48 protein-coding genes and 7 pseudogenes (2 of these 55 cut by a window edge) are annotated in these 57,434 nt (G+C 59.7%); 25 read left to right on the top strand and 30 right to left on the bottom strand.

The window, feature by feature from the left end:
- From AACY31_RS07155 to AACY31_RS07145, 3 genes and pseudogenes are all read right to left on the bottom strand, one after another.
- Positions 1-88 carry the 5' portion of a hypothetical protein gene (locus tag AACY31_RS07155; protein WP_339479401.1) on the bottom strand. It extends 473 nt beyond the left edge of the window, so the window shows 88 of its 561 coding nt (coding positions 1-88); its start codon is at positions 86-88; its stop codon lies beyond the left edge, outside the window.
- A 40-nt stretch (positions 89-128) separates the two neighbouring features.
- Positions 129-281 (bottom strand): annotated as a pseudogene (locus tag AACY31_RS07150) (D-glutamate cyclase family protein); the annotation flags it as partial.
- Positions 282-391: 110 nt separating this feature from the next.
- Positions 392-586, bottom strand: a complete 195-nt coding sequence (locus tag AACY31_RS07145; RefSeq protein ID WP_339479400.1) for a hypothetical protein — start codon at positions 584-586, stop codon at positions 392-394.
- Positions 587-609: 23 nt separating this feature from the next.
- Between AACY31_RS07145 and AACY31_RS07140 the strand changes: the two genes are divergently transcribed.
- Positions 610-1,182 carry a phosphoglycerate mutase family protein gene (locus tag AACY31_RS07140; protein ID WP_339479399.1) on the top strand — a complete coding sequence of 191 codons (573 nt, stop codon included), beginning with the start codon at positions 610-612 and terminating at the stop codon, positions 1,180-1,182.
- On the opposite strand, the gene AACY31_RS07135 is transcribed toward AACY31_RS07140, so the two are convergent.
- The 3 genes and pseudogenes from AACY31_RS07135 to AACY31_RS28865 form a co-directional block, all read right to left on the bottom strand.
- Positions 1,171-1,851 (bottom strand): class I SAM-dependent methyltransferase, encoded by a 681-nt coding sequence (locus AACY31_RS07135; protein ID WP_339479398.1) that lies wholly within the window; start codon positions 1,849-1,851, stop codon positions 1,171-1,173. The two genes, AACY31_RS07140 and AACY31_RS07135, sit on opposite strands and share 12 nt — an antisense overlap.
- A gap of 63 nt (positions 1,852-1,914) precedes the next feature.
- Positions 1,915-2,544: a LysE family translocator gene (locus tag AACY31_RS07130; RefSeq protein WP_339479396.1), complete on the bottom strand. Its 630-nt coding sequence runs from the start codon at positions 2,542-2,544 to the stop codon at positions 1,915-1,917.
- A gap of 104 nt (positions 2,545-2,648) precedes the next feature.
- Positions 2,649-2,807, bottom strand: a pseudogene (locus AACY31_RS28865) (hypothetical protein); the annotation flags it as partial.
- A gap of 233 nt (positions 2,808-3,040) precedes the next feature.
- Here AACY31_RS28865 and AACY31_RS07125 point away from each other — a divergent pair.
- Complete coding sequence (locus AACY31_RS07125; protein WP_339479395.1) at positions 3,041-3,466, top strand: MarR family winged helix-turn-helix transcriptional regulator; 426 nt, start codon at positions 3,041-3,043, stop codon at positions 3,464-3,466.
- Positions 3,467-3,622: 156 nt separating this feature from the next.
- On the opposite strand, the gene AACY31_RS07120 is transcribed toward AACY31_RS07125, so the two are convergent.
- Positions 3,623-5,170 (bottom strand): TerC family protein, encoded by a 1,548-nt coding sequence (locus AACY31_RS07120; protein WP_339504227.1) that lies wholly within the window; start codon positions 5,168-5,170, stop codon positions 3,623-3,625.
- Between the two features lie 307 nt (positions 5,171-5,477).
- Between AACY31_RS07120 and AACY31_RS07115 the strand changes: the two are divergent.
- Positions 5,478-5,787 (top strand): annotated as a pseudogene (locus tag AACY31_RS07115) (transposase domain-containing protein); the annotation flags it as partial.
- Positions 5,788-5,888: 101 nt separating this feature from the next.
- On the opposite strand, the pseudogene AACY31_RS07110 reads toward AACY31_RS07115, so the two are convergent.
- Positions 5,889-6,191, bottom strand: a pseudogene (locus AACY31_RS07110) (ATP-binding protein); the annotation flags it as partial.
- 683 nt (positions 6,192-6,874) lie between these two features.
- On the opposite strand from AACY31_RS07110, the gene AACY31_RS07105 reads away from it, so the two are divergent.
- The gene (locus AACY31_RS07105) at positions 6,875-7,093 is read left to right on the top strand and encodes a hypothetical protein (RefSeq protein WP_339479392.1); all 219 of its coding nucleotides are present in this window, start codon (positions 6,875-6,877) and stop codon (positions 7,091-7,093) included.
- A 166-nt stretch (positions 7,094-7,259) separates the two neighbouring features.
- Here AACY31_RS07105 and AACY31_RS07100 read toward each other — a convergent pair whose 3' ends face one another.
- Entirely contained in the window at positions 7,260-7,766 is a 507-nt protein-coding gene (locus AACY31_RS07100) for an Lrp/AsnC family transcriptional regulator (RefSeq protein ID WP_339479391.1), read from the bottom strand.
- Between the two features lie 119 nt (positions 7,767-7,885).
- Here AACY31_RS07100 and AACY31_RS07095 point away from each other — a divergent pair, with 119 nt between their 5' ends.
- The 4 genes from AACY31_RS07095 (at position 7,886) to AACY31_RS07080 (ending at position 12,258) form a co-directional block, all read left to right on the top strand.
- Positions 7,886-8,920, top strand: coding sequence for a histone deacetylase family protein (locus AACY31_RS07095; protein ID WP_339504225.1), 1,035 nt, complete (start codon positions 7,886-7,888; stop codon positions 8,918-8,920).
- Positions 8,921-8,970: 50 nt separating this feature from the next.
- Complete coding sequence (locus AACY31_RS07090; protein ID WP_339492864.1) at positions 8,971-10,026, top strand: ornithine cyclodeaminase; 1,056 nt, start codon at positions 8,971-8,973, stop codon at positions 10,024-10,026.
- A gap of 175 nt (positions 10,027-10,201) precedes the next feature.
- Positions 10,202-11,617, top strand: coding sequence for an amino acid permease (locus tag AACY31_RS07085; RefSeq protein ID WP_339479386.1), 1,416 nt, complete (start codon positions 10,202-10,204; stop codon positions 11,615-11,617).
- 95 nt (positions 11,618-11,712) lie between these two features.
- Entirely contained in the window at positions 11,713-12,258 is a 546-nt protein-coding gene (locus AACY31_RS07080; RefSeq protein ID WP_339479385.1) for a hypothetical protein, read from the top strand.
- A 41-nt stretch (positions 12,259-12,299) separates the two neighbouring features.
- Here AACY31_RS07080 and AACY31_RS07075 read toward each other — a convergent pair whose 3' ends face one another.
- Positions 12,300-12,935, bottom strand: coding sequence for a hypothetical protein (locus AACY31_RS07075; protein ID WP_092224511.1), 636 nt, complete (start codon positions 12,933-12,935; stop codon positions 12,300-12,302).
- A gap of 352 nt (positions 12,936-13,287) precedes the next feature.
- On the opposite strand from AACY31_RS07075, the pseudogene AACY31_RS07070 reads away from it, so the two are divergent.
- A pseudogene (locus AACY31_RS07070) lies at positions 13,288-13,882 on the top strand (sigma 54-interacting transcriptional regulator); the annotation flags it as partial.
- 95 nt (positions 13,883-13,977) lie between these two features.
- Here the strand turns inward: AACY31_RS07070 and AACY31_RS07065 are convergent.
- Positions 13,978-14,670, bottom strand: coding sequence for a type 1 glutamine amidotransferase domain-containing protein (locus AACY31_RS07065; protein ID WP_339479381.1), 693 nt, complete (start codon positions 14,668-14,670; stop codon positions 13,978-13,980).
- Between the two features lie 530 nt (positions 14,671-15,200).
- On the opposite strand from AACY31_RS07065, the gene AACY31_RS07060 reads away from it, so the two are divergent.
- The 8 genes from AACY31_RS07060 to AACY31_RS07025 all read left to right on the top strand — a co-directional run bounded on the left by AACY31_RS07060 (position 15,201) and on the right by AACY31_RS07025 (position 24,015).
- The gene (locus AACY31_RS07060) at positions 15,201-17,426 is read left to right on the top strand and encodes a type VI secretion system Vgr family protein (protein WP_339504222.1); all 2,226 of its coding nucleotides are present in this window, start codon (positions 15,201-15,203) and stop codon (positions 17,424-17,426) included.
- 16 nt (positions 17,427-17,442) lie between these two features.
- A complete protein-coding gene (locus AACY31_RS07055) occupies positions 17,443-17,901 on the top strand; it encodes a DUF6484 domain-containing protein (protein WP_339492868.1) in 459 nt (152 codons plus the stop codon).
- Between the two features lie 11 nt (positions 17,902-17,912).
- On the top strand, positions 17,913-19,055 hold the full coding sequence (locus AACY31_RS07050; RefSeq protein WP_339479377.1) for a DUF2169 family type VI secretion system accessory protein: 1,143 nt from the start codon (positions 17,913-17,915) through the stop codon (positions 19,053-19,055).
- Positions 19,052-20,116, top strand: a complete 1,065-nt coding sequence (locus AACY31_RS07045) for a 3-oxoacyl-ACP synthase (protein ID WP_339492870.1) — start codon at positions 19,052-19,054, stop codon at positions 20,114-20,116. The genes AACY31_RS07050 and AACY31_RS07045 overlap by 4 nt, the downstream gene beginning before the upstream one ends.
- Positions 20,113-21,030, top strand: coding sequence for a DUF4150 domain-containing protein (locus AACY31_RS07040; protein ID WP_339504220.1), 918 nt, complete (start codon positions 20,113-20,115; stop codon positions 21,028-21,030). The genes AACY31_RS07045 and AACY31_RS07040 overlap by 4 nt, the downstream gene beginning before the upstream one ends.
- Positions 21,030-21,899: a hypothetical protein gene (locus AACY31_RS07035; protein WP_339479374.1), complete on the top strand. Its 870-nt coding sequence runs from the start codon at positions 21,030-21,032 to the stop codon at positions 21,897-21,899. The genes AACY31_RS07040 and AACY31_RS07035 overlap by 1 nt, the downstream gene beginning before the upstream one ends.
- A gap of 15 nt (positions 21,900-21,914) precedes the next feature.
- Positions 21,915-23,174: a TIGR02270 family protein gene (locus AACY31_RS07030; protein ID WP_339479373.1), complete on the top strand. Its 1,260-nt coding sequence runs from the start codon at positions 21,915-21,917 to the stop codon at positions 23,172-23,174.
- A 61-nt stretch (positions 23,175-23,235) separates the two neighbouring features.
- Complete coding sequence (locus AACY31_RS07025; protein ID WP_339479372.1) at positions 23,236-24,015, top strand: SDR family NAD(P)-dependent oxidoreductase; 780 nt, start codon at positions 23,236-23,238, stop codon at positions 24,013-24,015.
- A gap of 43 nt (positions 24,016-24,058) precedes the next feature.
- Here AACY31_RS07025 and AACY31_RS07020 read toward each other — a convergent pair whose 3' ends face one another.
- The gene (locus tag AACY31_RS07020; protein WP_339479371.1) at positions 24,059-24,256 is read right to left on the bottom strand and encodes a LysR substrate-binding domain-containing protein; all 198 of its coding nucleotides are present in this window, start codon (positions 24,254-24,256) and stop codon (positions 24,059-24,061) included.
- A 20-nt stretch (positions 24,257-24,276) separates the two neighbouring features.
- On the opposite strand from AACY31_RS07020, the pseudogene AACY31_RS07015 reads away from it, so the two are divergent.
- A pseudogene (locus AACY31_RS07015) lies at positions 24,277-24,474 on the top strand (MFS transporter); the annotation flags it as partial.
- Between the two features lie 212 nt (positions 24,475-24,686).
- Here the strand turns inward: AACY31_RS07015 and AACY31_RS07010 are convergent.
- Positions 24,687-25,319, bottom strand: a complete 633-nt coding sequence (locus AACY31_RS07010; protein WP_339479370.1) for a hypothetical protein — start codon at positions 25,317-25,319, stop codon at positions 24,687-24,689.
- 188 nt (positions 25,320-25,507) lie between these two features.
- Between AACY31_RS07010 and AACY31_RS07005 the strand changes: the two genes are divergently transcribed.
- Together AACY31_RS07005 and AACY31_RS07000 are read left to right on the top strand one after the other, a co-directional pair.
- Positions 25,508-25,981 carry a (2Fe-2S)-binding protein gene (locus tag AACY31_RS07005; RefSeq protein ID WP_003201837.1) on the top strand — a complete coding sequence of 158 codons (474 nt, stop codon included), beginning with the start codon at positions 25,508-25,510 and terminating at the stop codon, positions 25,979-25,981.
- Between the two features lie 12 nt (positions 25,982-25,993).
- Positions 25,994-28,234: a xanthine dehydrogenase family protein molybdopterin-binding subunit gene (locus AACY31_RS07000; RefSeq protein WP_339504218.1), complete on the top strand. Its 2,241-nt coding sequence runs from the start codon at positions 25,994-25,996 to the stop codon at positions 28,232-28,234.
- 33 nt (positions 28,235-28,267) lie between these two features.
- Here AACY31_RS07000 and AACY31_RS06995 read toward each other — a convergent pair whose 3' ends face one another.
- From AACY31_RS06995 to AACY31_RS06985, 3 genes are all read right to left on the bottom strand, one after another.
- Positions 28,268-29,176 (bottom strand): AraC family transcriptional regulator, encoded by a 909-nt coding sequence (locus tag AACY31_RS06995; protein ID WP_339479368.1) that lies wholly within the window; start codon positions 29,174-29,176, stop codon positions 28,268-28,270.
- A 246-nt stretch (positions 29,177-29,422) separates the two neighbouring features.
- The gene (locus tag AACY31_RS06990) at positions 29,423-30,169 is read right to left on the bottom strand and encodes a YkgJ family cysteine cluster protein (RefSeq protein WP_339479367.1); all 747 of its coding nucleotides are present in this window, start codon (positions 30,167-30,169) and stop codon (positions 29,423-29,425) included.
- A 227-nt stretch (positions 30,170-30,396) separates the two neighbouring features.
- On the bottom strand, positions 30,397-31,464 hold the full coding sequence (locus AACY31_RS06985) for an alpha/beta fold hydrolase (RefSeq protein ID WP_339479365.1): 1,068 nt from the start codon (positions 31,462-31,464) through the stop codon (positions 30,397-30,399).
- A gap of 509 nt (positions 31,465-31,973) precedes the next feature.
- Here AACY31_RS06985 and AACY31_RS06980 point away from each other — a divergent pair.
- The gene (locus AACY31_RS06980; protein ID WP_339479363.1) at positions 31,974-33,122 is read left to right on the top strand and encodes a MalY/PatB family protein; all 1,149 of its coding nucleotides are present in this window, start codon (positions 31,974-31,976) and stop codon (positions 33,120-33,122) included.
- A gap of 179 nt (positions 33,123-33,301) precedes the next feature.
- Here the strand turns inward: AACY31_RS06980 and AACY31_RS06975 are convergent, their stop codons facing one another.
- Positions 33,302-33,706 (bottom strand): VOC family protein, encoded by a 405-nt coding sequence (locus AACY31_RS06975; protein WP_339479361.1) that lies wholly within the window; start codon positions 33,704-33,706, stop codon positions 33,302-33,304.
- A gap of 192 nt (positions 33,707-33,898) precedes the next feature.
- Here AACY31_RS06975 and AACY31_RS06970 point away from each other — a divergent pair, with 192 nt between their 5' ends.
- Entirely contained in the window at positions 33,899-34,756 is an 858-nt protein-coding gene (locus AACY31_RS06970; protein ID WP_339504216.1) for an SDR family oxidoreductase, read from the top strand.
- Positions 34,757-34,905: 149 nt separating this feature from the next.
- On the opposite strand, the pseudogene AACY31_RS06965 reads toward AACY31_RS06970, so the two are convergent.
- From AACY31_RS06965 to AACY31_RS06945, 5 genes and pseudogenes are all read right to left on the bottom strand, one after another.
- Positions 34,906-35,079 (bottom strand): annotated as a pseudogene (locus AACY31_RS06965) (YetF domain-containing protein); the annotation flags it as partial.
- A 472-nt stretch (positions 35,080-35,551) separates the two neighbouring features.
- A complete protein-coding gene (ligD, locus tag AACY31_RS06960; protein WP_339504214.1) occupies positions 35,552-38,146 on the bottom strand; it encodes a DNA ligase D in 2,595 nt (864 codons plus the stop codon).
- Positions 38,143-39,306 carry a carboxylate-amine ligase gene (locus AACY31_RS06955; protein ID WP_339479355.1) on the bottom strand — a complete coding sequence of 388 codons (1,164 nt, stop codon included), beginning with the start codon at positions 39,304-39,306 and terminating at the stop codon, positions 38,143-38,145. Before AACY31_RS06955 ends, ligD begins: the two co-directional genes overlap by 4 nt.
- A complete protein-coding gene (locus AACY31_RS06950; RefSeq protein ID WP_339504212.1) occupies positions 39,278-40,291 on the bottom strand; it encodes a class I SAM-dependent methyltransferase in 1,014 nt (337 codons plus the stop codon). The genes AACY31_RS06955 and AACY31_RS06950 overlap by 29 nt, the downstream gene beginning before the upstream one ends.
- A 10-nt stretch (positions 40,292-40,301) precedes the next feature.
- Positions 40,302-41,687 carry an iron-containing redox enzyme family protein gene (locus tag AACY31_RS06945; protein WP_339479353.1) on the bottom strand — a complete coding sequence of 462 codons (1,386 nt, stop codon included), beginning with the start codon at positions 41,685-41,687 and terminating at the stop codon, positions 40,302-40,304.
- A gap of 385 nt (positions 41,688-42,072) precedes the next feature.
- On the opposite strand from AACY31_RS06945, the gene AACY31_RS06940 reads away from it, so the two are divergent.
- On the top strand, positions 42,073-42,336 hold the full coding sequence (locus AACY31_RS06940) for a hypothetical protein (RefSeq protein ID WP_339479458.1): 264 nt from the start codon (positions 42,073-42,075) through the stop codon (positions 42,334-42,336).
- A 12-nt stretch (positions 42,337-42,348) separates the two neighbouring features.
- Here the strand turns inward: AACY31_RS06940 and AACY31_RS06935 are convergent, their stop codons facing one another.
- Positions 42,349-42,885, bottom strand: coding sequence for a hypothetical protein (locus AACY31_RS06935; RefSeq protein ID WP_339479453.1), 537 nt, complete (start codon positions 42,883-42,885; stop codon positions 42,349-42,351).
- Between the two features lie 153 nt (positions 42,886-43,038).
- Between AACY31_RS06935 and AACY31_RS06930 the strand changes: the two genes are divergently transcribed.
- The gene (locus AACY31_RS06930; RefSeq protein WP_063321299.1) at positions 43,039-43,269 is read left to right on the top strand and encodes a hypothetical protein; all 231 of its coding nucleotides are present in this window, start codon (positions 43,039-43,041) and stop codon (positions 43,267-43,269) included.
- A 173-nt stretch (positions 43,270-43,442) separates the two neighbouring features.
- Here AACY31_RS06930 and AACY31_RS06925 read toward each other — a convergent pair whose 3' ends face one another.
- The 3 genes from AACY31_RS06925 to AACY31_RS06915 all read right to left on the bottom strand — a co-directional run bounded on the left by AACY31_RS06925 (position 43,443) and on the right by AACY31_RS06915 (position 49,502).
- A complete protein-coding gene (locus AACY31_RS06925) occupies positions 43,443-45,371 on the bottom strand; it encodes a hybrid sensor histidine kinase/response regulator (RefSeq protein ID WP_339479351.1) in 1,929 nt (642 codons plus the stop codon).
- 142 nt (positions 45,372-45,513) lie between these two features.
- On the bottom strand, positions 45,514-47,853 hold the full coding sequence (locus AACY31_RS06920; protein WP_339504210.1) for an ATP-dependent DNA helicase: 2,340 nt from the start codon (positions 47,851-47,853) through the stop codon (positions 45,514-45,516).
- The gene (locus AACY31_RS06915) at positions 47,850-49,502 is read right to left on the bottom strand and encodes a VRR-NUC domain-containing protein (RefSeq protein ID WP_339479348.1); all 1,653 of its coding nucleotides are present in this window, start codon (positions 49,500-49,502) and stop codon (positions 47,850-47,852) included. Before AACY31_RS06915 ends, AACY31_RS06920 begins: the two co-directional genes overlap by 4 nt.
- Before the next feature lie 220 nt (positions 49,503-49,722).
- Here AACY31_RS06915 and AACY31_RS06910 point away from each other — a divergent pair, with 220 nt between their 5' ends.
- A complete protein-coding gene (locus AACY31_RS06910) occupies positions 49,723-49,947 on the top strand; it encodes a YgdI/YgdR family lipoprotein (RefSeq protein ID WP_339479347.1) in 225 nt (74 codons plus the stop codon).
- Positions 49,948-50,059: 112 nt separating this feature from the next.
- Here AACY31_RS06910 and AACY31_RS06905 read toward each other — a convergent pair whose 3' ends face one another.
- From AACY31_RS06905 to AACY31_RS06890, 4 genes are all read right to left on the bottom strand, one after another.
- Positions 50,060-51,913, bottom strand: coding sequence for a polyurethane esterase (locus tag AACY31_RS06905; protein ID WP_339479346.1), 1,854 nt, complete (start codon positions 51,911-51,913; stop codon positions 50,060-50,062).
- Between the two features lie 239 nt (positions 51,914-52,152).
- On the bottom strand, positions 52,153-55,245 hold the full coding sequence (locus tag AACY31_RS06900) for an autotransporter domain-containing protein (RefSeq protein WP_339504207.1): 3,093 nt from the start codon (positions 55,243-55,245) through the stop codon (positions 52,153-52,155).
- 252 nt (positions 55,246-55,497) lie between these two features.
- The gene (locus AACY31_RS06895; protein WP_339492929.1) at positions 55,498-56,847 is read right to left on the bottom strand and encodes a TolC family outer membrane protein; all 1,350 of its coding nucleotides are present in this window, start codon (positions 56,845-56,847) and stop codon (positions 55,498-55,500) included.
- A 14-nt stretch (positions 56,848-56,861) separates the two neighbouring features.
- Positions 56,862-57,434 carry the 3' portion of an HlyD family type I secretion periplasmic adaptor subunit gene (locus AACY31_RS06890; protein ID WP_339479343.1) on the bottom strand. It continues 762 nt past the right edge of the window, so 573 of the gene's 1,335 nt are visible here — the last part of the coding sequence; the start codon falls outside the window, past its right edge; its stop codon occupies positions 56,862-56,864.

The following is a 57,434-nucleotide window of genomic DNA, read 5'->3' as shown; positions in this document are numbered from 1 at the left end:
TCGGTGTGAAGGCCTGGTCCAGCAGGTGAGGGCGGTTACCGTCCTTGGCACTGATGTACTGTTGAATCGAAAGCTGAGCGGTGTTCATCGTGTGTCCCTTCAAGTTGAAAAACAGCCTCGTACGAGGCTTACAAGTCACTGTTCCATAAGGCCGTCACCCGCATTTTGCCAGACAGGCGGGCGGTGGGGCGTGTGGCGATGTTGGCCTGGAACATCGCGCCGTTGCGGCCCAACTCAATGTGCCGCAAACGGATGCCGGTCTCCAGCAGGCGGTGTTCGAACGAAAACGAGCAACACCGGGGCTCTCCAAGCGTTCGTTCGCTACTTTGAGAACACCGTGGCTATCGCGTCCAACAAGGAATATTGCTACCCCGTGACAACTAAAAGTTATTCAAGAGGTGGTTGGCTGTTCAGGCGGGGTCGCCGCCATGCATTGCGGCCCGACATCAACGGCGTACTGGCTGACCACCTGGTGACTCATCTGGACGATGTTCTCGATCAGTGCATAGAGGCGGGCATAGATCGACTGGCTGGCGGCGATCCAGTGGTTCCGTGTATACAGGTGCGCTACGAAAGGGATTTTCAAGATAAAACAAGGGAGCTGTTGCTGTGATCTACCTGATACGCCATGCCACGCCGCTGATCGATTACACGCCTTGCAATGCACATTCAGCCAAGCTGCTTCTGGATGAATACAACCAGACCTCATCCATCGATGAGGGTGAAATTGCAGCATTCCTGGGCCAACCGGAGGTGTCTCAAGTGCTGTTGGCGAGCGAAGCTAACATCATTTCCTCGCCCGTCAACAGAGCCTACGCGACGGCGTGCCGGCTATTCGACGCAACACGTATCCAACAGGATGCTCGATTACGCGAGTATGACCTGCGGTTAAGTAGCATTCCCGTCTTGAAAATGGGCGTGAGGCATTGGTTCGCGTTGCACAGGATCTTGTGGTTGTTGGGGATTTCACTGGGGGCCGCCAGCCGAAAAGCCGAACACCAGCGGGCGCTGGGTGTCGCCGATGAGCTTTACAAAGGCTGCGGCGAACCGGGGAGGACCACGATCATTGTCTCTCACGGCATGTTTCTCAGAACTGTCAGGAAAACCCTGCAAAAGCGCGGCATGCAGGCGCGCAGGGTTTATCGCTCGGGGTGTTTTACCGTCGAGTTGCTAACGCCATGACGGGGATTGCTCGGCCAGCAGCAGTAGCGACTGCGGCAATGGGCTTTGTGGATGCTGCGGTTCCTGCAGGCCCAGCAACCGGAAACCGGCCATGTCCAAGGCATTGAGCCAACTGGACAAAGTGCGGAAGTACCACGGCATGGGTTGCCATTGGCCTTTGAACCCATCGAAGGTTTCTTCTCGCCAGCCGTCCTGATAATCGCCCGCCGCCACGGTCCATGGATGCAGCGTTTGAACTACCAGCGCGCCGCCTGGGTTGAGCAGGGCATTCATCGCAGCGAGCAATGGGATGATGTCCTGGTGTAACAGGGCGAAGTTGGCGCAGATCAGGTGGTAGCCGCTGCCAACGTCCACCTTCGCTTCCACCAGCGCTTCATAGCTGGCCAGATGCACCGACGAGGAGCCCGCCGCCCGCGCCGCATCGACCAGCGTCGCGTCGCCATCCACACCGACCGCCTCGATGCCCCGTTCAGTCAGCGCTCGCAACAACCAGCCTTCACCGCAGCCTAGATCCAGCACTCGCTCAGGCTGGCGGCTTTGCACCGCCAGCAGCATGGCCTGGTCCGTGACCGTCAACCGGCTTTCGATGGCACCCGTGCGGATAGCTTTGATCCAGGAATGGGCATTGTGGTGCCAGCTTTGGAGGAGGGTGGTTTGCGACGACGACATCGATCCAGCTCCGCAATGGATTGGCTAAGCATAGGCCAATCCATTGCGCAGGGAAGCCCGTGGTCAAAGCGGGCGGTCAAGAAACAACAGGCGTGCCGCCAGCGCTGCCATGACCCCGGCAAAACCGTACGTGCCCAGGCGCCTTGAAATCACGCCGCTTGCCAGTTTCGCCCTGAGCAGCGCGGCGCAAACACCCAGCAGCGTATGAAAGACCAGTGCAATCAGGGCCAGCAGCGCGCCCAGGAAGATCAACTGTAAGCTAACGCCTCCAGCCTTGACGTTGACGAACTGGGGCAGGAACACCATGAAGAACAGCAGCGCCTTGGGATTCAAGAGGCTGTTGAGGGCGCCTCGGCAGAAAATTTTCCACAGCGAAGCCGCCTGGAGCTGAGTCGCCTGAGTCACTGCCGGCGCTCTCAATGCTTGCCAGGCCAGCCACAGCAGGTAACCGGCCCCGGCCAGGCGTAGCAGGTCGAACGCCGGCGCCCAACTCATGACCAGTGCGCCAATGCCAGCGCTGACCATCATCGTCATCAGCACGTCGGAAAAGGAAATGCCGAGGGCGGCTGCAACGCCAGCACGCCAGCCGTGAGCTAGCGCATGGCTGGTGACAAAGGCCATGTTGGGCCCTGGGACGATCAGCAAAAGCACGACAGCAACCACGAACAGATAGAGATTGGCGGTATCCGGCATGGGGATCACTCCGAGGGATGAGCCACGACAGTAAGCGAATGAGGAGGAGGGCGTCAGTTACAGTCCGGGCCAATCTGATAGCAACAGTCGTTTCTCGCGAGCAATCACGATTGTCGCTCCGATGAGGCGTTCGTTCGTCCAGACCTGATCGAGTACCAGCGCCTAATCGAACTATGCACAACCACTAGCGACTCCGCCTGCTCCTCAGGAACCGTGCGCAGATGATGGGATTTCTGCGCATTGAAATGAAGGGCGTCGCCTTTGAAGATGGTTGGGAAAAACGTCACTCGTTAGGTCAAGGGGCAGTTGGCTGCTCCGTTTCATGTGCGGGCGGTTTTGTCCGTTCGTCGCGCAAAGGTTGCGACAGTCTTACTTCTTGATACTGTAGCGGTCAAGTATCAAGACATAATACTGATCAAGGTGACGGGGCCCATGTTTGACTTCATGGAGCCCCGATTTAAACGTCCTTCTCCACAAGAATTGGAGCAATGCTGCAATGTCTGACAACGAATCTACTGCACCTGCCGAGAACGGCTCGATACTCGATCGCTGTGTTCGCTTCTCACGCGCGTACACCGCAGCAGCGCGGCGGGTTGATGCCAAGCTCTCTGCCGTGCACGGCCTGAGCTTCAGTGATTTCATGATCCTGTATCACCTGAAACATGCGCACAATGCTCGGCTGCGGCGAGCTGATCTGGCTGACAGCATGGGGCTGACGGCATCGGCGGTGACCAAATCCTTACTGCCGCTTGAAAAAATAGGGTTGGTGTCTCGACAAAGTGATCCACGGGATGCGCGTGTAGGTTATGCCTGCCTTACGCCAGCAGGCGATCAGGTTTTTGCCGATGCAAAGGTCTCGGCGGAGTTCGCTTGCCAAGAGGTTTACGAGACGATGGTGGGGGAGTGGAGCAAGTCTGGTTAAGCAAGACAAGTCTATTGATAACCGTCGTTCAATCACCTCGCGTACGTGCTTGGCAATGGCAGGGCATGGGGCCGTCACCCACGATGCCCCATGCACCGTTTGCTGATTGATAGCGTCGAGAATAAACAAGGCCGCCGATGCGGCCTAGCCCTACGCCTATTCCTTACGCAACAGCACCCTGGTCACCCGGCGCTCTTCAACCCCCATCACGGTCATGCTCCAGCCTTGGCAACTGAGCGTGTCTCCAATGATTGGCAAGCGATCCAGCAGGCTCATCACCAAACCGGCTAGCGTCTGGTAATCCTCCGTCGCTTTCGCCTGGAAGCCGATGTGTTCGCGAACTTGGCTGAGATTCAGGGCACCACTGACGAGGAATCCCTCTTGCTGGGGAACAATGTTCGGGCCTTCGACTTCACTGGCATCCGGCAGTTCACCTGCAATGGATTCCAGAATGTCAGTCATCGTGAGAAGCCCCACGAAGTCACCGAACTCGTTTACCACGAACGCGATGTGGGTCGACTCCTTACGCATTTGCTCCAGAGCATTGAGGATCGTGAAACTGTCGAGCAGGTTGATGGCTTTGCGCGCCATGACTTCCAGATTCGGCTGATTGCCCGCCAGTATTTCCTTAAGCAGTTCTTTCTTATGGACAAAGCCTAGCGGCTCATCCACCCGTCCTCCCCGAATCAACGGCAAGCGGGAGTAGGAAGAGTGCATCAGCGCCGTACGGATTTCTTGCGCAGCATTTGCCAAGTCGAGGTGGTCGATTTGCGCACGAGGCGTCATCGCACTGCGTATCGGGCGTTCGGCCAATTGCAGCACGCCACTGATCATGACCCGTTCGCGCCGATGAAAAACCTGCTCCGGTTCGTCACCTTCCAGCATGTCGGCGATTTCCTCGCCGACTTCATCGGCATCCAGCTTTTGACCGCCCAGCAGACGCAACACCGCATGGGCGGTACGCTCGCGCATCGGCCGAAGACCTTGCAGGCTTTTCTTGCGTCGCGAGCGCGCCAACTGGTTGAACAATTCAATCAGGATCGAGAAACCGATCGCGGCGTACAAGTAGCCTTTCGGAATGTGGAAGCCCAGGCCTTCAGCAGTGAGGCTGAAGCCGATCATCATCAGGAAGCCCAGGCACAGCATGATGACGGTAGGGTGGCTGTTGACGAATTTTGTCAGCGGCTTGCTCGCGATCATCATCAAGCCGATGGAGAACATCACCGCGATCATCATGACCGACAGATGCTCCACCATACCTACGGCCGTGATCACCGCATCCAGGGAAAAGACCGCGTCCAGTACCACAATCTGCGCAACGATAGGCCAGAACATCGCATAGGCGGCATTGCCGGCACGTTGCGCCACGTGACCCTCGAGTCGCTCATGCAACTCCATGGTTGCCTTGAACAACAGGAACACACCGCCAAACAACATGATCAAGTCCCGGCCCGAGAATGTCTTGCCAAAGACCTCGAACAGCGGGTTGGTCAATGTCACCATCCAGGAGATGCTGGCGAGGAGGCCAAGGCGCATCAGCAACGCCAGGGACAGGCCGATGATACGGGCACGGTCGCGCTGCTCGGGCGGAAGTTTGTCAGCCAGGATGGCGATGAATACGAGGTTATCGATGCCGAGCACCAGCTCCAGCACGATCAAGGTCAGCAGGCCGAGCCATGCCGTGGGGTCAACGATCCATTCCATGGGTTATTCGCTCCCTCGGACGATCAATGCGAGGGAAGGGGGCTGCAACGGGCATATGCAACGCGCAGGAGCGACGGAGGGAAAACGGTTCTTCGAAAGGCGACTGGGAGGTTCCTGGAGGGTGTTCATACAGACCTGGAAATAATTGGGGAAGAAATCCTACAACGGTTTCCAACACTTCATGCGAGGCGATTTATTACAGGATCTGACAAGGCCGCGATCGATGAGAAAGCTGTAACAAGACCTTGGTTCCTTGCTACCGGGTGAACACCATTGCGTTTCAATACTGCGATTCAATGACCCCATCGAACAAGGTTTACGCTATATCCCGTTGTTGTATGAAATCGAAAATGAAGTGCGTGAACTGGAACCGGACTTACGCCGCCGAATACGGCAAGAAAAAGCAGCGCCTGTGATGGATACGCTACACACCTAGATGATCGCCCAGCGCGACCTTGGTGCCCAACAGCTCGGCCATCAGCGGCGATCATGAGTTTGATCCAGTCGGCGCGGCTGAATGGGCATGATGCGCATGCCTACTTGAAGGACGTCCTCACGCGTCTGCCGACGCAGCGGGCGAGTGAGATTGAGGAATGCTGCCGCATAAATGGATACCATCCGACACTCGAAATCATCGAAGGCAATTTGAGAGAACTCGGCTCAGACAAACAGAGCATTCTCAGTGCGCGGGTCTACATAGCCAGAATGGCGGATAAGCCTGTGATGGATGAAGGTTGGTGGTGATGACCAAGCTGGTGTGTTCGTACAGTTTTGAAAGCAGGTGAAATAACAGCGCGCCACCACTCTGACTGAAGGGCAAATACCCAAGCTCATCGAGTATCACCAGGTCTGTCCGAAGCAGTCCCTGGGCGATTCGGCCGGCCTTACCATCGTACTTTTCACGCTCCAGCAGGTTGACGAGATCGACCGTGGAGAAGAACCGTACTCGTTTGTTATGAGTGGTGATTCCGGACACGGCCAAGGCACTGGCCAGGTGTGTTTTTCCGGTTCCAGGCCCACCAGCTGTTCGATCACGGACAATTGGGTTCGTAGTGTGGACGGCGCCAAGCTCGCACCGTCCAGTGCAGACCAGACTGTCGACCAATAGCGCGGTCGTCCACGGTCATCGGTCAACAACCAACCAACGAGTCCGGAGGGCACGGAAATGTCTTTCAAATGAACAACAGGCATAAGCGCAACAGCTGAAGCTGCTCCTTATGGTAGGAAGCGTTGCAGTTGAGCCTAGGTAATTTCCTGTGTAACGCAACACACACGAACATGCTCGTCTTGCGCATAATGTATATTATGTTAAATCAGGTGTTTAGAGTGGCTGCCGGTAGTTGTTTGTCCACTTCCACTAACCCCCCGGTCGGTTTTGCACAAATCTCCGTTCGATGCAAAATCAGTCCGTTGTATCACCATCTTCACATCCTCCCTTAGGTTGCCCTGTCACGAATCTCCGTTTCACGACCTGACGCTCTGAGAACTGGCTAGCACCAGGTACGCCTGCTAAACGTAGATGCACCACTCCATTCCCAATCTTTCCTCCCTACAGTCACTGGCGCCCTAAGTCTGCAACCAGTCCTGATCGCGCCTGTTCAGGAAGCAGCCCCCGTACCGCTTTCCTTGACCAGTGGAGGCAATGTGATAGCATGCGTCCCCCCCGGATTGGGGGCTTTTTACCTCACGCAAGGAATACACCCTGTGAAAGACTTCGTCATCAGCGTCAACAACATCGTCCTCTACGTCTCCTTGGCATTGATTTGGCTGGTCTCTATCGTCTCCCTGTTCACCAGCGGGTTCTTGCCAGCTCTGGGGGTTTTCGTGGCCGGCACCTTGGTTTGGTGCATCGTTTCCGGCTTCTGGTTCGTCCAGTCGGCTACTTACGAAGAGCTGCGCAAACTCAACGCTAATAGAGGCTGAAGCGCCGGTGCGGGGCCAAAAGTGCTCCGCCCTCCTGCCCTGCGCGCTTAGCTCCTTACCAAGCGCGCTTCCCCGCCGTGAATGGCTCGCATAAACCCCGCCTTATCAGAAATCACTGCTGCATTCGCTGCACATATAAACTGCAATCAACCCGATTTCTGTCCAGTTATATCGGCTCCTTGGTCGATTTGGGTATCGCAATACGGCTACTGGTCTTGACCTCGCGCAACGCCAGACTCGACTGAATGGATGCAATGCCCACCTGGCGCCTGAGCACCTGCTCGATAAAGTCACTGTAGCTATCAAGATCCTCTGCCAACACTTGCAGCACGTAATCGGCATCCCCGGTGATCTTGTGACAAGACAACACTTCAGGCAATTGCGCAATCACCGCCTCGAAGGCGTCGGGAGCGTGATCGGCGTGGGTGGAAAAACGGATGTGCACGAACGCCATGATATCCAGCCCCAGCATGCGTCGATCAAGGTTGGCCTGATAGCCCTTGATCACGCCCGCTTCCTCCATTCTCTTACGTCGGCGCCAGCAAGGTGTGAGGCTTAACGACAGGCGTTCACTGAGCTCGGCGTTGGAAATGCTCGCATCCTCTTGCAGCAATGTGAGTATCGCCAAGTCCGTCTCGTCGAGGCTGATGCGTTTGGATGATTTTTTCTGCATTCCGCCATTCCTGAGTAAAAACGCCCGAAAAATCTAGCAAACCACGAATATAAAGCAAAGAAAGCGCATCCAGTCCAGAACAGAATATTTGCACTGGCTCACATTAACGGATGCGCAGAATGTTTACAGTTTTCAGTGATTCCCACCGTTTGCACCACGGCACCGAATTGAAGGACGGCGTGCTCAAGCCGTCGTTCGAACAGCCCAGCCGGGCCGATACCGTCCATGATCGAGTCAAGCAGGTAGGCCTTGGCCAGATCGTCGAACCACGGGCATTTGACCGGTCGTGTTACGTCAATGCGCACAGCGAGCGCTACGTCAGCTTTCTTGAAAGCGCATGGTCAGAATGGTGTGCGACCGGGCGTACCCATGATGCATTGCCGCTGGTATGGCCTGTGCGTGACTTGTCCAACGATCAAGTCCCGACTTTCATCGACGGAAAGCTCGGCTTCTTCGCCATGGATGCCGGTTCTCCGATGACCGCAACCACATGGCAAGCTGTAAAGACCAGCGCAGACATCGCCCTCACTGGCCTGGCGCTGATCGATGAAGGCCACGACAGCGCCTTCGCCCTGTGCCGTCCGCCCGGCCATCACGCAGCGCGTGAATACATGGGGGGTTATTGCTATCTCAACAACGCCGCCATTGCCGCACAACAGGCCATCACTCAAGGCGCGAAACGCATCGCGGTACTGGACGTTGACTTCCATCATGGCAACGGCACCCAGAACATCTTCTACGAACGCAGTGACGTCATGTTCGTGTCTCTGCACGGCGAACCTGCGGTGTCTTATCCGTACTACTCAGGCTTCAGTCACGAAGTCGGCGCCGGCCATGGCGAAGGTTACAACCTCAACTACCCGTTGCCGAAAAACACCACCTGGGAAAGCTATCGCAATGCCCTGCTCCACGCCTGCAGGAAACTCCAGCAATTCGCCCCTGAAGTACTGGTTATTTCGCTCGGCGTCGACACGTTCAAGGACGACCCTATCAGCCACTTCCTGCTGGAAAGCGAAGATTTCATCGGCATCGGCGAGCTGATAGCGGGTGTGGGCTGCCCCACTCTGTTCGTGATGGAAGGCGGCTACATGGTCGATGAAATCGGAATCAATGCGGTCAATGTGCTGCATGGTTTCGAGAGCAAACGCAGCTGAGCCGTCCCCTGCCCCGCAACGTTGTTACTACAGAACCGGAGAATAAAAACATGACTCTTTTCATAGACGTCGATCATGCCGCACGCCTGTTCGCCACGGTGGGCGTCCGTCGCGCAATCCGCGAAATGGCGGATTACATCGAAGCTGATTATTCACGTTGGGCGCAGTTTGATAAGTCGCCTCGCACCGCCAATCATTCGGCCAAGGGTGTGATCGAGTTGATGCCGACCGACGATGGCCAGCAGTACTCGTTCAAATACGTCAATGGTCATCCGGACAACGGTCAAAGCAACTTGCTGACAGTCATGGCCTTCGGTGTCCTGGCCGATGTCCACAGCGGCTATCCAACCCTGCTCAGTGAACTGACGCTGACCACCGCCGTGCGCACTGCAGCGACCTCTGCCTTGGTCGCGAAGTCCCTGGCGCGCCCGGATGCACGCATCATGGCCATCATCGGCAATGGCGCCCAGAGCGAATTTCAGGCCCTCGCCTTCCATGAAATGCTATCGATCAAGGAACTGCGCATATTCGATATCGATCGTGACGCCTCGCTTAAGTTGAAGCGCAACCTGGCCGCGTTCCCGGATCTTGAGGTGATCCTGGCCGGCTCTGTGCAAGACGCGGTCAAGGGCGCAGACATCGTCACCACGGTCACCGCAGATAAAGCCTATGCGACGATTCTGACGCCCGAGATGATCGAGCCCGGCATGCATATCAATGCCGTAGGGGGTGACTGTCCGGGGAAAACCGAACTGCACGCCGAGATCCTGCGCAATGCTCGGGTCATCGTTGAATTTGAACCTCAGACTCGGATTGAAGGTGACATCCAGCAATTGGAAGCCGACTTTCCCGTCGTCGAGTTTTTCCGGATTGTTCGCGGCGAAATCAAGGGCCGCGAGAACGACGCGCAAGTCACCGTGTTCGATTCGGTGGGTTTTGCCCTCGAAGACTTTTCGTCACTGCGCTACGTGCTAGACCTGGCCCAGGAGCATGCAATCGGTGAGCACATTCACTTGGTGCCGACGCCTGCCAACATAAAAGACCTCTACCAAATCCTGGATCAGCATCCCGCAATCGTCCCCTCACGCCTGCGTACAGTGAGCTGAGAACCCTAGGTGATGCCCCTGCGCAAAGTGCCAAGGGGCTACGCACCACTGTGGGTACGCGGCAAATCTCGCTCTCTAAAAACAACCACCGTCAGTAGCCGTTGCATCTCTAACAAATACGCGAGACACCACTTTTCTGCCAAAACTCAAAAACATAAAATCAAGAGGTTTTGTAATGAAATCGACTCCATCAGGGCTGATTGAACAGCCCGCGCTGCAGCGCACCCTCAGCAATCGTCATATTCAGTTAATGGCCATGGGGGGCGCCATCGGTACAGGCCTGTTCATGGGTTCCGGGAAGATCATCGCCCTCTCGGGCACGTCGATCATCCTCATCTACATGATCATTGGTCTGTTCGTTTATTTCGTCATGCGTGCCATGGGCGAAATGCTGCTCTCGAACTTGAACTTCAAAACCTTCGCGGATTTTGCCGGCGCCTACCTCGGCCCGCGCGCGGCATTCTTCCTTGGCTGGTCGTATTGGCTGAGCTGGAGCGTCGCGGTGATAGGCGATGCCGTCGTGGTCGGCGGTTTTTTTCAGTATTGGTTCCCCGATGTACCCGCCTGGATACCGGCCATCGGTATGCTGATGACGCTGTTCGCCTTGAATGTGCTGACGGTCAGGCTTTTTGGCGAAGTGGAGTTCTGGTTCGCGATCATCAAGATCATTGCCGTCATCACCCTGATAGGCGTCAGCATGGTGCTGATTGCCAGCTCCTTTGTCTCACCCAGCGGTGTGACTGCTTCGATGAACCACCTGCTGGATAAACAAGCGGCCTTCCCCAACGGCCTGTTCGGTTTCTTTGCCGGTTTCCAGATGGCAATCTTCTCATTCGCCGGCACCGAACTGATTGGCACCGCCGCCGCCGAAACCCGCAACCCCGAGAAGACCCTACCGAAAGCCATCAACTCGATTCCGCTGAGAATCATCCTGTTCTATGTGCTGGCACTGGCCTGCATTATTGCAGTGACTTCGTGGCAACAGGTTTCGCCCAACAAGAGCCCTTTCGTCGAGCTGTTCCTGGTTGCAGGTTTTCCCGCGGCAGCCGGTATCGTCAACTTTGTGGTGCTGACGTCTGCAGCTTCCTCGGCCAACAGTGGTGTGTTTTCGTCTAGCCGCATGCTGTTCGGACTGGCCAACCAGGACAACGCCCCGGGGATCTTCCGACGTCTGTCGAGCAATAGCGTGCCTCTGCTGAGTCTGGCCTTCACCACACTGTTAATGCTCGTGGGGGTGCTGCTGCTTTTCATCGTTCCTGAAGTGATGACGGCATTCACCATTGTTTCCACTGTATCGGCAATCCTGGTGATTTTTACTTGGTCGACCATCCTTGCATCGTATATTGCCTATCGCAAAAAGCGGCCTGAGCTGCATGCGAAATCGGCCTACAAAATGCCTGGCGGCGTGCCAATGGCCTGGTTTTCCCTGGCGTTTCTGAGCTTTGTTCTTTGTCTGCTGGCATTGAGACCTGACACCCGTATTGCGTTGATGGTCATGCCAGGGTGGTTCATCTGGTTGGCAATTGCTTACCAGTTGACCTGTTCCAGAAAGCCTAGAACCGCTGCCGGGTCTGCCAGCCAATACGGCTGAAAGGCTTGGGTGCAACGGGACCTCAACTCTTCCTTGATAGCCCAAGGCCACTAACCGATAATCACGCCTTCTAAAAAAGCACATAAGGATTTGCTGTGAAGAAGCTCTACTTGGCTCTACCGTTCTGCGCGCTGCTGCTACAAGGTTGTGGCGTGACCATGACCCGCTATGAAGCCAATTTTCAGAACGTTCAACAGCTCAAGCAAAATGCACCCATGCAGCCCTTGCGCGAGACGCAGGTGAATGCGGATTCAGGTCAAGGGTCGCTGATGGTGCGCCTGAACCCGATTTCCTCACCCGCGGGCAGCGTTCCACTGCACATCCAGGCCGCGATCAACGACGAGCTCCGCCAGGCGGGTCTGTTGGACCCTCGTGCTGACCGGCAGTTGCAGGTTCAATTGGTCAAGAGCCAGCTCACCGCAGGTATGAGCAGCGGCCATGGCGAAGTGGCTGCGCGCTTTACGCTGCGTAAAGGTGATCAGGTTTTATACGAAACCACCAAGGATGTGCAGCGTGATTGGGACAGCAGTTTCTTCGGCCCGATCGCCATTCCGGCGGCCGCGAACAACTACAACCCTATGCTGCAAAACTTGCTCAAGAGCTTGTACAACGACCCGCAGTTCACTCAAGCGTTGAAGTGATCAAAAAAAAGAGCCGCGATTGCGGCTCTTTTTTATCGGCTTCAGCCCCGTGGAATGCGGGTATCGACAGCGGAGTATTTTATGCGGTTGTTGTCGACCCAGTTCTTCAACAGCGCATTGACCTGGCGGTTGAAGGTGTCGGTGATGGCCGCCTTGGGCGTATTACCTGCCAGAGGCAGGAACCAGATGCCCATCCAGGTGTTGATCGCATCATGATTGCTGGCCTTGCCCAACGGCTGGCCCTGCTCGTCCAGGGTTTCCAGGCTCATGGTGTACTGGTCGGTTGCCAGCGCAGGAATGATCGTGAACGTGAAACCACTGAGGAACGCCAGGACCATTTGCCCACCGCCCGGCGCATGGTTATAGACCTTCAATCGAAGACTGTAATCACCTGGTTGCTTCTGGAATTCGTCAAAGACCACGCGCCCAAAAAGCCCTGATTCATCGAAGGTTCGCTTCAGGTCGGGCTTGAGCATGTCGCGAGCCTGCGGCACCTCGGTGGCCTTGGCATTGTCGGGATCGCCCTGATAGAAATCGAAATCGACATAGACGTTCGGCTTGTTCGAGTAGCTGGCCATCGAAGGCAGGTTCACGGGGGCTACTTCATCTTTGGTGAAACTGGCGCATCCACTCAGGCTCAAGGCCAAGGCGAGGCCAATGGCTTTTGCAAATTGCATATCGACTTCCTTGCGTAATTTGGCTAATGCCGCTAACAGAGAGGGGGACGAATTCTAGCGGGATCCGCGTAAAAGCAAAAGGCCATCACGCCGTACTTCCGTCCATCCGCTTTCTCCAATGCGTGAAATTACTGTGGAAGCCGCTTACGGCCGAGTCTCGCTCACCGGCGCGTGATCAATCCAACCTAACGAGCACGAAGCTCAACAACAACACCCCCGTCATCACAAGATTGCGTGAGGCGTACGCCAACATCGAGGAACTGCTGGATAACAACAGCGTTCGTTCGGATGTGATTGCTCAGGCGCACCGTTGTCAGCTTGCCAGCGCCGGTAATTGCCATCGGCAACACCGCTCGACGAGCAAGCAATGCTTCTGAAAGCAATTGAGGAGAAGAGGTTCTTGCCGATGGGCTCTGATAAAGAGGTCGAGTCTGACTTCACTCTGATCGCTGGCACTAATCGTGATCTGCAAGCGCGTGTTATCGAAGGCCTGTTTCGCGAGGACTTATTAGCCAGAATCAACATTTGGACCTTTGTCCTGCCCGGACTGGCCAATCGCAGGGAGGACATCGAGCCAAACATCGATTTTGAACTACTGATGCCAATTGGCCAGGAAACTTCCGACAACTCTCTGCGTCGATCACCCGGATGGCCACATTGGCTGACAGCGGCTGGAACGACTGCGTCTGGACTGGCGGATACCGACCGCCTCCGACCCGCTGTCGGAACACTTGGCTAATGCTGGTCTTGAGATTGACCTGTTTGATCGCCTGCAACTGGAGTCGGTTCTGAAGGTATGCAGCACCGCGGCAAGCCAGGCGGATGCGGGGCGCAAGCTCTTTTCGCATACCCGATCAGTCAAGGTGTCACCTAACGACTCCGATCGAATCCGAAAATTTCTGGCTCGATTCAACATCACATGGAGCCAGGTCAGTGACCTTATATAAGCAGGAATCGACTATGGGTCTTAATCACCCGCGCCGGAACCTGCTCTCCCAGCCCCGTTATCAGGCGGCCGAGTTGACCGCCCTGCAACGTTGACTCAGCCCGCCTGTTCCTGCTTCAGTCGCTTGAGCAGGGCTGTGGCCGCAGCTTCGGATGAAGCCGGATTCTGACCCGTGATCAGGTGCCCATCCTCGACCACATAGCTTCCCCAATCAGCACCTTTGGAATATTCGCCGCCCTTGGCCTTGAGCATGTCCTCCACCAGAAACGGAACCACTTGGGTCAGCCCCACCGCCTCCTCCTCGGAATTGGTGAATCCGGTCACTTTTTTACCCTTGACCACGGGCTCACCGTCCGGCGCGTTGACGTTCTTGAACACGCCGGGCGCGTGGCAGACGGCCGCGATGGGTTTATTCGCGGCATAAAACGCTTCGATGAGGGTCTTGGAGTCGGTGTTCTCGGCAAGATCCCACAGGGGCCCATGGCCTCCGGGATAAAACACGGCATCGAAGGCATAGGGATCGACCTCACCCAGCGGCACGGTGTTGGCCAACGCCGCTTGGGCCTTGGTATCGGACGCGAAGCGACGTGTTGCTTCGGTCTGGGCCTGCTCTTCGTCACTCTTGGGGTCCAGTGGCGGTTGCCCACCCTTTGGAGACGCAAGCGTAACCGTCGCGTTGACGTCGACGAACACGTAATAGGGAGCGGCGAATTCTTCCAGCCAGAATCCAGTCTTCTTGCCGGTGTCGCCCAACTGATCGTGAGATGTAAGGACCATTAGAATCTTCATGTAAACCTATCCTCCGCGCGTGAATGAGCGAAATGCACTCGCCCTGCATGAGTGTCAGAGGCTGCGTGGGGGGAGACGTTCAAAGTGTTGTTCGGTCCAGCAGTGCCGTCAGCAGCAACGGCGCCGGATGGGCAGCCTTTGGCCGGGAGTTTTGACGTCAGCACGCCCTTTCCAGATTATTCGATTTAATAATCGTTTATATAGCCAACGAAACTAAGCAAACGACCTTTCAGTCACCTATCTTGACCTCAGCGTCTGCCAGTTTGAGCTGGATGCCGGAACGTACCCGACGGGTCAGAAACGCCATCAAATGGCTTCGGACACACCCTAATCCGCAGGATACGGATTTGCTCATACCTTCAGTTGATTGAATACCGCAAGACCGATAAGGAGATCACCCCTGTGGCGGATGTGCAGCAATTGTTGGACTCAACGCCCCCTGGCATCCCCTATGGCGACGCCCCTGCGTGCGACGCCACCTTACTGATGACGGCCAACTGACGCCCGGGCCCGAGCCAAGGAAGCCGCTCATGGCAATCACGCAAAACAACCGTTTGGTACAGGTCGACAGTCCTCTCGGCGACGATGTCCTGTTGTTGCAAAGCATGGACGGCAGCGAAGAGTTGGGGCGGTTGTTCCATTACGAATTGGACCTGACCTCCGAAGACCGGGCGATCACGTTCGACCAGTTGCTGGGCAAGCCGATGGGCCTGACCCTGGAGCTGTACGACGGTGGCAAACGCTACTTCCACGGCATTGTCTGCAGCTGCCGGCAACTGACCGGGCATGGCCAGTTCGCCGGTTATCGCGTCAGTCTACGGCCCTGGTTCTGGCTGCTCACGCGCACCTCCGATTGCCGGATTTTCCAGAACAAGACCGTGCCGGACATCATCAAGCAGGTGTTCCGCGACCTCGGCTTCTCTGATTTCGAGGACAGCCTGAGCGGCAGCTATCGCGAGTGGGAATACTGTGTGCAATACCGCGAAACCAGCTTCGATTTCGTTAGCCGGTTGATGGAGCAGGAAGGCATCTATTATTACTTTCGCCATGAAGAAGCGCGTCATGTGTTGGTGTTGGCCGACGCCTATGGCGCCCACACCACGGCACCAGACTATGCCTCGGTGCCCTTCTATCCGCCTGACCGGCAAATGCGCGAGCGCGATCATTTCTACGACTGGCAACTGGCGCGGGAAGTACAACCCGGTTCGCTGGCCCTGAACGACTATGACTTCCTGCGCCCGCGCGCCAGCCTTGAGGTGCGCTCCAGTGTGCCGCGCGACCACACCAACGCCGACTACCCGCTCTACGACTACCCAGGTGAATACGTCCAGAGCAACGATGGCGATCACTACGCCCGTACCCGCATCGAAGCCATTCACAGTCAGTTCGAGCGTGTGCAATTACGCGGCCGCGCCCGCGGCATCGGCTGCGGCCATGTGTTCACGCTGACGGGGTACGACCGTGCGGACCAGAACCGCGAGTATCTCGTGGTGGTCGCCCGTTATCAGATTCGTCAGGATGCCTATGAAAGCGGGCAGTCTGACGTCGACGAACAGTTCGTCAGCGAGCTGGACTGCATGGATGCCAACCAGGCCTTCCGCCCTCTGCCCCTCACGCCCATGCCCATCGTCCGTGGACCGCAGACTGCCGTGGTGGTAGGTCCCAGTGGCGAGGAGATCTGGACCGACCAGTATGGCCGGGTCAAAGTGCATTTCCACTGGGATCGCCATGACCAGTCCAACGAAAACAGCTCCTGCTGGATTCGTGTGTCCCAGGCCTGGGCCGGCAAGAACTGGGGCTCCGTGCAGCTCCCGCGGATCGGCCAGGAAGTGATCGTCAGTTTCCTCGAGGGTGATCCGGATCGGCCAATCATCACTGGCCGCGTCTACAACGCCGAACAGACTGTGCCCTACGCGCTGCCCGCCAATGCCACCCAGAGCGGGACGAAAAGCCGTTCAAGCAAGGGCGGCTCACCGGCCAACTTCAATGAAATCCGCATGGAGGACAACAAAGGCGCCGAGCAGCTGTTTATCCACGCCGAAAAAAACCAGGACATCGAGGTCGAGAACGACGAGACCCACTGGGTCGGCCACGACCGCAGCAAGACCATCGACAACGACGAGACCGTGCACGTCAAACACGACCGCACCGAAACGGTCGACAACAACGAAACCATCACCATCGGTGTGGATCGCAAGGAAAAGGTCGGCAATAACGAAACCATCTCCATCGGTGTGAACCGTACCGAGGATGTCGGCAGCAACGAGAAAATCACCATCGGCGCCGATCGCACCGAGAACGTGGGCAGTAACGAGACCATCACCATCGGTGCCGACCGCACGGAAAAAGTCGGTGCGAACGAGAAAATCAGCATCGCCAGCAACCGCACCGAAGACGTGGGCGGCAACGAAACGATCGGCATCACCGGCAACCGTAACGAAACGGTCCAGGGCAACGAAGGCATCGAGATCAGCGGCAACCAGAGCACCCAGATCGGCCAGAACGAATCCCGCGACGTGGCCCAGAACCGCACCACCAACATCAAGCAGAACGACAGCCTGGACGTGGGCAAGCACTTCTCTCTCAACGCCGGCGACTCCATCAGCCTGACCACGGGCGCGGCGAGCATCACCATGAAGAAGGACGGCACCATCGTGATCAGCGGCAAGAACATCACCATCGACGGCTCCGGCGCCATCAACATCAAGGCGAACAAGAACGTGGTCGTCAAAGGCCAGAAAATTCTGCAGAACTAGCCACGGAGTCGGCGCCATGACCGTTGAATATCATTTACCCGTTTCCGCCACCGCCACGCCCACCCGCGTGGATGGCGTCGTGATTGGGGTGCTGCTGGATGTGCCCAGGGCAGATGCCCCGATGGTGGCCTTCCCTGGCTGCCCCGGCGAAACCGGCCTCGCCGCACGCACCACCACCCCGCTCTCTCGTGAAGACATTGGCGCCCAGGTCGCGCTGATGTTCGAGGCCGGCGACCTGAGCCGACCGCTGGTGATCGGTCGCATCCAGCGCCTGCCGCAAACCACCACGCCCGCCGTCGCCGACCTGGACGGCGAGCGCTTGGAATTCACCGCAGAACGGGAAATCGTCCTGCGCTGCGGCAAGGCGAGCATTACCCTCACGCGCGAAGGCAAGGTGTTGATCCGAGGGGCCTATCTATCGAGCCGATCATCCGGTGTGAACCGCATCAAGGGCGGCTCGGTGCAGATCAACTGAGGCATGACGCCATGGAATTGGTAAACAAGACTCGCCTCGTCGGCGGTTATACGACCTCAACCGATAAAACGGGCCGTGAATGGCTGGTCGTGGTGGCGAAAGGAACCTACGGCATTCCAGATCACCCTGGACATGCGCCTCGCCTGCTCGAACAACAGGCTCCGTTGATCTTGGCCGACGTATTCCCTGGTGAACCGAGTGACTCATCTGCGTTATACGAAAACGATTTTGCGCTGCACAAGCCCCGCTGCGATGTCCTGCTCAATGGTCACTGCCACGCCCCCAATGGAGAGCCGGCGACGGAGGTGAACGTAGCGCTGAAAGTGGGGACTCTCGTCAAAGCATTCAAAGTGATTGGGGCACGAATCTATGAGGACAGCGCCCTCTCACACTCGATAAGCAAACCTGTTCCATTCACCACAATGCCGATTACCTACGCGCAGGCTTTTGGCGGCGTGGATCGCACGCATGCAGACCCGGCCAAACACAAATGGTACCCATGGAACCCGGTTGGAGCCGGATTTTACCCCGCAGCAAACAGTGCCCAGACCAATGGCTTGCCGCTCCCAAATACCGAAGAACTGGACAGGCCGGTCACCGCCCCCCACGAACATTACAAGCCAATGGCATTTGGCCCGATTGGTCGAGCATGGCGGCAGCGTATCCAATGGGCCGGCACCTATGATCAGGCGTGGCTTGATCATCAATTTCCATTCCTTCCCGAAGATTTTGACTTGCGCTATTTCCAATGTGCACCCGAGGACCAGCAAATCGATTATCCCCGGGGGGGCGAAGAAGTCGCGCTGCTTAATCTGAGCGATAAAGGCCGCTCGGCATTCAGGCTTCCGGCAAACCTGAAACTAGCGGTGCTTGTCGTTTTTCACGACGACAGCACACGGGAAGCAGCCGCCGTGGTCGACACCGTCATTCTTGAACCTGACGCGAATCGCCTGACGCTGACATGGCGAGCCTCTTCGCCCCTCGGGCGCAACATCAAGGAGGTGGCCAAGGTCATCGTCGGGCAAACCGCCGATCAGTTCGAACAGGCCAAGGCCAACGAAGAACGCATGCGAGGAAAACAACACTTCAAGTCATTGGCTCAACTCATCGCGTGGACTAAGGAAGCCTATCCTCCCGCGGAAGAGGAGATATGACCTCCATGCAGGGACACGCCCTCTTCATCACCAGCATGGGCATGGCGTGTCCCGTGGGCTTATGCGTCGCCAGCGCCTGTGCTGCCAAGCGCGCCGGGCTGTCAGCACTCCAGGAGCTGCCGTTTTTTGACAACGCGTGCGAACCCATCATCGGCGCGGCTGTGCCCAGCCTTGACCTGGCTCTGCCGGCAGCAGCGCGCATGTCCGGGCTCATGATGCATGCACTGGTCGAGTTGATACAGGGTGCGCCGAAGCTGGATTGGACAGAAGTGCCATTTCTCCTGTGCCTGGCTGAACCGGAGCGCCCCGGAATCAATATCAGGGAAATAGCCCAGGCCGTCATACAGGACGTATCTTCCAAGTTGGGCATACAGTTCCATCCAACGCATTCCAGGGTCATCCCCTCTGGCCATGTTGCCGGCATGCATGCCCTTCATGAAGCCAGTCGTTTAATGCAGGAAACACGGGTTCCCGCCTGTGTGGTGGCGGGTGTTGACTCGCTGCTCAGCGCCTTGACGCTGCAGTGGCTGGACGAACATCGCCGGCTGAAAACGGCGACTCACAATGACGGCTTGTTTCCTGGCGAAGGGGCCGCGGCCATCCTGATTCAGGCCTATCGGCAACCTGGTACCTGCCTGCAAATCTCAGGCCTGGGCTTTGGACAAGAAGAGGCGCCTCTTTTGTCGAGCAAACCCCTGCGGGCAGGCGGGCTGACCGACGCCGCTCGTACGGCGCTCGCGCAGGCCAAACTGGGTCTGCATGAAATTGACCTGCGCCTGTCCGATGTCACGGGAGAGCAATACGGGTTCAAGGAACTTCCGTTGATGGAGGCCCGGCTTTTTCGGACAGTCCGAAAAGAGGATCAGCCATTGTGGCATTGGGCAGAGGCCATGGGTGACACCGGGGCCATTGCTGGAATCGTCCAATTGATACTCGCCGACCAGGCGTTTCGCAAAGGCTATGCACCGGGAACCACCGCGATCTGTCTGAGCAGTGCCCTGGCCGGCGCACGCGCCGCCGCCGTCGTGCTCGACCTTAGCCAACCAGAGGGGGACCTATGAGCTGCGACGTTTACGCAAACGGCGATGAGATTGCCTGCAAAGCGGGTGGCGGCAAGGTCATCGCGGCGTTCCCGGATGTCTGCCTGACGCCACCACCGCCTCCGGGGGGGGCAATCCCGGTGCCCTATCCAGACACCTCGTTTTCCAAGGACATGAAGAAAGGCAGCAAGACCGTCAAGATCGAAAACAAGGAGATCATGTTAAAAAATCGCTCCTTCTATAAAACTTCACCGCTGGGCGATGAAGCCGCCACAAGAAGCCAGGGTGCCGGTGTCATCACTCACGTCATCACCGGCAAGACCTATTTTGTCTCATGGTCAATGGATGTTCTTTTCGAAGGCCAGAACGTAGACAGACATACCGATCTCACCACATCGAATCATGCCAGCCCCGCAGCGAATGCGGCTGTGCCCATGGTCAACACCGCCAAATACAGTCCGGTGCAACAAGACGCCAAGGTGCCGGGCAAACACAAATGTGAATGTTGCGGCGGCGCGGCGCACTCCAAGGCTCAAGCGAACGGGGAGTACATGACGGAGGAGCAATTCTACGGCACCGCACAAAATCCCAAGAATGCAGCCGTGCTCGCCAAAGTCCGGGCCAACCCCAAGTGCAGGCACCTGTTGCCACCCGCCGGAAAGCAACCGAGCGGCTGCAATAAGTACTACGTAACGAGCAAACGAGAGAAAGCCAACATTGAAAATGATTGGGCGATTAACAGACCAGGCTATATGCGTTGGAAAACAGAAGTGGGCCAGGGAGAGCCGGTGGCGCATAGAGTCCCCAAGGCGGCCGGAGGTTGTCCGGCCGGGCAAGGGAATCTCGCCCCTACTGGCAAGAAGTGTGAGAAGCTCGAAGGAGAGCTGAGTGCACTTCAAGAGACACGCATCAATAGTTTTCCAAGGCCCGAATGATGAAAGCCTCTATTTACAAGCACACCCAAAGACCTGGTTTCCTTCAAGACAGCTTCTATTGGAAGGGACGTGGATATCACTACAGTGGCCCCGCTCCGGCAGAAGTATTGTCACCTGACGGATGGATGAATGATGATCCGTGGATTGCACTTGCTGCGATTCTGGAACAGGCCAAGCATGGCGATTACAGCCACGTATCCCAACTGCGCAAATGGATAGTGGACCCCAGTTGCGATCCAACGCTGGTATCGGCCTGCCTCGGCTTAACCGCTGATGCAGGGCTCGACACTGACCTGGATTTCCTTGCGGAGCTCATACTCGAAGGCCCCACTTACCTTCGCATCGAGGCGTGCCTGGCAGCCCAGTGGTCTGGTGTGCTGTGGCTGATACCTTTCATGGTTGAGGCATGGCGTACGTTTGCACGTCGGGCCGACCGAGCCGCCGTGGAAGCCAATTTAACCAATCTGCTTGACCCCATCGAAAATGAGGAGCCCGAGTTCTTTGACAGTGGCCTGAACGAAGTCGATTACAAAGCGGCTGTCGATTCACTACTTAGCGAACTGCAGAACGCTTATGGCAGCGATCGCTGCTCAATTTCCGGGGGGATGCCCGTCGACATGAACAAACAAGTCTGGGTCATGAGAAAGTCCCTGGTTCCTTCAGGCACTGACGAATGGATCGATTGGAGCAACTTTCTTATCTGGAGGCGTAAATTCGAGGTGTATTCCGGCGTCGACTGTTCCAGCTTCTACGGAAAAAACGGCGAGTTCCAACCGCTGAATGCGGCCGCTGTCCTGGACCGGTACATGGCCTCTCCCCTGCACTTCGAAGTCGGTAAACGTTACTTCTTTGCAAACCTGGTGCCGTAACAAGACAGAGACGTCATGGTCCCCATCTCATCAATGATCGAGCAACACGCCGAAGAAGCTTGCTTCCTCATCCTCCTGCACGATCACGCCGTGCGCGCGCCCCACTATGACCTTGACGACCTCAGCAAACTGGACGAACGCATCGACGCTCATCTCGATGGTCTGCGCATTGCCGGCTCAACAGGTCTGGAGACTCTGCTGACCCAGCTCGGCCCGCACACCGTCGGCGAGATGTTCGCCAGTGTGCTGCTGGCCTTCGAGGCGGCCAATGCGAAGGGGCTGTCGCTGCTCAGCACTCATTTACGCAGTGCCTTGGAAACGGAGCGTGGGTATCTGATGGCCCTCGGGTGGCTCGACTGGGAGCGGATATCGCCCTGGATCGACCGCATGTTCGCTGCCCCCGAGCCCCTGTTCCGTCGCCTCGGCCTCGCCGCCTGCGGCATGCATCGCCACGATCCAGGCCCCGCCCTGCAAACCGGACTTTCCGATGCCGACCCAAGCGTGCTGGCGCGTGCCGCCCGCACTGCCGGCGAGCTGCGCCGGCGTGACCTGCTGCCGGCGATTCGTGCCCACCGCCAGCATGAAGACTCCGCCACGCGCTTCTGGGCCAATTGGGCTACCACCCAAATGGGAGATCAGCAGGCCTTGGAGCCTCTGCGCTCATTCGCCGAGCAACCGGGCGCGTTCCAGTACCGCGCGCTCTGTATATTGCTGGCCTGGCAGGAACGCGAGCCCAGCATCGCCTGGATACGCCAGTGGGTACAGGATCCCAGGGATCGGCACATCGGCATTCAAGCCCTTGGGCTGCTGGGCGATCCGGTCTGCGTACCGTGGTTGATCGAGCAGATGAGCGACCTGCCCTATGCCCGCGTCGCCGGTGAAGCCTTCAGCCTGATCACCGGCGCCGACCTGGCGCTACTCGACCTGGAACTGCAGGCCTTGCCGGATTTCGATGCTGGCCCGAACGATGACCCTGAAGACCCCAATGTCGCGATGGACCCCGATGAAAACCTGCCCTGGCCCGACCCGCAGGCAATCGAAAGATGGTGGCAAGCCAATAGCGGACACTTCCCGGCAGGTACTCGTTATATGCTGGGATTGGCCCATAGCGAACACAGCTTTCAGCAAGCCCTTATCCACGGCCAGCAACGCCAGCGCATCGCCGCCGCCTGCGGCATCGCCCGCTATCGGCCAAACGAAGTGCTTTTCCCCACGAGCGCACCGGCTTGGCGGCAAAAGCGGTTGTTGGGGATGACGGCGGTATTCGGGCGTTGATCAGGATGTTTATATAGCGCGCCGGCGCCTGGCAATCACTTACCCCCCCTCTGGAGGCACCATGCCAAACGCAGTTGGACAGAACCCCGTGGCACTCATCAGCGGGGTTGGCAGTGAGATCGGTATCGGCATGGCGATCGCGCGCAGGCTGGGTACTGCAGGTGCCAGACTGATCATCAACGCCAGCAGTGCGCGAATCAATGATCGAGTCGCAGAACTGCGCGCCGAAGGGTTCGAAGTCGAAGGCCGGGCCCTCGATCTTACCGATGAAAACCAGGTACGTGAGTTCATGGTGTGGGCAGAGTCCCTCTGGGGGCGGATCGATATTCTGGTCAACAATGCAGGCATGGCGATGCAAGGCAGCCCGGAGTCTTTTTCCGACTTGGCAAGCATGGATCTGCACACCTGGAACCTGACACTGGCGCGAAACCTGACCACGGCTTTTCTGCTTACACGGGCAGTGCTGCCCGGCATGCGGGCACGTCGTTACGGGCGCATCGTCAACATCAGTTCCACTACCGGCACCCGCTGCAGTAATCCCGGTGAAGCGGGTTACAGCGCCGCAAAGGCCGCGATGGTTGGAATGAGCATGAGCCTGGCGCTGGAAGTCGCCCAGCAAGGGATTACGGTGAACAGCGTCGCTCCCGGCTGGATCACCACCGGGTCGACTACCACAGAGGAAGCCAAAGCGGCCGCTTATACGCCGATGGGCCGCGCCGGACGTCCCGAAGAGGTCGCTGCACTGGTGGCTTTCCTTGCGTCTTCAGAGGCGAGCTATCTCACGGGCGAAGTCATTGTGGTGGATGGCGGAAACTGTCTGGTCGAGAACAAGACCCCTTGATCTGAACAGGCTCGCGCAGGGGTTGGAACGTGTCGCCGGTGAGTCACTTGAACCATTCACTGCTCATGAAATCAATGAACACCCGCAGTTTCGGCGCCAGGTGCTTGCTTGAAGGCCAGAGCATGCGGAAGGTGTTCTGATGCCGATTTAAGTCGTCGAGGACGGTGACCAGTTCACCGGCGGCGATGGCATCGCGCACGGTGAAATCCGACACGCAGGCAATCCCCAATGCATCGCGCACGACGTACAGCAACGCCTCGGGTCACGGTCTATGCGATAGGTTCCTTACTGGCGGCTATTCCGTTGACGGCCGCGACCCAAGGCATGCGGCGCCGGTCACTCCTGCTGCTGGCCATTGCCGGTTTTGCCATTGCCAATACGGTCACGACGCTTTCGTCCGATTATGGTTTGACGATCGTTGCCCGCTTGCTGGGTGGCAGGATCGTGGGAGGTCTCCTGCTCGATCACCTGGGTGTCGTTGCGTTTGCGCCTGTGCTGGTCGCTCTCTTGCTGTTGACGTTGGCGGTGGTGTGGTCTGCCAGGTACTGCGGGTTTTCAGGGAAGACTCAATGAGGGTTGCTCGTCGTTCTTAAGACGCGTCCCCCGCCACATCAATTTCGCCGATATGGCTCGCGCCAGGGGCGGTCTGATGGACAAAAATAAAGCCACGCCTACAAACCATACCTCCGGGCCAGGGCCGTAAAGCTGCCGTGGTCATAGGTTTCCGCCTGGTCTTGCCCAGTGATGATCGTGATGGCTGGAACCGCCAGCCCAATGAGCCTCGGTGTAATAATCTGAGCGTATGGTCCAGCCCGTGTGACGGCTAATGGTTTGCCTGGCGCTTGCATCGTGGTTTTGATGTGCGGTGTTGCGTATTTTCCGGAACGTGACACTGCCACTCGCAGTGCAGGATTCTCAGGATCGTCGTTACTTGAGACGGTGTCGGTCTGGACGACGACGCCATTATCCCTGAGATAATTTCTCAGGGTGTCCCGGTGATCGATCAAATGAGTGTGCAGGTTTTTGTGATATAGGATCCCGCCGGATATGACCGACAAGCCGCCCGAATCAGTGCGCATTTTCATCAACACCGCGGCATACGAAGCTTCGAATGAACCCTGTGTGGAGTCATGAAGGTGGCCTAGCACGACCCAATTGTCGTCCCATAACAACACGCCAATGCAGGGATTCAAGCCTTGCGTGAACAATGTTTCCCTACGTTGAATACCTTTACGCCGGGAAACCATGGCAATCTCGTTCTGTCTCACCTCATAAGTACTGCTTGGGAGCATCGTCACGCTCATGACATGTTTCCTGCCTATCGTCCTTGGTGGCTGGGAGTACCGCCCTTTTGCTCTAATAAGACAGCGTAGTTCTGCCTGGGCGCATTGGTTTGCAAGATCAGGCAAGAATCAGCCCGGATCGTGCAACTTGGCCTGATTATTCCTTCCTATAGTTAACCAGAGCCAAACCATCCGGAGCTGGTCCCCCTATGAGCGCCCTGAACATAAACGGCCGTGAATACACGGTCGACGTAGACCCAAGCACCCCGATTCTCTGGACCCTGCGCGACACGCTGGGCATGACCGGCACCAAGTTCGGCTGCGGCGCGGCGTTGTGCGGCGCCTGCACCGTTCACCTGGATGGCCAGGCCATTCGTTCCTGCGTGACGCCCATTGCTGCCGCCGAAGGCAAGAAGATCACCACCATCGAAGCAGCAACCAACGGCAGCGACCCGGTCGGCAGCGCCGTGCACGAAGCATGGGTCAAGCATGACGTGGCGCAATGTGGCTACTGCCAGAGCGGCCAGATCATGAGCGCGACCGCTTTCCTCAAGGCCCAGCCCAAGGGCAAGCAGCCCACGGCCGCCGAGATCGACTCGGCCATGGCCGGCAACATCTGTCGCTGTGGCACCTACGCCCGTATCCGCGCTGCGGTGGCTGATGCCGCCAAAGCCCTTGCCTGATCGGAGCAGACCATGTTGAACGACATTTTTCCGAGCGAGCAGCCTCGCGCCTTGCAACGCCTGCTTGAACGTGACGAGGCTGACGCCCCCGCTGCGCTGCCCCGCCGCAGCTTTCTCAAGATCGTCGGCATCGGCGGGCTGGCCTTGGGGGCGTTTCCACACCTGGCCCTGGCCCAGCAGGCCAATGGTGCCGCCGCAGCGCCACTCAAACCGACCCAGCAACCCTCGGCATTCGTGCAGATCGCGCCCAGCGGCGAAGTCACGGTGACCATCAACCGCCTGGAGTTCGGCCAAGGCGTGCAGACCGGCTTGCCGATGATTCTTGCCGAAGAGCTCGATGCCGACTGGAACCTGATGCGCAGTCGCAACGGCAGCAACGACGCCGCCTACATGGACCCGGCTTTTGGCATCCACCTCACCGGCGGCTCCAACTCGATCAAAAACAGCTATACCCAGTACCGCGAACTCGGCGCCCGTGCCCGCACCATGTTGCTGGGTGCCGCCGCCGCGCGCTGGAACGTGGATGTGGCCAGCCTGAGCACCCACGCCGGCATGGTCCTCGGCCCGGCAGGTCGTAAAGCCAGCTACGGCGAACTGGCCGAAGCCGCGATGGCGATGCCGGTGCCTGAGCAAATCACGCTCAAGGATCCCAAGGATTTCCGCATCATCGGCCAGGCCATCACCCGTATCGATGCCAAGGCCAAGAGCAGCGGCCAGCAGGATTTCGGCATCGACATGCATCTGCCGGGACAGCTCACGGCAGTCGTCGCCCGGCCACCGGTGTTCGGCGCCAAAATCGCCTCCCTGGATGACAGCGCGGCCCGTGCCACGAAAGGTGTAAAAGCCGTGTTACGCGTACCACTGGACGGCGGCGCCGAAGGTGTTGCGGTGGTTGCCGACAGTTACTGGCAGGCAAAGCTGGCACGCGATGCGCTGAAAGTGGAGTGGAATGCCAACGCTGTAGAAAAAGTGGACAGCGAGAAACAATTGGCTCAATACCGGGAACTGGCCAGCCAGCCCGGCCCACTGCACTTTGATGCTGACATGACGCCACTGGCCAGCGCGCCGCATCAACTGGACGCCGAGTTTGTGTTTCCCTACCTCGCCCATGCCCCAATGGAGCCCCTCAATTGCACCGTGCAGCTAGCCGGGGATGGCGCTCAATTGTGGGTCGGTACGCAGTTCCCCGGCGGTGATGGTGCCGCGGCCGCCAAGGTGCTGGACCTCAAGCCAGAGCAGATCCAGGTGAACGTGCAGACCGCCGGCGGTGGTTTTGGCCGACGCGGCGTGCCCACCAACGATTTCGTTGTGCTGGCTTGCGAAGTGGCCAAGGCCGCGCGCACCGCCGGGGTCAACGCCCCTATTCGCACCCTTTGGAGCCGGGAAGACGACATCAAGGGTGGCTACTATCGCCCCATGCACCTGCACCGCGCGCGCATCGGCTTTGATGACAGTGGCAAGGTGCTCGCCTGGGACCACACCCTGGTGGGCCAATCGATCCTCTCCGGCACCGTGTTTGGCGGGCGGGTGAAAAACGGCATCGACCCGACCGCCACGGAAGGCCTGCGCAATCCGTATCCGCTGCCCATGCGGCTGACGGTTCATCACCCCAAGCTCAACGTTCCCGTGCTGTGGTGGCGCAGCGTGGGCTCCACCCATACGGCGTTCGTGATGGAAACGCTGATCGACGAGATCGCCCGCACGACCCAGCAGGATCCAGTGGCCTACCGGATGAGACTGTTTGCTAAGCAGAACCCGCGCCATCGCGAGGCGCTGCAATTGGCCGTGGACAAGAGCGAGTATGGCAAGCGCCAGTTACCGGCGGGCCACGCCTGGGGCGTGGCGGTCCACGAGTCGTTCAGTTCGGTCGTGGCCTACGTCGTCGAAGCCTCGGTGCAGGGCGGCCGTCCGGTGCTGCACAACGTAACCGCTGGTGTGCACTGCAACCTGGCCGTCAACCCACGCAGTGTCGAGGCCCAGGTCCAAGGCGCGGCGCTGATGGGCTTGTCGATGTGCCTGCCAGGTGGCGCGATCACCCTGAAAGATGGCGTGGTGCAGCAGAGCAATTTTGCTGACTTCAGCGTGCCGCGCATCACCGACATGCCGGCGTTTGCCGTCCACATCGTGCCCAGCGCCGAACCTCCTACGGGGATGGGTGAACCCGGCCTGCCGGCACTGGCTCCCGCTTTTGCCAACGCGGTGGCGAGCCTGACGGGAAAACCGTTGCGTGAGTTGCCTTTCAAATTGGCGTGACAGCCGTGTGAGGCTGTCTGGCACGCCTCACGATCACAAGCGAATGCGCTTGATATCCCGCTGCGGTGGTGCACCGAACAGGCGGCTGTATTCACGGCTGAACTGCGACGCGCTTTCATAACCAACCAAGCCCCCTGCACTGCTTGCGTCGACGTTCTGGCTCAACATCAACTGCCGAGCGGCTTGTAGCCGCAGCTGCTTCTGGTATTGCAACGGACTCATTCCGGTCACGGTGCGAAAATGCTGGCGAAACGTGGAAGGACTCATATGGGCTTGTGCCGCCAGATCGTCCATGCGCAACGCCTGGCGAAAATTCAGTTTCAGCCAGGCAACCGTCTTGGCAATGTGCTGGCTGGGTGTCCCGGCGGCGATCACATGCAGCAACTGTGGCGCATGGGCACCGCTCAACAGGCGAGCGATGATCTCTTCCTTGATCAGCGGAGCCACTGCCTCAAGCAGCAACGGTTCCTTGAGCAGGTCTATCAAGCGTCGCAGGGCGTCCAGCAGGCCGACATCCAGCGCTTGTACGGTAATCGGTCGAAACGCGTCGTCCCTCATGCGTTGTGACAACTGCATGCGCTCGGCCACCTGCATTACCATCGTGCTATCGAATCTCAGCATCATGCCCAGGAACGGCTTGGCGACGCTGGCTTGGGAGACATGGGAAATGACCGGCAGATCCACGCAGGTCACCATGGACTGGCCGGGCACGTAGGTCAGTATCTCGTCCCCGAGCATGGCTTGCTTGCGCCCTTGCAAGGGCACACCGATGCCCAGGCCATAGATGCAGTGTGTCGGCGCAGTGATCGCGTTGCGCCGATGCAGGCTCAAGCCGGCAATGGCGGTGATCTGGTCGCCCTCGCTGGGCACAAGCTGGCTGACCGAAGCGGCCAGGCGTCTGATGTCGCTGACGCCCTGGTCGCGTCTAAAGTCGGTGTGCACATCTCACTCCTGAAAACATCGGGCCCACGACCGTTCACAGATGAGAGCGAACAATGTTCGCCCTCACCGCAAGTCGTCGATCAGTATGGACGCGGTATGCTGGGTCGGCGGTTCGCGCCGCTTGCCTGATTGGCGCAATTTCTTGCTCGATTCGACGACCTGGAACGGGCTTCCGTCACGCCGACCTAGAGATGACAAGATGCTTCAGGAGCAGGGAATGCACGAAGTGATGGCTTCGTTGGGCACCTAAAGATTTTGGAAGATATAGCCATTTGACCGTTGATCATCCAACGCGACACCCGCTTGCAGCAGTCGTTGGGCCAAGGCCGGCGTTTCAACCCGCACTTTCCAGTCCCGGCCTGTCGGTGCCGCCGGCGCGCGGTCGTAGCGAATGATCGCTTCGGCCAACTGCGCCCGATCAGGCAAGTACACCGCCAACGCGTTGTCCTTCCAGGCGGCGACGGTCATGCCCATCGCTTCACACAGCGCAATCTTGGCCTGGGCATCGTCCCTGTCCGCCTGGCGGGAACGATCGATCTGATCGGCCAGGATCGGATCGACGACGCGGTCGGTAAACAAGACCTCGCCCGTCTCCCAGACCTCGGGAGGACAGATCTTGTCGGCAGGACGCAAGGCAATGAGCGGATTGATTTCCATCGGGTAGATTCGACAGACCAACGGCCGCTCTTCATAGATGCCGCAACGACCATCGTCGCCGAGATTGCGGCACTGCGTCAGCGCATTGCCAGCCAGTACCGCAACGACTCGAATCTGGGCATCGCCACTGGTGACTTCCACGGCCCGTTGGGCGCTGTGGGCGAATTGTCGAGGCTGCGAAGACCAGGTCGTCTCATCGAATGCCTCCAGCACCACCGCCACCTCATGTCCACGGTGTAGCCACTGCCTTGCCTCATCCAGCGTCAGTGGAATCAGCCGACCCTTGCAGCAAATCCCGCAGCCGTTGCAGGCAAAGCGGATCGCGTTGTTTTCCATATCAAGCACTCGCACACATGTTTTCGATGGCCTACATAAGCCCCTGCCACTCGGATACAGCCGTGGCAGGGCCTCAGGGCCGCGAGAGTATGTGGAGAGAAACGCCAATCCGCTTGCCGGATCCGCCGGCATGTTTGCCTGATCCAAGGTGATTTCAAGTATCAGCCCTTGGGAGAAAAATTCGTTGTTTCAGGCAACCCTTCACTTCAGATGCTGGGAACGCGACATCATTGAAGATGATCGGCGTCGATCACCGCCTGGGCGAACGCCTGCGGTGCCTCTTGCGGCAAGTTGTGGCCGACGCCACCATCGATCAGACGATGTTCGTATTGGCCGGTAAAGCGCTTGGCATAGGCTTCGGCAGGCGGGTGGGGAGCACCATTGGCATCGCCTTCCAGGGTGATGGTCGGCACGCTGATCGACGGGAACATCGCCAGTTTCTTTTCCAGCCCATCGTATTTGGCCTCGCCCTTGACCAGGCCCAGGCGCCAGCGATAGTTGAAAACTGAAACGGCGACATGATCGGGATTTCGCAAGGCAGCGGCGCTTCGCTCATACGTCGCGTCATCGAAGTTCCACTTGGGTGACGCCAGCTTCCAGATCAGCTTGGCGAAGTCGTAGGTGTTTTTCTCATAGCCCAGGCGTCCACGCTCGGTCGCGAAGTAGAACTGATACCACCACTGCAGTTCGGCGGCCGGGGGCAGCGGCGTCTTGCCGGCCTCTTGGCTGCCGATCAGGTAGCCACTCACCGCCACCAGCGCCTTCACCCGCTCCGGCCAAAGGGCCGCGACAATGTCGGCGGTGCGTGCGCCCCAGTCATAACCGCCGAGCACGGCCTGCTTGATCTTCAGTGCGTCCATGAAATCAATCAGATCGCTGGCCAGCGCAGAAGGCTGGCCGTTGCGCAGGGTCTTGGCCGACAGGAAGCGCGTATCGCCATAACCGCGGGCATACGGGATCAGCACGCGATAGCCCTTCTCTGCCAGCGCTGGCGCCACATCGGCGTAACTGTGAATGTCATAGGGCCAACCATGCAGCAGGATGACCACCGGCCCATCGGCGGGACCGACCTCGGCATAGGAGACGTCCAGCAGGCCAGCCTTGAGGTGCTTCAACGGGCCGAACGACGTGTGACTGCCAGGGGTAATCATACCGATGGTGCTCGCGGGCAGATCGGCGGCGCTTGCCCGGGATGAGGTCAATCCCAAGGTGCCCAGTTGCATCATTGCGAACGCCAGAAGGGTTGGCGCGAGCAGACGGCGATGCCGGGGGGCGGATGTCGGGTTTATGTCCATGTGAAGCTCCTTGCGAACGACGTGGGATGAGCTTGTGAGACGGATTGGGCTGTCTCGGTGGGCTCATTTGACGTCAGCCAGGTATCGCGCATGTGTCAGGGACGGCTTTGAATGAAATCGTCCGTATCGACAATGGACTTGGATACACAGGGCTACATTCCCCCGTGCATTACACCGCGATGAATCGGGACATTAGCCCGGGCCATATTGGGTGTCACGGCTAATGGCATTGGTCTGAACGACTTCATGGGGGGCTGTTTTGCAGGAGCAATCCGCCGACGGGCGGGCGATCTTGCGTTGTGGACATCGGGCGCCATCATCAGCTGGTCGTCCTCCTTCCTCCTGGTCGCCACGATCGTAGCGCTCGAATCTTCCGATTACCTTCCGTTGGGCGTATTCACGGCAACGGCCTCGTATTGAGACGACGCCAACTCATATAACCGCATCCATTCTGCGCTGATCTTTGCTTTATGATGGTCGCCATCTCATGACTGACTGATGGAGCCCCCATGACTTTCGATTTCGACACGGTATTGGAGCGCCACGGCACCGGCAGTACCAAATGGAGCCGCTACCCGGCCGATGTGTTGCCGATGTGGGTTGCCGATATGGACTTCCCCGCCCCGCCCGTGATCATCGACGCGCTGCACAAGCGCCTGGAACATCCGATGCTGGGCTACAGCGTGGCCCAGGACAATCTGCGTGCCGCCGTCGTGGCCGATCTGTGGAGCAAGTACGCGTGGCGCGTCGAGCCCCAGCAGATTGTGTTCCTGCCGGGTGTCGAGCCGGGCTTCAACATGGCGCTGCATGCCTTGGTACAACCCCAGCAGAATGTCGTGGTGCAGGTGCCTAACTACCCGCCGCTGCGCAACGCCCCGGGTCACTGGCAGTTGAATAAAGTGGAATTGCCATTCGCCCCGGTCAACGGTGAATTCCACACGCCATTGGCTGCATTGCGCGACGCGTTGCAGGGCGGTGGCGCGCTGTTGCTGAGCAATCCTCACAACCCGTTGGGCAAGGTGTTTGACCGCCAGGAACTCAAGGCCGTGGCAGACATTTGCCTGGAGCAGGACGCCTGGATCATCTCCGACGAAATCCATGCCGAACTGTGCTTCGACGGCCGCGTGCACATTCCAACCGCCTCCCTCAGCCCGGAAATTGCCGAGCGCACCATCACCCTGATGTCCGCCAGCAAGGCCTTCAATATCGCTGGGTTGAAAACCTCGTTCGCCATTATCCAGAACGCCAAGCTGCGCGAACGGGTCAACAGTGCCCGGGCCGGCATGGTCGACAGCGTCAATGCCCTGGGCCTTGAAGCGACCCGAGCGGCCTATAGCGAAGCCGGCCCGTGGCTAGAGGCCTTGAAGGCGTATCTGCAAGCCAACCGCGATTACCTGGTCGAAGCGGTGAACACTCGCCTGCCGGGCATTACCATGACCGTGCCCCAAGGCACTTACCTGGCTTGGCTGGATTGCTCCGCGTTGGGGCTGGATGACCCGCAGGGCTTCTTCCTGAAAGAAGCCAAGGTGGGGCTGAGTGCCGGCCTGGATTTTGGCGACGACGCCGGTCAGTTCGTGCGCCTGAACTTCGGCTGCCCGCGGACGCTGCTGGAGGAAGGGATTGCGCGGATGGAGCGCAGCCTGAAAGCCAGGGGCTGATCCCCCCTGCTCCCGCGGCGCCTGTAGGAGCTGGCGAAGCCTGCGATCTTTTGATCTTGATCTTGATCTTGATCTTTCGCTTTGGACTCAATGGACAGTGGAAAGATCGCAGCCTCGTTGCACTCGTCAGCGCCTACACAGCGCCTGCACGGCGCGTGCAGGATCGAGGGGGTTGGGGTTTATTCCTGCATATCCGGCGCATGGACAAAGCACAGCTTGTTGCCCTCCGGATCGCGGCAATACGCCCCGAAATAACCTTCGCAATACTGCGGCCTCGGGCCGGGTGGGCCTTCGTCGGAGCCGCCCATGGCAATCGCCTGCTCCCAGGCAGCACGCACGGTTTGCGGGGAGTCAGCGGCGAAGCTCACTTGCATGCCATTGCCCCAGGTGGCGGGCAGGCCGTTGAAAGGCAACTGGACGAAAACCTGTGGCCAATGCTTGCCGGGCCGCCGCCAACCCTCCCCCGGCGGGCCCGAGTCGTGCTCGCCCTCGATACGCTCCAGTCCCAGGCAGCCGAGGACGACGTCATAAAAAGCGACCATTTTCGGCAGGTCGCGCGCACCGATCTGTATGTGGCTGAACATTGTCCTGCTCCCTATCGAACTCCGTACGTTCATTGAAGCGTACAGCGTCATTCAATGTCCGTCGCCGCTCTCTATTCACCGACGAAACGTCAGTCATCACGCTCATCGACAAGCAAGAAAATCCGACCGAACTCTGCCCGAAACCCCACAGTCCACCCTCCATCGCAACCCCATCAAGCCTGGAGAACGACAATGGTCGACTACCCTTTCCCACCTTTCCCGAAACAAAGTCAGCCGGTGCCCGGCAGCCAACGGAAAATGGACCCCTACCCGGACTGCGGTGAACAGCGCTACATCGGCTCCGGACGACTGGCTAACAAAATCGCCCTGATCACCGGCGCCGATAGCGGCATCGGTCGCGCCGTCGCCATTGCTTTTGCCCGTGAAGGCGCGGACGTGGCGATTGCCTATCTGGACGAGCATGAAGACGCCAAGGAAACTGCCCGCTGGGTCGAGCAGGCCGGACGCCAATGCCTGTTGCTGCCCGGTGACCTGGCAAACAAAGACCAGTGCCGCAAAATCGTCGATGAAACCGTCGCCCGCTTCGGGCATATCGACGTCCTGGTCAACAATGCCGCGTTCCAGATGACCCATGAAAGTCTTGAGGAAATATCCGACGAAGAATGGGTGCGTACGTTCGATATCAACATCACCGCGATGTTCAGGATCTGCCAGGCCGCCGTCCCGCACATGAAGCCGGGTGGCTCGATCATTAACACCAGTTCGGTCAACTCCGACATGCCCAAGCCGACGCTGCTGGCCTATGCCACCACCAAGGGCGCCATCGCCAATTTCACCGGCGGCCTGGCGCAAATGCTCGGCCCCAAGGGCATCCGTGTGAACAGCGTGGCACCGGGACCGATCTGGACGCCGCTGATCGTGGCGACCATGCCCGAGGAAGAGACACAGAATTTCGGCTCCCAGACCCCGCTTGGCCGCCCCGGCCAACCCGTCGAAGTGGCGCCGATCTATGTGCTGCTGGCCTCGGACGAAGCCAGCTACATCTCCGGCGCCCGCTATGGGATCACCGGGGGTAAGCCGATTCTGTAGGCATAGAAGTGGCGTAGGCGCTGTCGAGTACAACGAGGCTGCGATCTTTACGACTCAGCGAAAGATCAAAAGATCGCAGCCTTCGTCAGCGCCTGCACATACAACGGGTGCGAGCTCCCTCGCCACGAAATAAGTCCCCGGCGACGTGCTCAGGACGGTTCCTTGGCTATCACCGAAATCTTCCCATTGCGCTCGATAATCGCGAACTTGATCTGCTCCAGGGTCTCGACACCCTGGCTCGAGCGTGCCGCTTCCATGATGTCGGCTTCCACCCGTCGGACATGACGCATCCGGCCCTGGAGGATTCGCCCGTCCTCGACGATGAACTGATTGAAACTGACCGCGGCACCGCCGGAGGTGGCGATTCGGCTGTTCAGATCGAATGCCCAGGCAAAACACACGGTGCCGGCATTGCCGTTGTGATTCATTCCCTTTATCGCCCCGTCGTCCTGCGCCAACAAATAAATGCCCCCTGTCTTTTGCTGTACCTCAAACCATAAGGGCCTCACACGCCCCCTGATTTCGCCTGGACAGACATTCGCGAGCAAGCCCGCGGCCACAGGAGAAACACGGTCTCACTCGCGGTGGACGTTGATCTCGGCGCCCCGTTAACCACGAGGGCCGAAGTGAGGGCACACCGAGCCTAGGCAAGGTGCCGAGTAGTGGGGCAAAAACGCTTTGGTTGCTTTCGCCTGGGGCGGTATTCCGGCCTTTCGAAAGTACCCCGCCGTCAGGGTGGAACCACCCGCAGCCGTGACCGCAGCAATGGATAGACACACCCAATCGCAAAACACCTTAAGCCTCCCTCATACCAATACGCCTGCGCATATCAGCCGTAATACGCTGCCGAGTTCGCTTAAGCCCAGCCCAAGGCTCATGCCCCACTTGCGCCAGACGCTCATGAACATTGTGCACATTCCACACATTCGCCCCCTTGAGCTCAGCCACTTCCTCGCGAAAGATCGGCACCGACACCGGCAACCCTTCCCGGGTCCGGGCGGCGTAAGCGCAAATAGTGGTAGCGCCCAACCCATTGCGCAGGTAATCGATGAAAATCCGCCCTACCCGATTCTTCGGCCCGGACACCGCCGAAAAACGGTCCGGCAGCAGCTTGGCCATGTGACTGACAATCGCATGGCTGAACCCCTTGACCTCGTCCCAACCCAGTTTGCGCGTCAGCGGCACCACCACATGGATGCCCTTGCCACCGCTGGTCTTGAGAAACGCCTTGAGCCCCAGCTCATCGAGCACCGACAACGTGAGCTGCGTGGCCTCGACCATGCTTTTCCAAGGCAACGCGGGGTCTGGGTCAAGGTCGAGGATGAACCGGTCAGGCTTGTCCAGGTTGACGGACGTGGCGTTCCAGGTGTGCAGTTCCACCGTGCTCATCTGCACCGCACCAATCAGCGCCTCGGCGTTGTTGATGATCATCCCCGGCTGCCCGGTCAGTTCCTTATCCAGGCGGGTGATGCCGGGAATCGCCAGGCGTTCGGCGTTCTTCTGGAAGAACAGTTCCCCGGCGATGCCATCCGGCGCCCTGACGAGGGCCACCGGGCGATCCACCAGCTCCGGCAGGATAAATTCGGCGACGCTGGCGTAGTATTCGGCCAGTTGCAGTTTGGTGGTGCCGCTGTTGGCGTCAATAACCCGCTCCGGGTGGGTGATGCGGACCTTGCCGGTCAGGCTCGATGCCTTTGTCTTGCTCTTGGCTTTGGCCGCTCCAGGTTCATTCTTGGCGTTATTTTTTTTTGCCGTAGCGTTTTTTTTCACGGGCTTGGCAAGCTCCTGGCTAATGGCCTTGGCCGGCTTGTCATTGCGCAAGCCATGGAAGACCGCATGGCGCACCGAGCCGTCCTTGGTCATTTCGGCAAAGGCCACTTCGGCCAACAGCGTCGGGTCAAGCCAATGCACGCCCTTGGCGTCGTAACCGGTGGGCGGATTCACCACGGCGGGCTTTTTCGTCTCCAGGGGCAGCAGTTGCTGGTAAATGCTGTTAAGGGTGGTTTCATTGAACCCGGTGCCGACCTTACCGGCGTAGCGCAACTGGCCACTGTCGGCATCATGCAGCCCCAGCAGCAAGGCACCGAAGGCGCTGCGAGCCCCCTTGGGATCGCTGAAGCCCACCACCACGAACTCCTGGCGATTCTTGCACTTGAGCTTGATCCAGTCGTTGCTGCGCCTGGACACATAGACACTGCCGATGCGCTTGCCTATGAGCCCTTCCATCTGCATCTGGCAGGCACTGTTGAGCAGTGCATCGGGCGTTTCCTCAAAGGCATCGGAAAACCGCAGCAAGGGGCTTTCGTTGGGCTCCAGCGCCGCAGCCAGTGCCGCCCGGCGCTCTTGCACCGGTACGTTGCGCAAATCCATGCCGTTGAGGTAAGGCATGTCGAACAGGTAAAAGGCGATCTTGCCACTGCTGCCGACCTCGAAAGCATTCTGCAAGGCCTGGAAGTCCGGCACGCCTTGGTCGTTGGCAACCACCATCTCGCCGTCAAGCCAGGCTGATTGCAAGCCCAGCGCAGCCAAGGCTTCGGCCTGTCTTGGCAATTTGCGGGTCCAATCATGGCCGTTGCGGGTGAGCAGCTTTACATCGCCGTTTTCAATGCGCGCCATGACCCGATAACCGTCGAACTTGATCTCATAGAGCCATTCGCCGTCGGGCACGCTTTCCACCAGCGTCGCCAGTTCCGGCTTGAGGGTTTCCGGCAACGGCCCGGCGACCACGCCGCTGAGGGTGGTTTTCAAGGGGCGTTTCGGCTGAACGGCATTTTCCGGTTGTTTCACCGCGGTGGCTGAAGCGGCCTTGCCGCGACGCTTGGGCACGAGGGTGCGATCACTGAGCACGCTGTCTGGCTCGGCCTGGACCACGTCGTACTCGCTCTCGGGGCGGGCCGCCTGGTCCTGGTGCTTGATCAGGAACCACTGCTCCTGCTTGCCGGGCATGTGGGTGCGTACCAGGTTCCACAGGCCGCTGAGCTTTTCGCCTTGCAGCTCGAACTTGAGCCGGCCTTTTTCATAGCCTTGATGGGGATCACCCTGGGGAATCCAGACACCCCGGTCCCAGACAATAACGTCGCCGGCGCCGTAATGGCCCGCGGGGATGTTGCCTTCGAACGTGGCGTAATCCAGCGGATGGTCTTCGACATGCACCGCCAGGCGCTTGGCTTTCGGGTCCAGGGAGGGGCCTTTGGGCACCGCCCAGCTCTTGAGCGCGCCGTCCAGCTCCAGCCGAAAGTCGTAATGCAGCCGCGAAGCGTCGTGTTTTTGAATACAGAACTGCAACGCATGGGCGGTTCTTGCCGATCTGCGCGAGCGCTTCGCCGCCGGCTCCGGGGTAGCGGCGAAGTCACGCATACGGTTGTAGTCATCCAGGGTCTTGCGGTTCATGGCCCACCTGCCACCTGTTGCAACGCCGGATCGGCGGCCGGCAGCCCGGCGGTTTCCGCCAGCAATTGATCAACTACGCGGCACAAGGCCTGTTCGACGCAATCGCCCAGTAGCAACCCCTGTTCGAAGAGGACGATTTGCCGGTCGGCGCTGTTGCCTTCCTGCACCATGCGACGCACCTGCTTGAACACGTCCTGGACACCCAGCTCTACTGCGGTCTCACCGAAGGTTTGCTCGGCCAGGGTCAGCCATTCACCGATCAACATCGGCTGTTCCTGCCCCTCGACGATAAACTCCGCGAGAGTTCCGTGACGCTTGGCCCGCCAGCGGTTTTCCTTGAGGACCCACTGGGACATCTGGCTGAAGTGGGCGCCAGGTCGGCGCTGCGCCATGGCATGGGCCACCATCAGGCGAAACAGTGAGACGAGGCACAGGACGTCGTCGACCCGAGGACAGGCATCACAAATACGCAGTTCCAGTGTGGGATAACGTGAGGAAGGCCGTATCACCCACCAGCAATCGCTGGGTTGGCGAATGGACCCGGTACGCATGAGCATGTCGACGTAGCTGGCGAACGTCGGCTCGTCTTCGAAAAACTCCGGCACACCCATGCGTGGCCATTCATCGCAGGCCACTTGTCGGTAGCTGCTAAAGCCACTGTAGCCACCGTTCCAGAACGGCGATGAAGCGCTCAAGGCCAGGAACATCGGCAACCAGGGCAAGATCTCATTCATGACCCGCACCCGATCCTGGGTGGCCGGAACTTCCACGTGGACATGCAAGCCCGACAGCACGCTGCGACGCGCCACCCGCTGGTAATCATCGAACAGTTGCTGGAAATGCAGTTCGTCGGTGGGTTGCAGCACTTGGGTTGTCATCGGGTGTGAACCGGCACTGAGCAGACCCAGGCCATACGGTGCCAACCGTTGGTTCAAGCCCATACGCACCTGGCGCAGGTAGTCGCCGGCCTCGGTCACGCTGTCAAAGATGGGCGAGGCCATCTCCACTTGGCACAGGAACATTTCATGGGCGAAATGCTTGCCCAGTTCGGCCTGGCACGCGGCGACAGCCTCAGCGGGTGGTTCACCCGGCATGCAACGCGTTTGCAGATCGGTGATGAAATACTCCTCTTCAACGCCGAATTTCATGCGTCCGTTCATCGATAGTCCCTCCGATAACCCCGCCGATACCGGCGCCAATGCGGGTTACAACCAACGCCACCACGGCGATCCTTTCCACGTCTTGATAACCCGGCGTCAGCAACTCCTCACCAAACACATCCGGGTCCAACTCCTTGTAGGTCCAGCCCAAGTCCGCCGAGTCACGCCATTGGCCCAGCGCTTCCAGGAAAGGGTCGCGCCCATCCACCATCGCCACGCCGGTGTAGAGCACCAGCGAGCCGCCCGGTGTAAGCCGGGGCAAGGCCTGTTCGACGATGCGCAACGACAGCCCGGCGCCCAGTGCGCCGCCGCCATGACGATAGGCGCGCTCGGATGGATCGGCCATGTACGGCGGGTTGGCGACGATCAGGTCGAAGTGGCCTGGCACGTCCTGCAGCACGTCGCTGCGAACGACCTCGACATTGCCCACCTCGGCCAGCGCGGCGTTCACTGCGCTCAGGCGCAAGGCTTGCGGGTTGATGTCCACCGCCAGCACTTGTGCTTCACGCCGGGCGCGGGCAATCACGATCGCACCGACGCCGGCGCCACAACCGATGTCCACGGCGCGATGCACCGCCGTGAAGTTCTGTTGTAGATGAGTATGGATCAACTGGGCGAAGCGGTAGCTGTCAGGGCCGAAAAACACCGCGTCGGTGGCTTGGGTGGGGAACTGTGAATGAGCGAACAGCAAGCCACCCAGGCTCGACCAACGCCCCCGGCTGCGCAGCAGGCCGTCGCGTTCTTCCAGCACTTGGGCCTCTTGCAGTTGCCGCTGTTCATCGGCGCTGATCAGCCCCGGCACAAACGGCCGCGACCAGCCGAACACGTCCCGCAAGGTCTTGGAGCGTTCATTACCGGGCCGTTGGTTGACCCGCTCGTGGGTCAACGGCGTCGGGGTAATGAAACGGTAGCCGTCGGCTTGCAAGCGTCGGCCCAGTTGCAGTAGCGCAAGGTCCATCTCGGGCAGTCGTTCTGTCTCATTCATGCGGGGTTTCCTAGCGAAGTGCGGATTTGAGCTCGATGAACCGACGAGTCGCCAACAGCCCGGCCGGATGGCTATGACGCCGCGCACAGAGCCAGGGCATCAGAACCTGCATCTGTTCGTTGGGCGCCCGGCCTTGCAGTGCCTGTTGCAAGCGTTGTACATCGGGATCATCCATCGGCGTCGTTGGCTGGCCAGCAGCAACCGGACCACGTCGGGCGCTGGACCTTGTGCCCTCGTCCAGCCAGTCACCGGCAATCCAATCATGCAGCAGCTGCTTTTCGTAGGGGCTGAACACCCCGAACATGGCTGCCCCAGCCCCGTTAATCAGTGTCCAGAAGCGGCTGTTCTGCGGGTCTTCATGGCGTCTGATCCAGCCTTTGTTCTGCATTGCCACCAGGAACCCTTCCAGTTGGCCAGGTGCCGAGAGCCACTGGTTGACGGTCTTGCCTTCGAACTTGCAGTAATCGGAATGCATGTGCTGGCCGAACGGGCGTTTGCGTTCAAGCATGTCCAGCACTTCGCGATCCAGGTCGAACGAACCGATGATGTCCCGACTGCCCTGCCCTAGGTCGTTGAGGCGATAGCCCAGCGTGACCCGGTGCCAGAAGGCTTCGCGGTCGGCTTCCAGCGGCATCAGCTGCAGCAGCGCTTGCACGGCCTTATGGGCGTGGCCGGTGCTGGCGTTGTCGATGGTGACATGAAGGGTGAAATAGTACGGATCGATGTCCAGTTCGCTCAGCTCATAGGCGCTGATCAACAGATGCAAGGGCAATTGCTCATAGCCCAGGTTGTAGCCGATGACCTCTGGCAGGTATTCGTCACCGGCGTAGCCCAGGGCCAGTTGCACGGCGCCTTGCAGATAAAGGTCGTCGTCGATGTCCGGGGCATCCGACAGGTCGTGTTCAGCAAGCAACTTGCGATAGAGCACCACATGGTTTTGCGCGGGATGACCGTCCCCCAGTTCTTCAAGGTAGGTGCACAGCAACCCTTCGAAACGGTGGTCGTGCCAGTGCTTGACCACGCCGTACAGCCAGGCGCCGTCGACCCGTTTGGTCGGCGCCACAGCCTGCAGGAAGTACAGGGCGTGGGCCTTGGCGCTGAAGAACTCGCGCGCGCCGCCATTTTTGCGCCGTTCCAGGTAGTCAGCGTATTGCCGGGCCACACCGGCGCTGTGCTGCTCGACCCAGGCCTGCAGCGCCATGGGGTCATCGGGCATCTTCAGGGGAAGCCCCGCGGCCTTTGCGATGCATGCCTGGAGGAACGCCTGGGCGTGTGCTTGCTTGTCTGCATTATCGGGGCCCAGGAGCAGTCGTTCATAGCATTGGCGCACCTGTCCGTTGCCGATGACAGGGTGCACGGTGCCCGGCCGGGATTGAAGGGGAGTCAGCGCAGTCATAAGGGCCTCTTGGGTTCTCGGCGGACGCTGAATCAACACGTCTCTTCTGTTGCAGAGCGCCAGAAACGGTGAAAAATTCCCTTGGATAGAAAGGCAGGCGGATAAACGGGATCGTCCGTTCACGCGGGGAACCCTCGTTTCGCTCCAGCCCTCGAATGCGCAAGGACGCCGTTGTGGCGAGGGCGCTGGCGACGCACTGTGGGAGCTGGCGAAGGCTCGGGACGCGTTCGGACGATCTGTTGATCTTTCGCTGGGGCTTAAGTGGCTGGGGAAAGATCGCAGCCTCGTTGCACTCGACAGCTCCTACACAGCTCCTGCACAGCTACACCGCTTACGCCGGGAGCAAGCGTCCTCGCCAGTACCTGATGCTATCCAAGGAGCAACGATGACTTTCACGGTATGGGGAGCGGTGCTCGGTGCGGTGTTGCTGACCCTGGCCCTGACCTCCGTCTATCTGCGCTGGATGCCGGTCACGACTTCGGGTGGATCCAGGGCTACGGCTTTCTCTCAGTGTTCGCCGCCGGCCTGGGGCTGCGCCAGGTCGGGGTCAAATCCACCGATGTCGGTGGTGGCGTTGAGCATTCTTGTCCATGGCGTCACGACCCAGCCCACCCTGGCGTGGTATGAGCGCCACAAGCATTCGGGCTGAGGCCAGTGTGTCTCACCCGCCAGGATCACCCATCTGGATATAGACCGAATACGCCCCCAACAGCACCCAGAAGGAGGCGAAGATCCACGGCGTACGCACCGAGAACAGCAGCGACTTGCGGTAGCCTTTGTGCGTCGACTCGCGCTCACTGAACAGCGGTGACTCGTCGTAGGCCAGGCCCATCAAGGGTTCGGCGCGCAATAACTCGCTCTGTTTGAAATGCCAGTGATCGATGATCTCGTAGGCCGCCTTGATGCCCGGCCAGGCATTGAGCGAACTCAAAAATCCCAGCAAGGACAGCAATGGCGGCACGATCAGCGTGAACAACTTGCCCCATTCCGGGTTCAGGTTGGCCATGCACGAAGCAAAGGCGATCACCAGGAAAGATTGGGCGGCCAGGTAAGCATCGGTTCGGTTAGCCAGGATGCTGGTTTCGTACTGGATCTCCCGGCGATAGAAATCCAGTCGCTCCTTAGGCGAGCCGAACAGCTTGGCGTTGTGTTCCGTCAGCTCTTCTTCCGGGGTGGGCACGGTGAGTATTCTGGGCATTGCGCAGGCGGCGTCTCGGTGATGATTCGAACTCATTAGAAAGACCCGGCGCGCGGCAAGTTCCAGCCAATGGACCACAGGTCCATCCAAGATCCGAGGAAACGCTCCGCAACCGCCAGGGTCTCTAGTTCGTAAGGGCAAGAGGACGCTTGTGTGGACTATCTTGGATGGGTGCAATGGCCAGCGATGCTCGTCACGGTGCTGGCCGCCTGGTTGATCGGCTCACGCCAACCGCGACGCCGGATGGCGGGATTCAGCTGTTTTATTGCCAGCAATATTCTGTGGGTGATCTGGGGGCTTCATACCCACGCGTATGCATTGATCGTGTTGCAGTTTTGCCTGTGTGCGATGAATTTGCGTGGGTTCAAGAAAAACACCGAATAGTGGCTGCTCTTGCGCTGTAGGCGCTGGCGAAGGTTCGGGCCGCGTTCGGACGATCTTTTGATCTTTCGTTTGGGACTCAAGTGTCTGGGGGAAGATCGCAGCCCCGTTTCACTCGACAGCTCCTTGTATCTACACAGCTCCCTCGCCACAGGAGGTGGACGTTACATTCCTGACTATTTCATCGTTTGCCCAATGATCTGCACCAGGTCAATCTGCTTGAACGGCTTGATCAGCCGAGGCAATTGCGCGGCAGATCCTTCCAGGCGTTCGGCATAACCGGTGGCCAGGATGATAGGCAGGGTCGGTTGGCGGTCGCGTAACAGTTTCGCCAACTGCGCACCGTCCATCTGTGGCATGGCCATGTCGGTGATCACAAGGTCGATGTCCGGGTTGCGCTCATACAACTCCAGTGCCTGGACGCCCGATGGCGCGCAAAGGACCCGGTGCCCGAGGTCTTCGATGAGCAGGCGCGTGCTGGTCAACACCAGGCTGTCATCATCGACCACCAGCACTTTCAACTCGTTGACCGGCTGTGTTGCTTGCTGGACCGACGCTTTGCCCGGTGCCGGGTTGTCAGCCACGGGTAGCCACAACTGCGCGGTGGTACCGACACCTTTCTGGCTCTTGAGCATCAGACGCCCCCCCAACTGCTCCGCCAGACCATGCACCATGGATAACCCCAGCCCCGTACCTTTTCCGACACCCTTGGTGGTGAAGAACGGGTCAACAGCCGAGGCCAGCGTCGCCTCGTCCATGCCCTCGCCTTCATCGGTAATCGCCAGGCAAATGTAGCGTCCGGGGGCCATCGGCTTATCCGGGGCCGCATCACACCCTTGCCGCTCATCGACAGCAATCATGAGCTGGCCACCATGGGGCATGGCGTCCCGGGCGTTGGTCGCCAGGTTGAGAATCGCCAGTTCCAGTTGGTTGACATCGGTCAACACCGGTGACAGTGCTTCGGCGAAACGGGTCTGGATGTGTATCGACGGGCCCAGGGAGCTTTGCAGCAGGCCGCTGATACCCTGCACCAGTGCCGATAGCTCGACCGACTCGTAGGTCAGTTTTTGCCGACGGGCAAACGCCAGCATGCGCTGAGTCAGCGAAACCCCGCGCAGTGCGCCCTGGGTCGCGTTGTCCAGCAATTGAGTCAGTTTCGGCTCGTCGGGCAGGCGCTTGCGCACGATTTCCAGGTTGCCAAGGATGACCGTCAACAGGTTGTTGAAATCATGGGCGATGCCGCCGCTGAGCTGGCCGATGGCTTGCAGTTTCTGTGATTGGAACAGCGCCTCGCGGGCCTGCTCGAGGGCCTCCTGGGCCTGGGTGGCATCGGTAATGTCGCGGGTGATCTTGGCAAACCCCAACAGCATGCCGGTGTCGCTGCGGATCGCATCGATGATCGCGTGGGCCATGAAACGCGTGCCATCCTTGCGCATGCGCCAGCCCTTTTTCTCGAAACGCCCTTCGCTGGCGGCGATGCTCAACGCGCGCTGTGGCTCGCCGTTATCGCGATCCTCGGGGGTGTAGAACATCGAGAAATGCCGGCCGATGGCTTCCGCCGGAAGATAACCCTTGATCCGCTGCGCCCCCAGGTTCCAGTTGGTGATCTGGCCTTGCGGGTCGAGCATGTAGATGGCGTAATCGGTGACGCTTTGCACCAGCAGGCGGAACTGCTGCTCGCTTTGCTTGAGGGTTTCCTCGGCCATCTTGCGGTCGGTCAGGTCACGGGTGATCTTGGCGAAACCAAGCAGGGTGCCGCTCTGGCTGTCGATGATCGGATCGATCACCACATGGGACCAGAACAGCGTGCCGTCCTTGCGCACCCGCCAACCCTCGCCTTCAAAGCGCCCCTCATGCACTGCCGTGTCCAGTGCCCGTTGCGGCAGGCCGGCGGCGCGATCCTGATCAGTGTAGAAACGGGAAAAATGCTGGCCCAGTATCTCGGATTCCTCGTAGCCCTTGAAACGCCTGGCGCCGGAGTTCCAGCTGGTGATAATGCCCGAGGGGTCGATCATGTAGATGGCGTAGTCGACCACAGCGTCGATGAGCAGGCGAAAGCGCTGTTCCTCGTTCATGAGTGGGGTCTTGGAGTTGTTCTCAAGCATCTGGCCGGGGCATCCGTGTGGACTTTTTGCGGAGTATGGAACAAGTCTGGTGCCAGGAAAAACGATTGAGCGCTGGCAAGGTGTAAGCCGATGTCCAGCCTACCTCATTTATGGGAGCGGGCTTGCTCGCGAGAGCGGTGGGTCAGTCTGTGATGCAGGATGCACCGACGCCTTCGCGAGCAAGCCCACTCCCACAGGGAAAGTCGTGTGTTTCCTGGGTCACCGACCACCAACGCGGCAACAAGTGCTGCACCCGGGCCTCGCCGAACCGATCATCGATCAACATCACCACCCCGCGATCCTGCTGGGTACGGATCACGCGGCCGGCCGCCTGTACGACTTTTTGCAGGCCGGGATACAGGTAAGTGTAGTCGTAGCCATCGCCGAAGATCGCCGCCATACGCTGCTTCATCTGCTCATTGACCGGGTTGAACTGCGCCAATCCCAAGGTGGCGATGAACGCGCCGATCAGGCGTGACCCCGGCAAATCAATGCCCTCGCCGAACGCGCCGCCCAGCACCGCAAAGCCAATGCCTTGGCTGTGTTCCATGAACCGCTCGAGAAACGCCTGCCGGGGGGCTTCGCCCATGCCGCGCGATTGCGTCCAGAACGCAATTTGCGGGTACCGCTCGGCAAACAGCCCGGCCACTTGCTGCAAGTAATCGAAGCTGCTGAAAAAAGCCAGGTAGTTACCCGGGCGCTCGCGGAACTGGCGAGCCATCAACGCGGCAATGGGCTCCAGGGACGCCTGGCGATGGGCAAACCGGGTGGAAATGCGGCTCACAACCTGTACGTCCAGTTGTTCGGCCTTGAACGGCGACTCCACGTCGATCCATACCGTGTCGCCCGGCGTCCCCAACAAATCTGCGTAGTAATGCCGGGGGTTCAGGGTCGCGGAAAACAGCACCGTGCTGCGGGCCGCCGTCAGTCTGGGACGCAGGAATGCGGCCGGCACCACGTTGCGCAGGCACAGCGTAGACAAGCTGCGCTGGCGGCCGGGTTCGCGCTTGTGGATGTCGAACAGAAAGTGCTCGTCGAAGGTTTCCGCCACCCGGCCAAACTGCAAGGCGTCGAAGTAAAACGCCTGCAATCCGCTGTCCACGCCCAGGGGATGATCGTTGAGGTAATCGCCGATAGCCGTCGTGCAGGTGGCCAGGGACTGGAGCAGTTTTTCCGGCAGTTTTTCATAGGCTTGATAGGCCGCCACCTGAGGGGTATGCAAGGCGTTCCACTGACGATTGACCCTATCCAGGGATTTCTTCAGCGGTTCGGGGGCGGTTTTGCGCACGCTGGTCAGCGTGGCCTGGTCGAGGGTCGCGCTGTACATCTGTCGCCCGCGCTCCACCAGGTTATGGGCTTCATCCACCAAGGTCGCGACCGTCCAGCCGTTGGCCTGGGCCAGGCCGAAGAGCAACGCGCTGAAGTCAAAGTAATAGTTGTAGTCGGCCACCACCACGTCGGCCCAGCGGGCCATTTCCTGGCTGAGGTAATACGGGCAGACCTCATGGACCTGCGCAATCTCGCGCAACGCCGCCTGGTCGAGCAAGGTGACCTGGCTCGCCGCAGCCCGGGCGGGCGGCAAGCGGTCGTAGAAACCACGGGCCAGCGGGCAGGATTCGCCATGGCAGGCTTTGTCCGGGTGTTCACAAGCCTTGTCCCGGGCGATCATTTCCAGCACCCGCAATGGCATTGACGGCACGCCTTGGGTGATCACGCGCGCCGCATCCAGGGCCAGCTTGCGCCCTGGGGTTTTCGCCGTGAGGAAGTACACCTTGTCCAGTTGCTGTGGCGCCAGGGCCTTGAGCAGTGGGAACAGCGTACCAACGGTCTTGCCGATACCGGTGGGCGCCTGGGCCATCAGGCAGCGGCCAGTGCTGACGGCCTTGAACACCGATTCGGCCAAGTGCCGTTGCCCCGGCCTGAAACCCGCATGGGGAAATACCAGCGATTGCGCGCCGAGGTTGCGCGCCTGTTGATGGGCCATTTCCTGTTCGGCCCAGGCCAGGAACAATGCGCATTGCGCTTCGAAGAAGGCTTGCAGTTGTGTCGCCTCAAAACGTTGGGTGATGCAGGTTTCCTTTTCGCTGACGATGTCGAAGTACACCAGGGCCACGTCGATGTGCGGCAACTGCAGTTTCTGGCACATCAACCCGCCATAGATCTTCGCCTGGGCCCAATGCAGTTGGCGATGATTGGCGGGCTGCTTGGCCAGGTCGCCCCGGTAGGTCTTCACTTCTTCAAGGCAATGGCGAACGGGGTCGTAGCCGTCCGCCCGGCCTTTGACTGTCAGTGTCTGGTAAAGACCTTCGAGGGCCACTTCAGCCTGATAACCCTCGCTGCGCCGCGAGGCCACGGTGCGATGGCCAGCGATGCCTTCCAGGGCCGTGGGCGACGGCGTGAAACGTAAGTCTAGGTCACCCACCTTGGCGGTGAACTCACACAACGCTCTCACGGCGATGCTGTAGCTTGGCGCCGGGGTCATGCGCCCTGCCCCGCCCATTGCACGTAGCAAACGGCGACGGGCATCTGGTGTTCCTGACAGAACTCCAGCCAGCGCAGTTGGTTGTCTTGCAGGCGATCACCAGGACCTTTGACTTCGATCATCCGGTAGGTCTTTTGCTGCGGCCAGAACTGGATCAGGTCCGGCATGCCGGCACGGTTGGCCTTGATGTCCAACAGCAGCCGGTTAAACCACTGCTTGAGGTGTGCGGCTGGCAGGCAATCGAGGGCCTGGGCCAACAGTTCTTCGGACAGCGCGCCCCAGAACACGAAAGGCGACTGCACACCCCACTTTTCTGCGAAGCGGCGACCAATCGTGTCCCGATAGCGCCCGTCGTCCAGCTCGGCGAAGCAGGCCGCGAACAACTCAGCGCGACGGGCATGAAAGTCCTCGTTGAGCAGGTCCACCGGCCCGCGTTGGAACGGGTGGAAAAATGCGCCCGGCAACGGCGCGAAGATTGCCGGCCAGCACAGCAGGCCAAACAGCGAATTGATCAGGCTGTTCTCGACGTAATGCACCGGCGCGGTTTCGTCGTGCAGGTGGGCCTGGACGTGGTACTCCACCGACAAGGTCGGATCGACGCGCGGCAGGTGCAGCTCCAGGCGCTCCACTTCCCGGGCCATGCCCCGTGGCACCGGTGGCCCGCCCAATTTGCGCCGAAGACGGGGCACGATCCGCAGCAAGGCCTGGGTTTCGGCAGCACTTTGCGGTGCGAGGGCTGCCGCCTCGCCCAGTTCAAGGGCCAGGGCGTATTCGCCGATGCGCTCCAGCACCCGGACCATCCGCAGCCGCGCGCCGGGGTAGGTGCAATCACGATAGATGCCCAAGGCCAAGGCGAAGTCGCCGATGCGCTCGCCGTGCTGACCGATTTGGAACAACAACTTGCCCCGACGCCGCTGCAGCCATGGGTTGCCCAGGGACAGCTCATTGACCTGAGCGACGATGTCTTCCAGGGGCTCGCCGGCTTCGAAGCGTTGCTGGCAGTCGTGCAGGAACAGGCAGGCATCGACGTCTTCACGGCTGCGCAAGCCCCGTGACTCGGCGCTGAACTCGACGGTTTCGTAGGTAAAGATGCCCAGGTCCGCCAGGACGAATTCCGACCAATCCTGGTAAAGGTTGCCGAAAAACATCAACCGCAGCCGGTCACACAGATTCATGATCGTCAGGCTGTACAGCCGGTCATCCAGCTGCGGGCACCAGGCAGCGAACGACTGGGGCTGGTTAAGGCGTTCATCCAAGGTCTGGAGCCATTCGGTCTTTTTCGCCTTGGGGTGTTCGATCAGGTGGCCCAGGCACAGGAGGATTTCCGGTTTGAGCAGCACCTCGAACAGTTCGACGAGCCCTATGGGGGCCTGTTCCTCGACCCACCCCAGCGCCAGCAGTGGCGCAACGGCCGCGCCAATGTCACCGATTTCCGGGTAATGCAGCTTGCTATGACGGAACCGTACTCCCTTGCGCATCACCATCCGCACCAGCAAGCCCTGGGCGCCACGCGGCAACGCTGCAAAGTGTTCGATGAAGCGCTGCTCGTCGGCGCTGAGCACATCGGCATAACGCTGCGTCAACCAAGCGAGCACCTGCTGGAAGTTGTTCAGGTAGTAAAACGGATCGTCGAGGGAACGGACTGCCACGGAAAGAACGCCAAGGATATCGGGGTACTGGTTATGCATACAGATAACAGCTGTAAACCCGCCAGGCAACAGCAAAAGATGAACGGTCTCCTATATTTAAGGTTAAATCCTTCAACTAGCGATGAACTTTCCTACGGCAAGCGAGACCAATGGCCGTTAGCTAATGTGATGGCGCGGTCGAATCAGCTGCTCCGTGTCCTTTTGATGAGAGGTTATGGTTATGAACATCAGGTTTCTGGGCCTGCCCATGGTCGTCGCGGCATTTCTGGCTCTGGCTGGCTGCGCGTCGCCAACCGTGGTGACCTTGCAGAACGGTACCCAGTATTTGACCAAAGACACCCCCAATACCCGCACCGTCGACGGTTTCTACGAATTCGAGGATATTTCCGGCAGGAAAGTCCGGGTCCGCGCCGATGATGTAGCAACCATTCGCAAGGAAGACTGATTTCCAGTGACTCGCCTGCTGCACCGTCTTCGCGAGCAGGCTCGCTCCCACAGGGTCTGGTGGTGAACACGAGTAATCCATTCTGGGCGCGAGCCTGCTCGCGATGGCGATATCAGGCGAACACGATCCCTTCTCCACCAACCTGACCGAGACCAACGCCCACCAGGGTCACGGAACTGGCGCCGACCTTGAGCAGCGTGTCATTGCCCACTTGTGACAGGTACTGGCTGTAGTCATGACCTGCCCCGGCGCCCGGCACGCCGAGGAACACCAGCTTGTCCCCGGCGTCGTAACCGCTGACCCGGTCCTGGCCGAAGGCGCCGTTGAAGAGGAAGGTGTCACTGCCGCCACCCGCTTGCATCCGGTCATTGCCCGCGCCGCCGACGAAGGTGTCGTTACCCGCGCTGCCCACCAACACATCATCGCCGTCCTGGCCGAACAGCCAGTCACCCTTCGCCCCCGCAACCAGGGTGTCGTTGGCTGCACTGCCCTTGATCGAAGAGGCATACGCCGTCAGGTTGGCGCCGGCCACCAGGCCATTAGCGGTGACGCTGTGGCTCACCTCATCCTTGAGCAGCCCCCAGAACAACCCCGACTCCTTACTGACCAGCGTGCCGATGTCGCGGGTGATGCTTATCGCGCCATGGGCGTCGCGCATATACAGCGTCCCGGCCCCGTCATGGGCGAAACTGAAATCCTTCACCGACTGCTGCAGTTGCAGGCTATTGCTGCCCTGCCCGCCCACGATCACGTTGTAGCCACCGCCATCGCGAAAGGTGTCGTTACCAGCACGGCCTTCCAGGTAGTCGTGACCCTGGCCGCCCTGGATCAGGTCATTGCTGTCGCTGCCGATGATGAACGTGCTGCCGGTGTGGGTTTCAGCATTTCGGTTGAGGTCCTGTACCCAGGTACTGGCGCGCGCAGGGTCCGACAGGTTGGCGACGATGATGGTGGAGTCTTTTTCGGTGAGGCCGTAGAACACCGAGTTCATGACCCGGCCCATGCCATCGCCATAGCCGGTAGGCAGGTGGGAAATCCAGGTGGGAATGTTGAGAATGGAAAACGGCAACACGTTCCATGCCGTCGAAGCGTAGTGGTCGTTGAAGCTGACGATGTTGTTGGTGGCCGATTCCTGTTGCCCATCGTGCACCCCCACCGAGGCAAGGTTGAATGTCGAGCCGTCCAGGGCACGGAACACCGGATCGTTCTCGTAACCGATGTTCAGGACCTTGTCGGTACTGCTCTGGGTTGGCGAGGCGTAGGCGATGTAGTTGGCACTGGAATAGAACCCTGCCCATTGGCTGGCACTCAAGTCCGCCAGGCTGTTGACCGCCAGTCCGCCCAGGCTGTGGCCGCTGACCAGCACGTCGTTGCCTGTCAGGCCATGGGCCTGGGCAAACTTTGCGACGTCCCCAAGCAGGTTGCCAAAGGCTTCGCCGACGTAGTTTTTCGCATAGTCCTTGGGCCCCAGCGCGGCCATCAGGTCGTTGATCACGTCGCCAATGGAATCGCTAATCAGGTTTTCCCGAGGGCCGCTGGTGCCGCGAAACGACACGCCGATTTCCTGCAAGTGGCCCTCGGCGTCGTACTTGCCGAGGATCTCTACCTGCGCGGTGGTGTACCCCGCTTTTTCACCGAAAAACGTCCCGCGGCCATCCACCTTGCCGGCGTAACCCAGTTGCGCGGCGCTGATGGGCGTCCAGCCAGCCTTCTGTACCGCCTCCAGGGCCAGTTTTTCCGAATCGGGATTCCACGGCACGCCGGGAATCACCCCTTGGGAGTCGGTGCCGCCCAGCAGCGCAGTCACCAGGGTCGCCGGCAGGCCGGCACCGAAGCCGTTGTGCTGGTAACCGGCGGCAAATCCGTGGTCGAGGTTGTGGTAGGAATACAGCATGATCGCCATTGCGTCGCTGACCAGTGCCTTGGATTCGGTGGTGCCGAGGTTCTTGTAGTCGTAGATACCCATGGTTGTTGCTCTCTTTTGTTGTTGGAATATTGGAAGCGGGCAAGCCCTGTAGGCGCTGCCGAAGGCTGCGATCTTTTGATCCTTGATCCTTGATCTTTGATCTTTGATGTTTCGTTTGAGATTCAAGTGTCGGGGGAGAGATCGCAGCCTCGTTGCACTCGACAGCTCCTACACAGTTCCACACAGCTCTTACACGGCGGCTATACGCCACAGAAGTGTGTGTTGATTTGCTCCCTTGGTCAGAACTGCCAATCCAGCGTCAGGCCCACGCCATGGGTTTTAGCCCGGGAGCCGAGCAGGCTGTTGTAATCGAGGTTGACCCGCACATCCTTGGCAACCGCGAGCCCGGCACGGGCACCGATCACGGCGGCGTTGCGGTCCATGGACACGCTCTGCACCGCGAAGGTGTTACTGCTGCCGGCCAATGCCAGGTTCTGCTCGGACGTGGTGCTACTCAGGTTGTGCTGCCAGCCGAGGGAGCCGGACAGTTGCAGTTGCTGTTGTTCCGACAGCGCCAGGGTGTGGCTAGCTCGCACGCCCAGGGTCGAGAGCACGGCATCGCGACGGTCGTCGCCAGCGTGAAGGGCTGCGTTGTCACCTTTCTCATGGAAGCTGTCGCTGTCCAGGTGTACATAGGCCAGGTTGGCAAACGGCTCCAGGGCTATCGGTTGCAAGTCGAGGCGATACGCCGCTTCGGTGAAGAACTGGGTGGTCCGGGCATCGCGCTTGGTTTTCTCCCGGCCGCTGACGTCACCCCATTGCAGGTCCCGCTTGACGTCGATGCGATGCCAGCTGTGGGCGCCGCCGACGGTCAGGCGCAGCGCGTCGATTTCATGCCCCAGGTAGGCCCCCAGGTGATAGCTGTCGGCCTTGGCCGAGGAATGGGTGCCGTCGCCCATGCTCAACGAACTGTCGCTGTAGCCGGTGACGAAGCCCAGTCGCGTCTGGTCGCTGATCAGGCCGTCGATACCGGCCAGCAGCCCGCCGATGGAGCTGGTCGTACCGGCATGAGCATGTCCGCCATCGCTCTTGCCCCAAGCCCCTAGCACCTTGAACCAGGCATTACTGCTGGCATCGGTCGGTGTACCGGCGTCGTACAGTGCGTCCTGACGCAGGCGATCCCCCACGGCGTCGCGCAATTGACGGCTGTCATTGATCAACAACGTGCCGATGGCCGGATGGATTTCACCCGACAGTTGCTGGAATGCCTGTTGCGCCACCGCGGCGCTGGGCGAAAGCAGCAAGGCTTCGTAGAGTCCGTTGCCCGCGCCCAGTTGTTCGGCGGCCGAGGCGACGGAGCGCTGGTTAGGCGTCAGGCCGAGGCTGGAAAAAGATGCATTGTTACGCTCGACCGCCAGTTGAATGCCACTGGCACTGTACGCCAGGTCCCCCCCCAGAAACGCATAGTTGGGCAAGACTTCAGCAAAACGCCCGTCAATACCATCGGCGGCCTGGAGGATATTGAACTGCTTGCCCAGCAGGCTTTTCACCTCGCCGGCCGTGAGCAGCGTCGGGCTGTTTTCCAGGGACAGCGACACCGTCGCCCCGTCAATGGAGGCCTTGCCGCCGGCAACGATCAGGTCGCTGGAGGTGGGCGAGACTTCCACCGCGTAGTTCGAACCGGGCTGGAACGTCACATCGCCGGCCACTTGCAGCGTGCCGATAGAGTTACCTGGCGCCACGCTACCGCCGCGGTTGGCGGTCAGGCTAGCGATGCGCCCGTGGCCACCGAGGGTGCCGCCGTCGTTGACTGTAACGGCCGACGCCAGCGAGCCATGGATTGCCAATCGTCCTTGATTGACCAGGGTTGGCCCACTGTAGGTGTTGGCGCCGGTGAGCACCAGGGTGCCGATGCCCTCCTTGGTCAACCCGCCGTGGCCGGCGATGTCGTTGCGCCAAACGTCCAGGCCACATTGGAGGCCACTGCACACCCGCTCCGTGGATTTTCCGGCATCGATGATCGCCCCCATACCCGGCAGGTCCGCCACGAACTGACCGGTGCCATAAGCGCCCTTGATGCGAAATGCCTCGGGAATGTCCTGCTCGGTCACCAGCATCGCCGGGCCGTCGATGGCCTTGCCCAGGTTGATCATGCCCCAGCCATACAACGAATCGACGCCCGGCGCGCCCATGTCCGTGGCGGTGGTGCGCAGCACGCTGGCGACCTGGGCGCCGGTCATGTACGGGAAACGCTCCATCAACACCGCCACGCTGCCGGCGACATGGGGCGCGGCCATGGAGGTGCCACTTTTGTTGGCGTAGCCGACGGTCAGGTCGTCGGCACGGGTGCCGCCGATCACGGCGCTGTAGACCCGGGTACCCGGTGCCGAAACGCAGAAACTGGCGGTGTAGCCGCAGCGTGACGAGAAGGTGCTGATGGTGTACCGATCGGCGCTGGCGGTGTCGGGGTTGACTTGCAGCGCCGCCACGGTGAGCCAGTTCGGCGCGATGTCCGGCACAAAATACGCCAGGCCCGCGATGGCATCGGGGTTATTGAGGTTGTAGTCGTTGCCGGCGGCGAAGATCGTCACGATCCCGCTGCGAGCTGCGGCGATAGCGCCCTCGTAGGCGCCGCCGGGCTTGGTGCCCAGCAACGGCTTGATCTGGTCGAATTGCAGTTGCGCGTCCTGCACGGTGAAGTGCGGGAACGCCGGATCGCGGCCGCCCTGGTCGAAACGATCGGTGATGCCGATGCCCCAGCTGTTATTGATGATGCGTGCGCCGCTGGCGATCAACGCGTCCCAACCCGCCTTGTACACCGCGCCATCGTTGCCCAGGATGATGCCGTCCTCGGGGCCCGGGTCGCCGTTGTCGGCGCTGATGATCTGCGCATCGTACGCCACGCCGTGCATGGGGCTGCCATCGCGACTGCCGGCGGCGATCCCGCCGACATGAGTGCCATGGGAACCCAGCTTGCCATCGGAGCCCACGGTGGGTGAACCGTCGTAGCGGAACGCATCACCGGCCTTCACCGGAATGTAGGGGTCGGTGTACTCACGGAGGCCACTGGTGACCAGGGTCACGACTTTGCCGGTGCCAGAGAATTCCGGGTGAGCCGCGTAGACCGGCTGGTCAAAGATCCCCAGCTTGACGCCCTTGCCGGTATACCCGGCAGCGTAGGCCTGCTGCGCATCGATTGCCCCCAGCCCCCATTCGGCGTTGAATTCGCTGCTGCGCCAGCTGTCCGGGTTGCCCGCCCTGCCGCTCTCGACATAAGGCGCCGCCTGAGCCGTGCCCAAGGTTGCCAGGGCGCAGAGCACGGCGCGGTTGAGGGCCTTGAGCAGAAGCACCTGGCCGTTCTGTCCGGGCTGTTTTTTGTTATCGACTTTCATCACGAACCATCCTTAGTAACGCGTTATGGATTGCTACAACAACTCACCTGTGGCGAGGGGATTTAGCGAAGCTGTACAGTCGGGCGCGACTGTAGGAGCTGCCGAGTGCAACGAGACTGCGATCTTTCCACTGCCCATTGAGTCGAGAGCGAAGGGTCAAGATCAAAAGATCGTCCGAACACGGCCCAAGCCTTCGCCAGCGCCTACAGAGCACAGCGCGAGCAATCTCTGGCCACAAAAGCAACGCGCCGATCATTGAATTGGCGCCTGGGACACAAACGCCTCATCCACCTTCGCCAGGTCCTGCGGGCCGAGGGTGCCGGCGTAGTAATGCAGCTTGGTCCAGGCCATGAGGTAGTCGTAACGGGCCTGGGCCAGGTCACGGCGGGTGGTGTAGAGCTGTTGCTCGGCATTGAGTGCATCGAGGTTGACCCGCTCGCCGCCCAGGATGCTGTGCCGGGTCGAGACCACCAGCGCCTCGGCGGAGCTCAGGGCCTTCTGATAAGCGCGGAGTTTGTTCACCCCGGATACGCAGGCGCTGAACTGACGGCGCAGTTCGATCAGCGTCTCGCGGGTCTTGGCAGCCAGCTCGTATTCGGCCTGTTCCATGTTGCGGCTGGCCTGACGGATCGACGCCGAGACCCCGCCACCGGCGTACAGCGGCACACTGACTTCCAGGCCGATGGTGTTGGTGTCGTAGCGCTGGTTGTAGGTGTTGCCACTTTCCGATTCGTTCTGGCGCATCGTCGCGTAGGCGCTGACCTTGGGCAGGTGCCCGGCGCGGTTGCGCTCCACCTCGAAACGCGCCACGTCGACCGCTTGGCGCTGGGATGCCAGATTGGGGTTGTTGCTTACCGCCAGCTCGTGCCAGGTGTCGAAACTGGCCGGCTGCAAGGCAAAGGTCTGGAAGGTGTCGTGCAGCGGGGCCAGGTCGCCGATGTCCAGGGCCGGAACGCCAATCAGCGAGCCCAGCTCGCGCAAGGTGGCGTCCTGCTCATCGCGCGCCTCGATCTCTTCGGCGATTGCCAACTCATAGCGGGCCTGCGCCTCGAGGATGTCGGTGCGCGTACCTTCGCCCTGGCGAAACAGATGCTCGTTCTGGTGAAATTGTTGTTCGAAGGCTTTTTTCTTGGCCTGGGCAATGTCGATCTGGTCCTGGGCGAACAGCGCCTGGGTGTAATGACTCAGCACCCGCACCAACAACTCCTGGCTCTTGCCACGAAAACTTTCGTCGGCGAACAACGCCTGGGCCACGCCTTTGCGGTAGGCCGCGTACGCCTCGTAGTCCAGCAGCGGTTGTTGCAGCGTCAGGCTGGAGCCGTAGCTGCTGTAGTTACGATCGTCATGCTGGCTGGCGCCGCGATCGTTGAGGTACGTGACCTTGGATTGGTTGCGCCCCTTGTTGTAGTTGTAGCCCAGGTGCGGCAACAGCCCGGCGCGGCCAATGATGCGGTTTTCCAGGCCCGCATCGCGCTCTTTGATCGCGCCCAGGTAGACCGGGTCATTGCGCAAGGCCTGCTCGTAGAACTCGAAGGGCCCCATGGCCCAGGCGTTGTTGCACACGGAAACGACCAGCACGGCCACCCAATAGAAACGCTTCATACCGCCGGACATCCTTATTCTTCGGTTAACGCAGAGCCGGCTCGGTCGAGCAGCGGTTTGAACAGGTAGTTGAGCAACGAGCGCTCGCCCGTGCGCACGAACATCTCGGCCGGCATGCCGGGCTTGATCACCAAGCCGTTGAGCTTGTCCATCGCCACGTCGCTGACGCTGCTGCGCAGGACGTAATACGGTGCACCGGTCTTTTCATCGAGCATCTGATCGGCAGAAATCAAGCTGACTTGCCCCGCCACCCTGGGCGTACGGTTCTGGTTGAAGGCGGTAAACAGGATGTCCACCGGCAAATGCGGGCCGACCTTGTCGATCAGGTGCACCGGCAAATGCCCTTCCACTTCCAGCCGCGTGCCCTGGGGGACGATTTCCAGCAAAGTGTCGCCCTGGCGCACCACCGCGCCCTCGGTATGCACCCCCAGGTTGACGGCGATGCCATCGGCGGTGGCGAGGATTTCGCTGTGTCGCAGCTCGAACCCGGCGGATTTCAGTTGCTGTTGCAGGGTTTCGCTCTTGAGCTGGGCGTCGGCCAACTGGCTGCGGACATCTTTCTGGTATTCCTCGTGATGCTGCTGCAG

This window comes from Pseudomonas sp. RL_105y_Pfl2_101 (assembly GCF_963970585.1).
GTDB lineage: Bacteria > Pseudomonadota > Gammaproteobacteria > Pseudomonadales > Pseudomonadaceae > Aquipseudomonas.
The sequence above is the reverse complement of the archived record's forward strand: the minus strand, read 5'-3'. Positions and strand labels throughout refer to the sequence as shown.

Excerpts from the sequence above, each read along its gene's own strand:
- AACY31_RS07135 (WP_339479398.1), bottom strand. The coding sequence starts at position 1,851 with ATGTCGTCGTCGCAAACCACCCTCCTCCAAAGCTGGCACCACAATGCC.
- AACY31_RS07130 (WP_339479396.1), bottom strand. The coding sequence starts at position 2,544 with ATGCCGGATACCGCCAATCTCTATCTGTTCGTGGTTGCTGTCGTGCTT.
- AACY31_RS07125 (WP_339479395.1), top strand. The coding sequence starts at position 3,041 with ATGTCTGACAACGAATCTACTGCACCTGCCGAGAACGGCTCGATACTC.
- AACY31_RS07120 (WP_339504227.1), bottom strand. The coding sequence starts at position 5,170 with ATGGAATGGATCGTTGACCCCACGGCATGGCTCGGCCTGCTGACCTTG.
- AACY31_RS07100 (WP_339479391.1), bottom strand. The coding sequence starts at position 7,766 with ATGCAGAAAAAATCATCCAAACGCATCAGCCTCGACGAGACGGACTTG.
- AACY31_RS07095 (WP_339504225.1), top strand. The coding sequence starts at position 7,886 with ATGTTTACAGTTTTCAGTGATTCCCACCGTTTGCACCACGGCACCGAA.
- AACY31_RS07090 (WP_339492864.1), top strand. The coding sequence starts at position 8,971 with ATGACTCTTTTCATAGACGTCGATCATGCCGCACGCCTGTTCGCCACG.
- AACY31_RS07085 (WP_339479386.1), top strand. The coding sequence starts at position 10,202 with ATGAAATCGACTCCATCAGGGCTGATTGAACAGCCCGCGCTGCAGCGC.
- AACY31_RS07075 (WP_092224511.1), bottom strand. The coding sequence starts at position 12,935 with ATGCAATTTGCAAAAGCCATTGGCCTCGCCTTGGCCTTGAGCCTGAGT.
- AACY31_RS07065 (WP_339479381.1), bottom strand. The coding sequence starts at position 14,670 with ATGAAGATTCTAATGGTCCTTACATCTCACGATCAGTTGGGCGACACC.
- AACY31_RS07060 (WP_339504222.1), top strand. The coding sequence starts at position 15,201 with ATGGCAATCACGCAAAACAACCGTTTGGTACAGGTCGACAGTCCTCTC.
- AACY31_RS07055 (WP_339492868.1), top strand. The coding sequence starts at position 17,443 with ATGACCGTTGAATATCATTTACCCGTTTCCGCCACCGCCACGCCCACC.
- AACY31_RS07050 (WP_339479377.1), top strand. The coding sequence starts at position 17,913 with ATGGAATTGGTAAACAAGACTCGCCTCGTCGGCGGTTATACGACCTCA.
- AACY31_RS07045 (WP_339492870.1), top strand. The coding sequence starts at position 19,052 with ATGACCTCCATGCAGGGACACGCCCTCTTCATCACCAGCATGGGCATG.
- AACY31_RS07040 (WP_339504220.1), top strand. The coding sequence starts at position 20,113 with ATGAGCTGCGACGTTTACGCAAACGGCGATGAGATTGCCTGCAAAGCG.
- AACY31_RS07035 (WP_339479374.1), top strand. The coding sequence starts at position 21,030 with ATGAAAGCCTCTATTTACAAGCACACCCAAAGACCTGGTTTCCTTCAA.
- AACY31_RS07030 (WP_339479373.1), top strand. The coding sequence starts at position 21,915 with ATGGTCCCCATCTCATCAATGATCGAGCAACACGCCGAAGAAGCTTGC.
- AACY31_RS07025 (WP_339479372.1), top strand. The coding sequence starts at position 23,236 with ATGCCAAACGCAGTTGGACAGAACCCCGTGGCACTCATCAGCGGGGTT.
- AACY31_RS07010 (WP_339479370.1), bottom strand. The coding sequence starts at position 25,319 with ATGAGCGTGACGATGCTCCCAAGCAGTACTTATGAGGTGAGACAGAAC.
- AACY31_RS07005 (WP_003201837.1), top strand. The coding sequence starts at position 25,508 with ATGAGCGCCCTGAACATAAACGGCCGTGAATACACGGTCGACGTAGAC.
- AACY31_RS07000 (WP_339504218.1), top strand. The coding sequence starts at position 25,994 with ATGTTGAACGACATTTTTCCGAGCGAGCAGCCTCGCGCCTTGCAACGC.
- AACY31_RS06990 (WP_339479367.1), bottom strand. The coding sequence starts at position 30,169 with ATGGAAAACAACGCGATCCGCTTTGCCTGCAACGGCTGCGGGATTTGC.
- AACY31_RS06985 (WP_339479365.1), bottom strand. The coding sequence starts at position 31,464 with ATGGACATAAACCCGACATCCGCCCCCCGGCATCGCCGTCTGCTCGCG.
- AACY31_RS06980 (WP_339479363.1), top strand. The coding sequence starts at position 31,974 with ATGACTTTCGATTTCGACACGGTATTGGAGCGCCACGGCACCGGCAGT.
- AACY31_RS06975 (WP_339479361.1), bottom strand. The coding sequence starts at position 33,706 with ATGTTCAGCCACATACAGATCGGTGCGCGCGACCTGCCGAAAATGGTC.
- AACY31_RS06970 (WP_339504216.1), top strand. The coding sequence starts at position 33,899 with ATGGTCGACTACCCTTTCCCACCTTTCCCGAAACAAAGTCAGCCGGTG.
- ligD (WP_339504214.1), bottom strand. The coding sequence starts at position 38,146 with ATGAACCGCAAGACCCTGGATGACTACAACCGTATGCGTGACTTCGCC.
- AACY31_RS06955 (WP_339479355.1), bottom strand. The coding sequence starts at position 39,306 with ATGAACGGACGCATGAAATTCGGCGTTGAAGAGGAGTATTTCATCACC.
- AACY31_RS06950 (WP_339504212.1), bottom strand. The coding sequence starts at position 40,291 with ATGAATGAGACAGAACGACTGCCCGAGATGGACCTTGCGCTACTGCAA.
- AACY31_RS06945 (WP_339479353.1), bottom strand. The coding sequence starts at position 41,687 with ATGACTGCGCTGACTCCCCTTCAATCCCGGCCGGGCACCGTGCACCCT.
- AACY31_RS06940 (WP_339479458.1), top strand. The coding sequence starts at position 42,073 with ATGACTTTCACGGTATGGGGAGCGGTGCTCGGTGCGGTGTTGCTGACC.
- AACY31_RS06935 (WP_339479453.1), bottom strand. The coding sequence starts at position 42,885 with ATGCCCAGAATACTCACCGTGCCCACCCCGGAAGAAGAGCTGACGGAA.
- AACY31_RS06925 (WP_339479351.1), bottom strand. The coding sequence starts at position 45,371 with ATGCTTGAGAACAACTCCAAGACCCCACTCATGAACGAGGAACAGCGC.
- AACY31_RS06920 (WP_339504210.1), bottom strand. The coding sequence starts at position 47,853 with ATGACCCCGGCGCCAAGCTACAGCATCGCCGTGAGAGCGTTGTGTGAG.
- AACY31_RS06910 (WP_339479347.1), top strand. The coding sequence starts at position 49,723 with ATGAACATCAGGTTTCTGGGCCTGCCCATGGTCGTCGCGGCATTTCTG.
- AACY31_RS06905 (WP_339479346.1), bottom strand. The coding sequence starts at position 51,913 with ATGGGTATCTACGACTACAAGAACCTCGGCACCACCGAATCCAAGGCA.
- AACY31_RS06900 (WP_339504207.1), bottom strand. The coding sequence starts at position 55,245 with ATGAAAGTCGATAACAAAAAACAGCCCGGACAGAACGGCCAGGTGCTT.
- AACY31_RS06895 (WP_339492929.1), bottom strand. The coding sequence starts at position 56,847 with ATGAAGCGTTTCTATTGGGTGGCCGTGCTGGTCGTTTCCGTGTGCAAC.